The sequence below is a fragment of the Vibrio sp. Y20_XG_PY13 genome (assembly GCF_024181925.1).
In the GTDB taxonomy this organism is placed as follows: domain Bacteria; phylum Pseudomonadota; class Gammaproteobacteria; order Enterobacterales; family Vibrionaceae; genus Vibrio; species Vibrio parahaemolyticus.
The window spans coordinates 447,968-505,638 of record NZ_JAMZAL010000003.1 but is presented as its reverse complement, the minus strand read 5'-3'; the positions used below and the strand labels follow the sequence as shown (position 1 = coordinate 505,638).

At 46.0% G+C, this 57,671-nt stretch carries 37 protein-coding genes (1 of these 37 cut by a window edge); 16 read left to right on the top strand and 21 right to left on the bottom strand.

Translation table 11 applies throughout. The features are described 5' to 3' along the window. Window positions 1-1,014, top strand: the 3' portion of a protein-coding gene (locus NL646_RS11155) for a catalase (protein ID WP_015313530.1). It extends 426 nt beyond the left edge of the window; the window shows 1,014 of its 1,440 coding nt (coding positions 427-1,440); its start codon lies off the left edge, out of view; it ends in the stop codon at window positions 1,012-1,014. A gap of 125 nt (window positions 1,015-1,139) precedes the next feature. On the opposite strand, the gene NL646_RS11150 is transcribed toward NL646_RS11155, so the two are convergent. Together NL646_RS11150 and NL646_RS11145 are read right to left on the bottom strand one after the other, a co-directional pair. Further along, a complete protein-coding gene (locus NL646_RS11150; protein ID WP_253664236.1) occupies window positions 1,140-2,018 on the bottom strand; it encodes an NAD(P)-dependent oxidoreductase in 879 nt (292 codons plus the stop codon). Between the two features lie 179 nt (window positions 2,019-2,197). Then, the gene (locus tag NL646_RS11145) at window positions 2,198-4,069 is read right to left on the bottom strand and encodes a fructose-specific PTS transporter subunit EIIC (RefSeq protein WP_025524218.1); all 1,872 of its coding nucleotides are present in this window, start codon (window positions 4,067-4,069) and stop codon (window positions 2,198-2,200) included. Window positions 4,070-4,336: 267 nt separating this feature from the next. On the opposite strand from NL646_RS11145, the gene NL646_RS11140 reads away from it, so the two are divergent. After that, window positions 4,337-4,639, top strand: coding sequence for a PTS fructose transporter subunit IIB (locus tag NL646_RS11140; protein WP_005463048.1), 303 nt, complete (start codon window positions 4,337-4,339; stop codon window positions 4,637-4,639). 8 nt (window positions 4,640-4,647) lie between these two features. Next, the gene (locus NL646_RS11135) at window positions 4,648-5,424 is read left to right on the top strand and encodes a PTS sugar transporter subunit IIA (protein ID WP_253664235.1); all 777 of its coding nucleotides are present in this window, start codon (window positions 4,648-4,650) and stop codon (window positions 5,422-5,424) included. Between the two features lie 34 nt (window positions 5,425-5,458). Here the strand turns inward: NL646_RS11135 and NL646_RS11130 are convergent, their stop codons facing one another. After that, entirely contained in the window at window positions 5,459-6,301 is an 843-nt protein-coding gene (locus NL646_RS11130) for a helix-turn-helix transcriptional regulator (protein WP_023584587.1), read from the bottom strand. A gap of 385 nt (window positions 6,302-6,686) precedes the next feature. Between NL646_RS11130 and NL646_RS11125 the strand changes: the two genes are divergently transcribed. Further along, the gene (locus NL646_RS11125; RefSeq protein WP_042763907.1) at window positions 6,687-8,594 is read left to right on the top strand and encodes a fructose-specific PTS transporter subunit EIIC; all 1,908 of its coding nucleotides are present in this window, start codon (window positions 6,687-6,689) and stop codon (window positions 8,592-8,594) included. A 76-nt stretch (window positions 8,595-8,670) separates the two neighbouring features. Then, complete coding sequence (gene manA, locus NL646_RS11120; protein ID WP_025790725.1) at window positions 8,671-9,903, top strand: mannose-6-phosphate isomerase, class I; 1,233 nt, start codon at window positions 8,671-8,673, stop codon at window positions 9,901-9,903. Between the two features lie 80 nt (window positions 9,904-9,983). On the opposite strand, the gene NL646_RS11115 is transcribed toward manA, so the two are convergent. After that, on the bottom strand, window positions 9,984-10,679 hold the full coding sequence (locus NL646_RS11115; protein WP_253664234.1) for a hypothetical protein: 696 nt from the start codon (window positions 10,677-10,679) through the stop codon (window positions 9,984-9,986). Between the two features lie 479 nt (window positions 10,680-11,158). Between NL646_RS11115 and NL646_RS11110 the strand changes: the two genes are divergently transcribed. Further along, window positions 11,159-11,809, top strand: coding sequence for an HAD family phosphatase (locus NL646_RS11110; RefSeq protein ID WP_046268813.1), 651 nt, complete (start codon window positions 11,159-11,161; stop codon window positions 11,807-11,809). 312 nt (window positions 11,810-12,121) lie between these two features. Further along, window positions 12,122-12,574 carry an azurin gene (gene azu / locus NL646_RS11105; protein ID WP_005463034.1) on the top strand — a complete coding sequence of 151 codons (453 nt, stop codon included), beginning with the start codon at window positions 12,122-12,124 and terminating at the stop codon, window positions 12,572-12,574. Window positions 12,575-12,641: 67 nt separating this feature from the next. On the opposite strand, the gene NL646_RS11100 is transcribed toward azu, so the two are convergent. The 6 genes from NL646_RS11100 to NL646_RS11075 all read right to left on the bottom strand — a co-directional run bounded on the left by NL646_RS11100 (window position 12,642) and on the right by NL646_RS11075 (window position 21,069). Then, window positions 12,642-14,687: an EAL domain-containing protein gene (locus NL646_RS11100; RefSeq protein WP_253664233.1), complete on the bottom strand. Its 2,046-nt coding sequence runs from the start codon at window positions 14,685-14,687 to the stop codon at window positions 12,642-12,644. A gap of 385 nt (window positions 14,688-15,072) precedes the next feature. Next, window positions 15,073-16,437 (bottom strand): TrkH family potassium uptake protein, encoded by a 1,365-nt coding sequence (locus NL646_RS11095; protein WP_021484042.1) that lies wholly within the window; start codon window positions 16,435-16,437, stop codon window positions 15,073-15,075. Window position 16,438: 1 nt separating this feature from the next. Further along, the gene (locus NL646_RS11090) at window positions 16,439-17,092 is read right to left on the bottom strand and encodes a TrkA family potassium uptake protein (protein WP_005375180.1); all 654 of its coding nucleotides are present in this window, start codon (window positions 17,090-17,092) and stop codon (window positions 16,439-16,441) included. A 151-nt stretch (window positions 17,093-17,243) separates the two neighbouring features. Next, on the bottom strand, window positions 17,244-17,942 hold the full coding sequence (locus tag NL646_RS11085; protein ID WP_025525772.1) for a response regulator transcription factor: 699 nt from the start codon (window positions 17,940-17,942) through the stop codon (window positions 17,244-17,246). After that, window positions 17,939-18,973, bottom strand: a complete 1,035-nt coding sequence (locus tag NL646_RS11080; protein WP_253664232.1) for an ATP-binding protein — start codon at window positions 18,971-18,973, stop codon at window positions 17,939-17,941. The genes NL646_RS11085 and NL646_RS11080 overlap by 4 nt, the downstream gene beginning before the upstream one ends. 269 nt (window positions 18,974-19,242) lie before the next feature. Continuing rightward, the gene (locus tag NL646_RS11075; protein WP_005499711.1) at window positions 19,243-21,069 is read right to left on the bottom strand and encodes an ABC transporter ATP-binding protein; all 1,827 of its coding nucleotides are present in this window, start codon (window positions 21,067-21,069) and stop codon (window positions 19,243-19,245) included. Window positions 21,070-21,214: 145 nt separating this feature from the next. Between NL646_RS11075 and NL646_RS11070 the strand changes: the two genes are divergently transcribed. From NL646_RS11070 to fhuB, 4 genes are read left to right on the top strand one after another with little or no spacing between them, the layout of a single operon-like run. Next, window positions 21,215-23,305, top strand: coding sequence for a TonB-dependent siderophore receptor (locus NL646_RS11070; protein ID WP_021484113.1), 2,091 nt, complete (start codon window positions 21,215-21,217; stop codon window positions 23,303-23,305). A gap of 52 nt (window positions 23,306-23,357) precedes the next feature. Further along, window positions 23,358-24,143 (top strand): ABC transporter ATP-binding protein, encoded by a 786-nt coding sequence (locus tag NL646_RS11065; protein WP_253664231.1) that lies wholly within the window; start codon window positions 23,358-23,360, stop codon window positions 24,141-24,143. Continuing rightward, complete coding sequence (locus tag NL646_RS11060) at window positions 24,134-25,063, top strand: iron-siderophore ABC transporter substrate-binding protein (protein ID WP_005463014.1); 930 nt, start codon at window positions 24,134-24,136, stop codon at window positions 25,061-25,063. Before NL646_RS11065 ends, NL646_RS11060 begins: the two co-directional genes overlap by 10 nt. Next, on the top strand, window positions 25,060-27,027 hold the full coding sequence (gene fhuB, locus NL646_RS11055; protein WP_045587305.1) for a Fe(3+)-hydroxamate ABC transporter permease FhuB: 1,968 nt from the start codon (window positions 25,060-25,062) through the stop codon (window positions 27,025-27,027). The genes NL646_RS11060 and fhuB overlap by 4 nt, the downstream gene beginning before the upstream one ends. 80 nt (window positions 27,028-27,107) lie before the next feature. Here fhuB and NL646_RS11050 read toward each other — a convergent pair whose 3' ends face one another. From NL646_RS11050 to NL646_RS11000, 11 genes are all read right to left on the bottom strand, one after another. Then, a complete protein-coding gene (locus NL646_RS11050) occupies window positions 27,108-27,977 on the bottom strand; it encodes a mechanosensitive ion channel family protein (protein ID WP_005463003.1) in 870 nt (289 codons plus the stop codon). 61 nt (window positions 27,978-28,038) lie between these two features. After that, window positions 28,039-28,944, bottom strand: coding sequence for an OmpA family protein (locus tag NL646_RS11045; RefSeq protein ID WP_020838140.1), 906 nt, complete (start codon window positions 28,942-28,944; stop codon window positions 28,039-28,041). Window positions 28,945-28,953: 9 nt separating this feature from the next. Beyond that, the gene (locus NL646_RS11040) at window positions 28,954-32,469 is read right to left on the bottom strand and encodes a DUF481 domain-containing protein (RefSeq protein WP_253664230.1); all 3,516 of its coding nucleotides are present in this window, start codon (window positions 32,467-32,469) and stop codon (window positions 28,954-28,956) included. Between the two features lie 69 nt (window positions 32,470-32,538). Then, window positions 32,539-43,833: a DUF11 domain-containing protein gene (locus tag NL646_RS11035; protein ID WP_253664246.1), complete on the bottom strand. Its 11,295-nt coding sequence runs from the start codon at window positions 43,831-43,833 to the stop codon at window positions 32,539-32,541. 896 nt (window positions 43,834-44,729) lie between these two features. Further along, window positions 44,730-46,070, bottom strand: a complete 1,341-nt coding sequence (locus NL646_RS11030; RefSeq protein WP_110176548.1) for an HlyD family type I secretion periplasmic adaptor subunit — start codon at window positions 46,068-46,070, stop codon at window positions 44,730-44,732. Next, window positions 46,045-47,763 (bottom strand): type I secretion system permease/ATPase, encoded by a 1,719-nt coding sequence (locus NL646_RS11025; RefSeq protein ID WP_025504411.1) that lies wholly within the window; start codon window positions 47,761-47,763, stop codon window positions 46,045-46,047. The genes NL646_RS11030 and NL646_RS11025 overlap by 26 nt, the downstream gene beginning before the upstream one ends. A 61-nt stretch (window positions 47,764-47,824) precedes the next feature. Next, window positions 47,825-48,415, bottom strand: a complete 591-nt coding sequence (locus tag NL646_RS11020; RefSeq protein ID WP_015313551.1) for a calcium-binding protein — start codon at window positions 48,413-48,415, stop codon at window positions 47,825-47,827. A gap of 206 nt (window positions 48,416-48,621) precedes the next feature. Continuing rightward, a complete protein-coding gene (cpsQ, locus tag NL646_RS11015) occupies window positions 48,622-49,278 on the bottom strand; it encodes a cyclic-di-GMP-binding transcriptional regulator CpsQ (protein ID WP_253664229.1) in 657 nt (218 codons plus the stop codon). Window positions 49,279-49,503: 225 nt separating this feature from the next. Next, the gene (locus tag NL646_RS11010; RefSeq protein ID WP_005499727.1) at window positions 49,504-50,175 is read right to left on the bottom strand and encodes a LuxR C-terminal-related transcriptional regulator; all 672 of its coding nucleotides are present in this window, start codon (window positions 50,173-50,175) and stop codon (window positions 49,504-49,506) included. A 267-nt stretch (window positions 50,176-50,442) separates the two neighbouring features. Next, window positions 50,443-50,643, bottom strand: coding sequence for a chromosome segregation ATPase (locus NL646_RS11005; RefSeq protein WP_023623718.1), 201 nt, complete (start codon window positions 50,641-50,643; stop codon window positions 50,443-50,445). A 56-nt stretch (window positions 50,644-50,699) separates the two neighbouring features. Next, a complete protein-coding gene (locus NL646_RS11000; RefSeq protein ID WP_025553661.1) occupies window positions 50,700-52,616 on the bottom strand; it encodes a methyl-accepting chemotaxis protein in 1,917 nt (638 codons plus the stop codon). Between the two features lie 315 nt (window positions 52,617-52,931). Between NL646_RS11000 and NL646_RS10995 the strand changes: the two genes are divergently transcribed. The 5 genes from NL646_RS10995 to NL646_RS10975 all read left to right on the top strand — a co-directional run. Continuing rightward, entirely contained in the window at window positions 52,932-53,888 is a 957-nt protein-coding gene (locus NL646_RS10995; protein ID WP_253664228.1) for a MoxR family ATPase, read from the top strand. A 14-nt stretch (window positions 53,889-53,902) separates the two neighbouring features. After that, window positions 53,903-54,829 (top strand): DUF58 domain-containing protein, encoded by a 927-nt coding sequence (locus NL646_RS10990; RefSeq protein ID WP_253664227.1) that lies wholly within the window; start codon window positions 53,903-53,905, stop codon window positions 54,827-54,829. Window positions 54,830-54,869: 40 nt separating this feature from the next. Then, window positions 54,870-55,346 carry a DUF4381 domain-containing protein gene (locus NL646_RS10985; RefSeq protein ID WP_253664226.1) on the top strand — a complete coding sequence of 159 codons (477 nt, stop codon included), beginning with the start codon at window positions 54,870-54,872 and terminating at the stop codon, window positions 55,344-55,346. After that, entirely contained in the window at window positions 55,339-56,343 is a 1,005-nt protein-coding gene (locus NL646_RS10980; RefSeq protein ID WP_253664225.1) for a VWA domain-containing protein, read from the top strand. Before NL646_RS10985 ends, NL646_RS10980 begins: the two co-directional genes overlap by 8 nt. Continuing rightward, window positions 56,336-57,671 (top strand): VWA domain-containing protein (locus tag NL646_RS10975; protein ID WP_253664224.1); only part of this gene is annotated, 1,336 nt, incomplete at its 3' end. The genes NL646_RS10980 and NL646_RS10975, both read left to right, overlap by 8 nt.

Sequence of the window (57,671 nt, the reverse complement as noted above, 5' to 3'; positions counted from 1 at the left end):
CTCAACCACGCGGTGAAACGCGATCCACGCACCAACATGCGCAGCTCGACCAACAACTGGGATTTTTGGACATCGCTGCCAGAAGCGTTCCATCAAGTAACCATCGTCATGAGTGATCGTGGTATTCCTGCGTCCTACCGTCACATGCACGGCTTCGGTAGCCATACATTCAGCTTTATCAACGCTGAAAATGAACGCTACTGGGTGAAGTTCCACTTCAAAACTCAGCAAGGTATTAAGAACATCAGCGATGAGGAAGCACAACTGCTGGCGGGCAGAGATCGTGAAAGCCATCACCGCGATTTGTATGAGTCGATTGAGCGTCAGGATTTCCCGAAATGGAAAATGTACGTACAGATCATGCCAGAATTAGAAGCCGACGAAGTTAACTTCAACCCATTCGACCTAACAAGAGTATGGTCTCAAAAAGATTATCCACTTATCCCTGTAGGTGAGTTTGAACTGAACCGTAACCCAGAAAACTTCTATGCAGAAGTTGAGCAATCCGCGTTTAACCCGGCAGCTATCGTTCCTGGAATTGGTTTCTCGCCAGACAAAATGCTGCAAGGCCGTTTGTTTGCATACGGAGATGCACAGCGTTACCGCCTAGGTGTAAACCATCACCAAATTCCAGTTAACGCCCCTCGTTGTCCGGTACACAGCTACCATCGTGACGGCGCAATGCGAGTTGACGGTAACTTCGGTTCAACACTAGGTTACGAGCCAAACTACAAACAAGAGTGGGCAGAGCAGCCTGATTATTCAGAGCCACCATTGCGAATTAGCGGCCATGCTGACCATTACGACCATCGTGTTGATGAGGATTACTTTAGCCAAGCAGGTGACCTGTTCCGACTAATGAACGAAGAGCAACGCCAAGCGCTGTTTGATAATACCGCACGAGCGATGGATGGTGTGCCAGACTTCATTAAAGAACGTCACGTCAACCACGCTTACCAAGCGGACGAAGCTTACGGCAAAGGCTTAGAACTGGCGTTAGGTTTAGCGAAATAACCCACAGCAAATATTCCATAGTAAATAAAAAGGGAGGCGCACGTTGCGCCTCCCAGTTAAGAGAAATTCGATATGATCAATTTAGACTTTTTCAAACTCTTCGATACCAAAGAGTTCTTCATCTACTACTGATTTTTGGCTACAGCCTTAATCAGTACTGACGTATCCATACGGCCAAGCCCTTCACGTTGAAGGCCTGCGTACTGCTCGTCGACCATCTTAGTCAATGGAAGCTCAAGCCCAACACGCTCAGCTTCTTCCAAACAAAAGCCAAGGTCTTTGCGCATCCAATCAATCGCGAAGCCAAAATCAAACTTGTCTTGCGCCATGGTCGTGGCACGGTTTTCCATTTGCCATGAACCAGCAGCGCCGTGTTTCAGCGTCTCGACAACCTGTTCAATGTCTAAGCCCGATTTTTGCGCAAGCAAAAGTGCTTCACTCAAGCCCTGCAAAATACCACCAATACAGATTTGGTTTACCATTTTACAACGCTGTCCCTGACCATTTTCGCCCAGTAGAGTGATTTGTTTCGCGTACACATCCATCACAGGTGCAACATGGTCAAATACATTCGGTTCACCACCGCACATGATGGTCAAGACGCCATTTTCTGCGCCCGCTTGACCGCCCGAGACTGGCGCATCGATAAAGTGATTGCCCACTTTTTTACACGCATCCGCCAGTTCCACAGCAAGTTCTGCCGAGGTTGTTGTGTGATCAACCAAAACCGCGCCCGCTTTGAGACCAACTAACAAGCCTTCTTCACCATACACCACGCTGCGTACGTCGTTATCATTACCAACACAAGTAAATACGATATCGCAACCTTCTGCCGCTTCTCGCGGTGTCTCGCACGCAATGCCATTGCATTCTGCAGCCCATTTATCAGCTTTGGCTTTGGTGCGGTTGTATACTTTGGTTTCATACCCCGCTTTGCTCAAATAGCCCGCCATTGGGTAGCCCATGACACCCAAACCAATAAATGCTACTCGTTGTTTTTCCATTGCACGCTTCCCTTAGTTCACCTGACTGAAATGTTTTGTAACATGCTACTAAAGAATTGAAAACATTACTCGTAATTTATCCTTCACTCGCGGCACAAATAAAATCGGAGCACGATGTTGGAGTAAAAACCGAAGCAGTCAGCAGGGTTATTAAGGAAAAATTTCTCAGAAGTTATATGCTAAGACACTCTACGTGCTTGCAACAAAGCCGTAGCGTTCAACATGGCATCCTTGGTCGTCACATCCAACACTTTTATTTTTCGAAAACGTTCCGGTTCTTTGATCGCGACATCATGAGCAAAGATCACAAACTTCGCTTTCTCGATGTCTTTCTCGGTAATTCGGTTGATGACGCCATTCGCCCCTTGGGTTTCGACTTTAATCTTAATGCCGAGTGCACAAGCCGCTTTTTCCAATGACTTCGCCGCTAAGAACGTATGTGCCACACCTGATGGACAAGATGTAACCGCCAAAACATCCGCCTCACCTTCGCCTTGAACGGAACCATATACCTGAGAATGACCTGTGTAACTCTCATCTTCGGTCACGGTTTTCTTTAGTGCAATCACGATCAATGCCGTGGTAACTGAGCCCGCAATCGTGCCGATGATATAACCAATTTTTCCATCCACAACAGGGAGAACAATCCAACCGCCCCATGGAGCATGGTTCATTACGTGGAACATAAAGCCGATCACGTTACCGACGATGCCACCCGCCACAATAGCGGGTAGCACGCGAGCAGGGTCACCAGCGGCAAAAGGAATCGCACCTTCGCTAATACCGATCATCCCCATAATACCTGCGGCTTTCCCCGCTTCGCGTTCATCTCGCTTGAATTTACTCGGCGCCAAAAACGTGGCTAGTGCCATCCCCAATGGCGGCGTACAAATCGCAATACCGACCCCGCCCATCAACCATGGTTGCGTGTTCACTTGGGTTTGAGCAAACAACGTCGCCACTTTGTTAATTGGGCCGCCCATATCAAACGCGGTCATGGCCCCAAGCACAGTTCCGAGCATCACTTTGCCTGAGCCCGCCATGCCCGTCAGCACCTCGTTCATGGTGGTCATTGCGCTGGCAATCGGAGCGCCTATCACCCACATCACCGCGCCGCAAGTAACAAACGTACCGACTAGCGGATAAATAAAAATCGAGCCAAGCGAACTCATGCTGTCTGGTAGCTGAATTTTCTTTAATAGCCAAACGACAAAGCCAGCAAAAAAGCCGACCACAATTGCACCTAAAAAACCCGTATTGTAATGACTGACCGCAATCCAAGATCCAATCATACCCGGCGCAAGGCCCGGCTTGTCGGCAATGGAATAAGCAATGTAACCGCCAAGAACGGCAGTAAACAATGTCAGGCCAGCAATCCCCATTTGGGCAATATCGGCCAAAATGCCCTCTTGTGGTACACCACCGTGACCAGAGATCATCACCGACAACGACAACAACACTCCGCCCGCAACGATAAACGGGATCATGTGGGATGTGCCAAACAGCAAGTGCTCTTTAATGCGGCCAAGTTTTTGCGCCCAAGGGCTCAGAGGTTCTGATGCAAATTCTAAAGAAGTTGGGAGAAATTCATTGGATTGGGTTTGAATATCAGTCAGCATCTCAAGCGCTTCTTCTCGCGATTGAGCCAACTTGAGCTTTTCAACAAAGCCGTCTTCGATAATTTTGGTGGAAATTTGTGCCAATACTTCAATGTGATGATGATCATCACCATCTGGGGACGCCAGCATAAAAAACACATCGGACAGCTCGCCATCTTCGGCACCATAATCAATCCCATTACGGCTGATCCCGACCGCGACAGCCGGTTTCGCTACAGCATCACTTTTGGCATGAGGGATCGCAATACCATCATCAAATCCTGTGTTACCGATCTCTTCTCGTTTCCAGATATCTGCCAAGAACTGGCTTTGACTATTAAGCTTGCCGGCGGCCTCTAGCATCTCGACCAGCTCTTTGAGCGCTTCATCTTTGGTTTGAGCTTTTAGATCTAAACATATCGTTTCCAGCTCAATTAGGTTTGTGATGTCCATTGTTTTACCTTCCAATATTCACGCTCGAATATATACCCAAGTGAGTTTGAGATACAGGATCCCCTGGCTCGTATGCGTTCCTACTCATTTTATTTGGGCATAGATTAACCAGTGCCTACCCTTTGATATATAGGACTAAAAGTGCATTAACTGGATTAATGTAACATGAGATTCAAACTGTGATAGAGCTCTTGCGTTAATCCAGCTCAAATCAATTCAATCTGCGGTGGCTGTGCTAATATCCACAAAAAATAAAATGGATAGAACATGAAAATCGTAGCGGTGACAGCATGCCCTACAGGCATCGCTCATACTTATATGGCTGCAGATGCACTAATGAAAGCTGCGCCAAAACATAACGTGCAAATTAAAGTAGAAACGCAAGGTGCGATGGGGATAGAGAATCAGCTCACTCCTCACGATATTGCTCAAGCGGATCGGGTTTTGATCGTGTCGGATATTGAGATAGAACAACCTGGCCGATTCGAAGGGACGCGCAAAATTCAAATCCCCATTGAAGAGGTTTTGCTGAACGTCGACAAAGTATTCCTCGTCCACTGCCGCGACTAAATTTGCAGATGAACGAATACCAAATCACCTTTTTCGTCGATAATGCAAATGCCAGTGCGCACCTTACTCAGCCACTCAATCGAGTGGCAAAGAAGTTCAAAAGTACCTTACATATCATTAATGTAACGCAAAATCGTGTTGCGGAACTCACCAAGTCCGTGGCGATTTTGCAAGCAGGTCTACAACAAGGTGATTTGTGTCAAATCACAGCGATTGGCATTGACGCAGAGCTGGCCTGCTTCGTCATCAAAGACATGATTGCTGAACACTTTACGGTGGTGGGATCTCATATCAACTATGAGTTTTCTAGCCAACTGGCCGAGCGTTTACCGCAAATTTGCCCACCTTGTGAAATCAAATGGCACTACGCCAAAGCGCATACCGAGCTCACCAAGTTTGAATGCCTTAAAGGATTAGCTCAGCTGATCCACCCCATTCATCCTGACGAACTGATCCTTGCTTTTATTAAACGAGAAGAACGTTCATCAACTTGCGTGACTCCGGGGATCGCTCTACCGCATGTGATGTTTTCAGGTGTTGACCATATTTCCATTGCCGTTATTGCAAATGACAAGTCGATGGATTGGGCTTCAAAGATGGGTGATGTTCATCTGGCTATAGCACTGGTGATGCCAGAAAAGCCGACCAGAGAACAGATCATTGCGGCCACTAACCTCACACGAAATCTGCTTACCGATCAAATGGCGGAACGCCTACTACTAACAAAAAGCAGCGTCGACTTACAAGCGCTGCTGATGTACGCCATGTCGAGGCTGCTCGCCTAAACTTCTCTATGATTTACGCACTCTGACTGAAGGCTTAAATCGAACCACGATATTCCGTCGGCGTTCTGCCTGTACGGTTCTTAAATACTCGGCAGAAATAGTTCACGTCTTTAAATCCACAGCGCACTGACACGTCATTGAGTTTGAAGTTGTATTTCTTGAGCATAAACTTCGCACGATCCACGCGTACCCAAGTAATGTAGTCTGCCAAGGTCATGTGCCCCTGCTGACGGAACAAGCGCGACAAATGGTTCGAGGAAATACTGAATCTCGACGCAATGCTGTCACGCGTGATTGGGCGATGGAAGTTCTCTTGAATGTAGATACAAATCCCTTGATAGAGATCTTGCACACGGCTATGTGCCTGCTGCTCGACTGGTGCATCCAACATCGTCTTCGCGTATTGCAGTAATGCTTGCAGTAAAAGCTCATCCATTGGTTTTTTAGTATTCTCACGAGCCAGTGAGCTCAACGCTTCTAAGATGTTATCTATCGCAAATCCTGAGCGTGTTTGGATGCTATGCTTTTGAATATCGTAAAAGTTTGCCTCACCTTTGCGTTTGCTCACCAAACTTAACCCTAGTTGTCGACGCCCAAACAAAATACTTAACACTGAGCAATCGGTATCCCAGTCTGGTTTATTCCAACAGTTAGGTGGAATAAATATCGCGTCGCCTTTTTTAGCAACGATGTGCGTTACTTTTCGATCATGACTTTCCATTTCATTAATATATTCCCCATCCAGAACTAACTCTAGGCGAGGGAAATTAACTTGATAGCTAAATTCAGGCGGCGTATGAAAATCTCCTGCAAACCAAATATTATGAAATGGCTCTCTTTCATTTAATACCGCTGAAATTAAATCATGAAAAATCATTGTCTCACACTCTATATATGCATCAATGATGCTATTTACTATAGATATACACCGGACTGGACTTTTGTGCTATTGAGCAAAATCACACTTTCATTTTAATGTTACAAAAATCCAGTTAACGTATCAAATCTCCAGTAACAAAAACTCTATCAACAACACTCAATCCCTTTTCAAATGGGAGCAAAGCCACATTTTACTTATCGTTTAGCTTCTTATCCATCATGTCACAGATATGCAGCTAGATTTGTCCAGTGAACGATCTAAATCACACTATAGTTAGTCGGTTACAATCCTCCAGTAAATGCATTTTTTCTTCACTACAGTCTTTTTCTCAGTAATTTAAAAATACCCCTGAAATAAAAATTATATTTATAGGGGTTCGACAATGATCACCAAACTAATAAATGAAGACTTAATTAAGCTTGATCTTAAAGCGTCTTCAAAAGAAGACGTATTTAAAGAACTGGTTGCCGTTCTTCATGCCCAAGGTCGTATTTCTGACCAAACACAATTTCTTGCAGATATAAAAGCACGTGAAGAATTAGGAAATACCGGATTTGAAGATGGCGTGGCAATTCCACACGCGAAAAGCGCCGCTGTGATTGAACCGGCGGTTGTGATCGGCGTAAGCAAATCAGGTATCGAGTACGGCGCGGAAGACGGTTTACCTTCAAAGCTGTTCTTCATGATCGCTTCTCCAGACGGTGGCGATAACCACCACATCGAAGTACTTGCAGAACTGTCTTCAAAACTGATTGAAGATGGTTTCATCGATGCGTTCTTGGGCGCAGCAAACAGCCAAGACGCACTGGCACTCCTTCTTGCTAAAGAAGAACCGCAACCAGTGACAGATGCTCCAGCAAACCAAGGTTTCATCATTGGTGTTACCGGTTGTCCTGCGGGCGTTGCTCACACCTACCTAGCAGCAGAAGCGCTAGAGAAAGGTGCTGCGGCGATGGGTTACGAAATCAAGGTTGAAACGAATGGTTCAATCGGTGTGAAAAACAGTCCAACCGCAGAAGAAATCGAGCGTGCAGATGCCATCATCGTCGCCTGTGACAAACAAGTCGATATGAACCGCTTTGCGGGCAAACGCGTGGTTAAAACCAACGTAAAAGCCCCAATCCGTGATGCTCAAGGGCTGATTAATGAAGCGTTAAACGCACCGACGTACCAAGCTGATTCCAATGGCAATACGCAAGCATCGGTTGCCGACAAAGCTTCTCAAGCTCGTTCTGACTTATATCGCTACTTGATGAATGGCGTATCACACATGATCCCATTCGTCGTAACCGGTGGTCTGCTGATTGCCCTTGCTCTTGCTGTAGGCGGTCAGCCAAGTGAAGCGGGCATGGCGATTCCTGAAGGCAGCATGTGGAACCAAATCCTCAATGTCGGTGTGGTTGCCTTTACCCTGATGATCCCAATCCTTGCCGGTTACATTGCTTACGCGATTGCTGACCGCCCAGCTCTAGCTCCTGGCTTGATCGGTGGTTGGATTGCAAACAACGGTTCTTTCTACGGCGCAGACGCTGGTACAGGCTTTATCGGTGCCATCATCGCAGGTCTGCTTGTGGGTTACTTCGTGAAGTGGATTACGTCGATTAACTACCACAAATTCATCCAACCTTTGGTGCCAATCATGATCGCACCAATCACAGGCTCGTTGTTCATCGCAGGTCTTTTCATCTTCGTTATCGGCGCGCCAATCGCAAGCCTAATGGACGGTCTGACTGCGCTACTCACTAGCATGAGTACAGGTAACGTCGTTCTACTGGGTATCGTACTTGGTGGTATGGCTGGCTTCGATATGGGTGGTCCATTCAACAAGGTCGCATTCCTATTCTCTGTGGGCATGATTGCGAGCGGTCAAACTCAATTTATGGGTGCGATGGCGTGTGCAATCCCTGTTGCTCCTCTAGGCATGGCACTGGCAACGGCGCTTGGTCGTAAGTTCGACCTGTTCGAAGAATCAGAAACCGAAGCAGGTAAAGCAGCAGGTGCAATGGGTCTGGTTGGTATCTCTGAGGGTGCTATTCCATTCGCGGCGCAAGATCCAATGTCAGTGATTCCTGCAAACGTACTTGGCTCAATGGTGGCGGCAGTAATGGCGTTCTCATTCGGCATCACCAACAGCGTTGCTCACGGCGGTCCAGTTGTCGCTCTACTTGGCGCGATGAACCATCCAGTCCTTGCTCTGATTTGTATGGCAGCTGGCGCAACGGTTACCGCAGTAACGTGTGTAACGTTGAAGAAAGTACGTAAAGCAAAAATGATGCAAGCAGCCGCTTAATCCCCCCTCCCCCAAATGGCTCCTATGGCTTGGGCAATGTCGCCCAAGCCATGATTTTCTCTCATGGTGACACTCTATGTCTGATTTAACGATGTCCGATACACAAACGATTCAAACTCAAGCTGCGCATCCGACGTTTTTCCTGATGAACAACGTGATTCAAAACTACGCTTGGGGCAGTACTACTTCTGTTAACCAACTGTTTGGCATTGAAAACCCAACGGGCGAACCACAAGCAGAAGTATGGATGGGCGCGCATCCAAACGGTTGCTCAGTGGTGATGGTAAACGGCGAGGAGACCAAACTCTCTTCACTGATTGCTCAAGACATGAATGCTTTTCTGAGTGAAGAAGTCGCAAACCGTTTTGGTGAACTTCCATACCTGTTTAAAGTGCTTGCCGCTGAGAAAGCGCTGTCGATTCAGGTGCACCCAAACAAGCAACAAGCAGAACTAGGTTTTGCACTGGAAGAAAAACAAGGCATTCCCCTAACCGCAGCAAACCGTAACTACAAAGATCCAAACCACAAACCAGAATTGGTTTACGCGCTAACCGAATACCAAGCGATGAATGGCTTCCGCCCAACAAGTGAAATCATCAGCTTCTTCTCTGAGCTGGCGATTCCTGAGCTGCAAGGCTTGGTGGATGACCTTATCGATAATCAAACTTCAAAAGGCTTGGCGAGCTTCTTCTCCGGTCTATTGTCACTGGAAGGCGAACAGAAAGAGATGGCGTTGACGGTGCTATTGGCACAAGCTCGCATCACCGACTTACCTCTGTTCAACCTGATCTTGGAGTTAGAAACGCAATACCCGGGCGACATTGGTTTGTTTGCGCCCTTGCTACTCAACGTTATCACTCTGAAACCAGGCGAAGCGATGTTCTTGGATGCAGAAACGCCACACGCGTACCTGAAAGGGACGGGGCTTGAGATCATGGCGAACTCAGACAACGTACTACGCGCAGGTTTAACACCGAAGTATATGGACGTAAAAGAACTCGTTGCATGCACACGCTTCGAAGAAAAACCATTCGACACCCTACTGCTTGCACCAATCGAAAACAACGACATGTTGGAATACCCAATTCCCGTCGACGATTTCAAATTCGCGATTGTAAAGCAGGCCAACCAACGAACACTTGATGTAAGAACCGCAGAAATCCTGTTGCCGCTAGATTCCCCGCTCGTAATTACACACGCAAATGGTGAAACGTGTGTAGTAGATAAAGGCCAATCTGTTTTCATCCCAGCTTACGCCAAACAATACACCTTGAATTGCGAAGGTCGTGTTGCACGGGCTTACAGTTGATTCAAATTGAAACAAAAACGCCTCGCAATTTAAGCGAGGCGTTTTCTTTTTCACTCGAGCTATTTTTGTGGCAGTGATAATTAATTAAATATTTTCGGCATCAAACAAGAATTAATCTCGCTGTTGTTGTAGTTCAAAGTGTCCAGTAATTCACCTTGCACAGTCAGGTTCTTAATTCCCATGTGCCGCATATCAGATTCAGTGTAATACCAACCATTCGCGAGCGTTGAACGTTGGCATGTACTCGTTCTCGTATGCCCATAAACGGTAATATTTGGATCCACTCCTACTTTGTTGTAGAACTCCGCTTCTTTAATTCGTAAGCGAGTAAGATAGCGATAAAACTGCTTTTCGTATTGCGAAGGAACCGATTGATCCCACATCTCGTCACTCTGATTCGCGCCACCATGCCACCCAATAAGCGCATCTTTTCCAATCACCACACTTTTCGCCGCAGGCAATATGTAATTCGCGCAAGCAGAAAAACACAATTGGCTGACGATCACATCCATATCGTTGTTTTTTATGAAGTGACCAAACTCGATCCCGACGCCAATATCACCACCACTACTGGTAATGCGTAATGTTGTCACTTTCTGGTCACTATCATTCACCATTCTTATGGCTTCAAGCACGGCATCCCCGGTAATCATGCCGTCGTACACCAACGTATTGCCTGTAATGGTTAATTTGTTTTGTGTCGGGAAAGCCATTTTTTGAGTCGCGCACCCAGATAACAAAATAGCTGCAGATATTAAACCGATTTTAAACTTCATCCTTAAACTCCACAATACAAACCACTCACTTCGGGCTTCATTAAAACGCTCTGTACTTTTTAAGCTTGAAGGAATAGTTATCGAGACATTCATATCTTAAACAACATCTATTGTAGTGATAAAAAAACCATTCAACTCAATAACCTAAAAACCAAGTAATGAATTACGACAAGTTTCACGCTTTAATTAGAGATAGTTTTTATAAAAACTCTACGGGAATAATCCAAAACATTTAAACAATCAATATTTACAATAAATTAACTACGAAAACATAAACAGTACCAATAAAAATAATATTGATTAATTAGAATGATATACGCTGCGCTGTCACCATTTTTGTTTTAGAGCCATAAAGTCACCCTATCGAATAAGACCGCACCCGATTTATACAGCTGCGACAAACAGAAAAGTAAATTTCCGAGAAAATTACGTCGGCTTATGCCAGAATGTGTTCCCTCACTCAACAAGCCTGTAATGTAATGAAATACCAAGCTGCTATTTTTGATATGGATGGTTTACTTCTTGATACTGAACGTGTCTGTATGCGTATTTTCCAAGAAGCATGTGAAGTACAAAACCTTCCGTTTTATGAAGATGTTTACCTATCGATCATTGGCCGCAATGCGGCAGGAATTGAGACGATTTTCCGCAAAGCCTACGGCGAGAATTTAGACCGCCTACATCTTGAATGGCGCACTCGTTACAACGCAGTTGTCAAACACCAAGCCATCCCTGTAAAAGATGGCGTTGTTGAGTTGCTGGAGTGGTTGAAAGCACAGGGCTTACCTATCGCGGTCGCGACATCTACTGCGAAAGAAGTGGCAAAAATCAAACTGGAATTAGCAGGATTGAGCAAATACTTCGATAACCTAACGACAGGCTGCGAAGTGAGCCACGGCAAACCCGATCCAGAAATCTATTTACTGGCAGCGAACCGTCTGGATGTAGAGCCAAGCCGATGTTTGGCCTTTGAAGATTCCAATAATGGTGTTCGCGCCGCTGTAGCGGCAAACATGGTCACTTATCAAATTCCGGACTTGGTTGAACCTTGCGATGAAGTGAAACAATTTGGTCACGCTATCGTGCCTTCACTGCACGAAGTATTAGCCGAGCTTAAACAGACTCGCTAATCCTCCTCTGAATACGTTCTAAAGCCCAACGTCGACGTTGGGCTTTCGCTTAGTTTCTTACCCATCTCATATTCCCCCTCTTAATTGAATCGACTCCCTCAACCTACACGAATTGAGAATTGAGCCAGTTCACGCCACGAAAGAAAATCAGGTTGTTCAGTGATCAATCAGTGGAACGAACCAGTACAAGTTTGCAACAAATCGTCAATATACCGATTGAAGCACGTTTTTCGGGTCAAAACTGGCTGATAATGAGAACTATTGGACAAAAAAGTCCAAGTCAGCCCAAAACAACAAAATGGAGAGTGTTATATGTCTTTACGTATATTAGCAGCAACCTTGGCACTGGCAGGATTGAGCTTCGGCGCACAAGCCAGTGCCGAGTGTGAGGTTTCTATTGATGCTAACGATATGATGCAGTTTTCGACCAAAACATTGAGTGTTCCAGCAACTTGTAAAGAAGTAACGCTAACGCTCAACCACACTGGTAAAATGCCAGCGCAATCTATGGGGCACAACGTTGTCATCGCAGATACAGCCAACATCCAAGCGGTAGGCACTGACGGCATGTCTGCTGGTGCAGATAACAGTTACGTGAAGCCAGACGACGAGCGCGTTTACGCTCACACGAAAGTCGTTGGTGGCGGTGAAAGCACCAGCATTACATTCAGCACGGAAAAAATGACGGCTGGCGGTGATTACTCATTCTTCTGCTCATTCCCTGGTCACTGGGCGATCATGCAGGGTAAATTTGAGTTCAAATAATCGTTGAATTCAATTTGAGTGTGACTAAAGGGAAGCGCGTGCTTCCCTTTTTACTACGCGAATCGGGTCATGCTCTCTCATCCGATAAGTCTTGTCTCGGCATCGGTTTGGCCAGATAAAAACCTTGTACTTTGTCGACGCCACATTGCGCGACGAACTCGTATTCTGCTTGAGTTTCTACGCCCTCGGCTACGACTTCGCAGTTGGCAATGTGCCCGAGTTTAGCCACAATTCGGTATAACTCGCGCCCCTTTTCATCTGTGGCATCAAGCAGTAATGAACGGTCGAGTTTGATCTTATCAAACGGATATTTGAGCAAATGCGGAAACGAAGCATAACCCGTTCCGAAATCATCCATTGCGATGCGAATACCACACGCTTGCAGCGCGATCATCGTATTGGTCAACGACACTTTATCGTTTAACACCGCCTCTTCGGTTATCTCGATTTCTAACCAATCTGGGGACACGCCATAGTGCTCAAGTCGCCCTTGTAAGTGCTGAACAAAATCCGCTTGTTCGATCGTCGAAACCGAAATATTGATCGCAACTCGACGTGACGGCGATAACGACATTGTTTTCATGTCCGACAGCACTTTTTCGATGACCAACTTATCGAGTAGCGGCATGGCATCAAGCATTTGGAAGTCACTGATGAACGTTGGAGGGCACAGTTTTCCCTCTTTGTCGATGTAACGAATCAGCGCTTCATAGGAGAACACTTTCTCTTCATGAATCGATTGTAGCTTTTGATAAAACATCACCAGCTCCCCTTCTCGCAGAATTGAAGTCAAACGCTTCTGAGCTGATGATTTGTTGATACTGTATATGTTTGAATCTTTCACGCTATTAAGCAGAGACTTAAACAGCGATTGTTCAATACCATTCAGCGCATTGTTCAGCCCGAATTGACTCGCGTGTTTGCCAGCATAAGCAAGATAAAAAGGTCGATAGATCAATACCCCTGCCGCGATCACTATCAGTTGAAGTATTGTGCCTTGAATATGATTTCCCATTGCGACATATCCACTGATTAACGGCGGCGTCATCCAGTTCACGATCTTCTCGACCGGATCAATCATACCCGACGCAATGCTCACATAAGTAATCACGAAACTCACCAAAGGCACCAGCACAAATGGGATGATGAGAATAGGGTTAAAGATGATCGGCAAACCAAACAGCAACACTTCATTAATGTTGAACATCACCAATGGCGCTGCCGCCAACGCCAACATGATGTGGTTGCGCTCTCTGGCAAAAATCAGGATACACAAAAGCAAACAGACACTGTTTCCTGAACCACCCATAGACAAAAAGGCGTCGTAAAAACCTTGGCTGATAACGTTAAGCGACGCTTCGCCAGCTTGCCAAGCAGCCATGTTGGCTTCGGTCGCAGCGTATATCTGCTGCTTGATGGCAAACAACATGTTGTGAGCATTGATGCCTGTCGCCCCTAGCAACCCCAAAACGGTTTGATAGATTAAACCGCCTTCAAGCGTTAAAGGATCGACGCCGATACTGCGCACTGCGCCACTAAACCACACCATGATCGCCGCAGTGACGTGAGACAGGCTTACCGCGACAAGAACAAATACGAAAAAGTGCAAAACGTCTTTAAACAGCCGAGAAGTAAAGTCCAGTGCTTGGGGTTCAAGCAATTGAATTCTCAAATGTTTGCAGTACAAATACGACATCATGGCGCTGATCAGCGCCAACAGAGAGTTATTGGGCAACGTATACGTGGCGGATAGGCTTTCATTTTCTATCGACACCAAATAAAACATGATCAGCGAATAAATAATAAGCACCACGCTCGATACATTGGCTTTGTGCGACAAATAATATGCAGCAACCACGCAAAATGCCGTGGGATATAGGTTGATCAAAATGTCGGAAAGGTGGAAAAGCAGTAAGGAAACATCACCCAAGCCCGCCACTCGAAATGCGTGACCAAGTAGAATAGCCAGCGCGTTGGATAATGTCAGTGGGAGAAGCAGTAACGCGATTGAAGCTAAGTCTGTTAAGTAAGATTTAGACCCAGCTCGCCATTGCTCTGCGATTACAGCCAGACGCTGAAAAGGGGCAAAGAAGAGTTCGCGGCGAGTTTGCATGGAGAGTTCTTTTGTAAAGTAGTTATCTTCAACTGCAGAAAATGCAGCCGTTAATACAACAGCCGAAACTCAGGCAAACATTGTTGATGGGTAATGTCGTTTTTCTTATTAAGGTCAAACAATGGGTACTAAATGCCAATAACAGCACGGAAAAGTTGCCAACTTAATTTAGCGACTATACATCGCTCGATCCAATGAGATTATTGACCTTCACGACAAACAAAAGGCATATATAATTTATGGTTATTACAGAAATTGCCACTTACTCATAAAGCTCATTTGTTCCTCTTTTTATATAACTTTCGATGAACAATTTAGTAATAATGCTATGCACAAGCAAACAGCAAAGCATGCCATCCACATGCTTTGCCCCGCATCGGTTTCATCATCCTATTGCCAGTTTAGTGCTCGCGTAACGCGCTTTTTTCTTTCTTGGACTGGCTAAGAAGTACGCTAAAGTAAGAGGCCCTAATCGTCCCATAAACATCATGAAGATGATCACTAACTCACCTGGTTCGGACAAACTGCCCGTTAAGCCTCGCGATAACCCAACCGTACCTAGCGCCGAGACCGCTTCGAACATAATGTCTAACATAGACGCTTTCTCTGTCAGTAACAGCGTGAATATGGCAAACCAAGTTACACCCACCGAGATCAGAGTCAGCGCCAATGCCTTGCTGATGGTCTCTTTGGGAATCTCGCGTTGAAAGGCATAGGTTGCTTCATCGCGACGCAAATAACTGTAAGTTGCCAAGACTAACACCATAAATGTCACAACTTTAATACCACTTGCCGTGCTCAATGATCCACCGCCGATAAACATCAACACCAGAATGATCGCCGTTGTGGCATCTTCCAACTGATCGATAGCTAAAGTGTTGAACCCTGCCGTTCTTGGCGTCACCGCTTGAAACCACGATGCCCACCATTTCCCTGCTTCGCTCAACGGGGCAAGCGTGTTGGGGTTGTCATATTCAATCAGGTAAATCGCGATAAGTGCCACCACGTTAATGATCATCGTGCCTAAGATCATCATTCGACTGTAAACGGTGAGTCGGTGCCAACGGCGATTGCGTTTTAAGTCAATCCAAACCGAGAAGCCTAAACCACCAATAATAAACAAACTGGTAATGGTGAAGTTAACGACCGGGTCGTCCACGTAAGGCATTAAGCTATCGGCACTCAACGCAAAACCTGCATTGTTAAACGCACTGATGGTGTAGAAGAAACCATGGAACAGACTGGTTTTCCAGCCCAGCTCTTCACTCCAATAAACGCTCAAAATAGTGAAACCAATAAGTTCAACGAGCAGAGCGAACATCAATACAGATTTAGCAGTGGCAATGAGTGTCGACGAGTCAGTTTGGTTGAACGCCTCTCTCGCGACGGCTCGCTCCAAAAAGCCTATTTTTCCGCCCAGAGCCAGCAAAGTCACGATGGCAAACGTCATTAAACCTAGGCCACCACATTGAATCAGGAAAGCAATAACCACTTGCCCAAAAGGCGTAAACGCCGTGCCCGTGTCTACCACAACTAATCCCGTCACCGTAATGGCCGATGTCGCAGTAAACAGGCTTTGAATCCAAGTGATGGGCTCTGTGGTGGCAATCGGCAGTTTGAGTAAAACTGTGCCGAGCATGATCAAGCACGCAAAACTGAGGCTAAGTATCAGCGGCGGTGCGCCCAACAATTTTTTACCCGCTTTAGGTTTTCGCTCGATTGGGATAATAGAGGGATGCCACAAAACCATGTTACACCAACCTCGGAGCGACGTATTTCAGCTCAGCGCGACTACCACAAAGCAACAGCGTGTCGAACTCATTAAGCACAAACTCATCATTGATATTGGTGTAGACGGCTTCTTCGCGCTTCACCAAGATAGGCTGAATGTTGTAACTGCCTCGGCTGATCAACTTAGAAAGCGGCGTATCGTGCAGATTGGATTTAACGTGGATTTCCACCACATACAAGCCATGCCCCATTTCTAAATAGTTGTTCACCATCGGATAGTTGAGTGCCTGCGCGACTCTTACGCCCATCTCCTCTTCCGGATGAATAATGCGTTGTACACCAAGTTTAGATACGATGGTGTGGTGCGCTTTGGTGCTCGCTTTGACCCAAATGGATTTCACACCCAGATTTTTCAGCGCCAACGTACACAACAAACTGGCTTGCATGTCTTCGCCAATCGCCACCAACACCACATCACTGTTCGCTAACGCTAATTCTCTGAGCGCACCTTCGTCTGTCGCGTCACATATAACCGCTTGCGTTAACTCTTCGACGTATTTTTCGACGATTTTCGGGTCGCTATCCACCCCCGTTACCGTGTGTCCAAGATGAATAAGTTCTAAGCTAGCGGCAACGCCAAATCGCCCTAAACCAATTACTGTAAAGTGAGCCATATCAATACCTAACTGTGTTTTATGTATAGAAAATGCTAATGCGTTAAGGGCTAGACCGATTTTCCATCACGAAAAATAGGCAACACGAATCCTGTTCGAGTGCTGATAACCAGCACTAAACCTTGGCACTAACGTTGATTAAATTTGGAATTTAGTGGTGCTTGGACGTCTCAAGCACTAAACGGTAACCCAGCCCCGGCTCGGTTTTTAAAAGTCGCTGTTCGTCAGCGCTATCGTTCAGTTTTTTGCGTAGTTGACTCACTAACACGCGTAAGTAGTGAGTATCTTCGACATGACTTTTTCCCCAAATCACCGCTAGCAAATGAGTTTGCTCAATGAGTTTTCCCGGCTTGATAATCAACTGTTCAATGAAGGAAAACTCTTTCTTGGTGAGTGGAATTTCCCTCTGATCCAACCAAAATTGGTGGGTGCTTTTGATGATTTTGACTCGGCCAGCCACCAGCTCATCAGCGATGGATTGCTCATCCACCAAATCTCGAACCAGCACTTTGATGCGCGCGATGAGCTCTTTTACGCCAAAAGGCTTACTCAAGTAATCATTCGCTCCCGCTTCTAAAAGGCGGATTTTTTCCTCTTCTTGATCGCGAGCTGTCAGCACTAGCACTGGCGTTTTATAGGTTTGACGAAGCGTAGTGAGAAACTCCGTCCCATCGCCGTCGGGCAAGCCTAAATCTAGCAGAATGACGTGCGGCGAATGCGCTTCGAAACACGCTTTGGCTTCTGCAATGGTACTCGCGCCAATGTAATCAAACCCTTCAGCAGACAGCGAAATTCGAATAAAGGTATGAATGCGAGGCTCATCGTCCACGACTAACACTTTGTAACTCACGCCTGCTCTGCTCCTTGATTGAGTGGAAGTCGAATGCGGACCAGCGTCCCTTCTGATACTGGCATAGATTGAATCTCTCCTTGGTGCGCGGTGATGATGCCTTTGGCAACCGCGAGTCCCATTCCGGTGCCTGAATCGGCCGATTTGTTGTTCGCGCCGGAATAGAAAAGGCTGAATATTTTTTCCGCATCTTCAGCTTTGATGCCAATCCCCATGTCCCGAACATCAATCACGCACGACGACCCCTGCTTAGAAAGAGAAACCTCAACAGGTTCATTCTCTGGTGAAAATCGCATGGCATTATCCAACACATTAAAAATCGCTTGTTCGATGAGCGAACGACTTACTGATAAATAACCAACGGAATCATCCATATTCATGGACACTTTCTCGGTGTAATTCGGCAAACGAGACACCGCATCCCGCACAATATTCGCAATAGGCTCAGCTTTTTTGGTAATTTTTAATGTTCCGTGTTGGAGCTTAGTCGCCTGTAAGAGGTTCTCTATATATTGATGCAAGCGGTGGCTTTCTGAAGTCGCACTGTCGAGCAATTCTTTGCGCTCTAAGTCATTGAGCTTGGGCATGTACTCGTTGAGAGTGGTCAGTGTTCCAATAATGGTTGCCAGCGGCGTGCGTAGGTCATGGGACACCGATAGCAGGATGCTGTTTTGCAGCTTGGTTTGTTTTAACTCGCCCTGCTGCCGACGATAAAGATCCGCGAAGGTGCTGGTGATAAATGCCACCACCATAAACACGACTAGATTAAAAATGTCTTCCGGACGAAACATCTGCAAAGAGTAACGAGGCGTCGTGAAAAAGAAGTTGAAGCTCAGCGCTTCGATCACCGCCGCCGCATAAGCGAATCGCGAGTTGCATTGAAACGCCACCACCACGACTGCTAACTGCAAAATCAGCAGGACGGCAGCCGTAGAGCCAAACAGTTGGTCTAACAGCCATGAGGCCACAACCGCGCCAACAATCACGATGGCAGAAAAGAGAAATGTGTTATCTCGCCAATGAGCAAACATAAAGTACATCAACCAAAATTCGATGCAGAAACTTTAGCAAAAGCCCATTCGGAGTTCGCGTAAAAAAAGCGTAAAAAATTCAATAACGACAGTGAGTTATAAACATAATCATCATTAAGTTGGCCTAACTTAATGAATAATCACAAGTTAACGTTTCCCATTGACGCCACCCACTCGGTATAAACGACAGACACAAAAAAGAGGAGCATCGCTCCTCTTTTTTGTGTCTGTCGTTTAGTCTCATTTAGATGCAGCTGTTTGGCAGCATCTTACTCAGACAAAAAACCGCCGGTTTGATGCTTCCACAACTGAGCGTAAACGCCACCCAATTGCAGCAGCTCGTGGTGTGAGCCTTGCTCAATGATTTTGCCGTCATCCATTACAATCAAACGATCCATCGCGGCAATCGTTGATAAACGGTGAGCAATCGCGATCACTGTTTTTCCTTCCATCAGAACTTCAAGGTTTTCTTGAATTGCCGACTCCACTTCTGAATCAAGTGCAGACGTAGCTTCGTCCATGATCAAAATTGGCGCGTTTTTCAACAGCACGCGAGCAATCGCCACTCGTTGACGCTGACCGCCAGACAACTTCACGCCGCGCTCACCCACTTCAACATCGTAGCCGGCATTGCCTTGTTCATCTTTCAACGTTTGGATGAAGTCATGCGCGTGTGCTTTTTCAGCGGCGTTAATCACAGCCTCCATTGAAGCGCTTGGATCACCGTAAAGAATGTTCTCTTTAATTGAGCGATGCAGCAAAGAAGTGTCCTGCGTGATCATACCGATATGTTGACGCAGCGACTCTTGTTCGACTTGCGAAATGTCCTGCCCATCAATACAAATCTTACCCGTATTCACATCGTAAAAACGCAGCAACAGGTTAACCAACGTGGATTTACCTGCCCCAGAGCGACCGACAATACCGACTTTTTCGCCTGGTTTGATGGTCAGGTTCAAGTTTTCAAATACCGCCTTTTCGTCACTGTAGTTAAAACCTACGTTGTCGAAACAGATCTCACCTTGCGAGATTTGCAGAGGCTTGGCATTTGGCACGTCTTTCACTTCAACGTCGTTTGAAATCGTATTGATGCCGTCCACTACCGTGCCAATGTTTTCAAACAGCGCGCTAACTTCCCACATGATCCACTTCGACATACCTTGCACACGCAACGCAATACTGATGGCAATCGCAATGGCACCAATCGTCACGGCCTCGTCTAACCAGAGGTATACCGAGATAGCACTGATAGACAGAAGCAATAAATAGTTGATGGCATCGACACTGAACAGCAAACAAGTCACCATGCGCATTTGGCGGTAAACTGTCACCAAAAACTGCTTCATGCTGCTTTCTGCGTATTCCAACTCTCGTTGCGAGTGCGCGAACAATTTCACGGTAGAAATGTTGGTGTAAGAATCCACAATGCGTCCGGTCATGACCGAGCGAGCGTCCGCTTGATCCGTCGCAACCTGCTTCATTCGTGGGATAAAGTAGAACTGGATCAGAACATAAATGCCTAACCAGACCACAATCGGCAGCATCAACAAGCCATCTGCCTCACCCATCATCCAAATCATCGACAGAAAATAAACGCTGATGTAAACCAGTACATCCACCAGCTTCATCACTGTTTCTCGTACCGCTAACGCGCTTTGCATCACTTTGGTCGCGACTCGGCCTGCAAAGTCTCGTTGGAAAAAGCCAACCGCTTGTTTCAGTAAGTAGCGATGAATCAACCAACGGATAGACATCGGGTAATTACCCAATAACGTTTGGTGCATCACCATCGAGTGCACAAAGCCTAAACACGGCATCACAACGACAACAAGCAACACCATCATCATCATGCGATCGCCTTGATCCGCCCAGAATGTTGCACGGTCTTGGTTGGCAAGAATATCCACCAATTCGCCCATGTAACGTAAGAGCGTCACTTCCGTCACCGCAATCAATGCACTGAATATCGCCATGACAAGTAAAGGGGCTTCAAAGCCACGAGTGTAAAAGCGACAGAAGCCAAAAAGCGTCTTCGGTGGCTTTTCGGTTTCCATCTGGGGAAAGGGTTGGGTCAGTTTTTCAAACCAATTAAACATAACAACTACTTTGGTTACCGCGAATAAATTTGCGGACGTTTTACTATCTTTTGATACGAAAGTCAGTAAAATACCGAAACAAAAGTTCAAATGATAATAATTACAATTAAGCTTCTTGTTAAATATAATTGTCGGGAATGTATTTATGACGAAAAATAACTTACTGACCGTTGCGATCCGTAAAGCAATGGTTTGCGCGATTGCGCCTACAGTAGCAGTGGTTGCGCTTTCAGCGAACGCACAAGATGACGTTACCGCGATGGAAACCATCACCGTCACAGCACAAGCGTTAAAAGTCGAAACACCAGCGGCAGAAACACCACGCAGCGTTTCTATTATCTCTGAAGACGAACTTCGCGTTCGTGCACCGCAAAAATTGGACGAAGCATTACGCTACACATCTGGCGTAACCGCTCAGCCTTATGGCGCCGACAACGACACCGATTGGTTCAAAGTGCGCGGTTTTGATGCTGCGACTTATCTAAACGGCAACCGCCTATTCCGCGACGGTTACTACACATGGTTGGTCGAACCTTACGGCCTAGAAAGTGTGGAAGTGGTTAAAGGCCCATCAGCTATTCTGTTTGGTGAATCGGCACCAGGCGGTATCGTGAATGCAGTACAGAAAAAACCAACGTTTACGCCTCAAGGCGAAGTAAAAGTGGAAGTGGGCAACAACCAACACCAGTCGGTGGGTTTTGACATTGCTGATGAAGCAAACGACGATGGCACAATCCGCTACCGTTTGGTTGGCCTGATGACAAGCCAAGATGGCGAACTGGACGGCACCAACAACGAGCGTTTTTATCTAGCGCCAAGCGTCGAGTTCGACATTTCTGACCGTACAATGCTGACCGTTTTGGCTACTTACCTTCGTGATGACGGTGTGCCAACCAACCCATTTTTCCCAGCGGCAGGTACTCTGATTGGTTCTAACTTTGGCAAAATCGATCCTTCGACTAACCTTGGTCAGCCAAACTACGATAAATACGAACGCACGCAGTTCTCTCTAGGTTACTTGCTAGAGCACGACATCAATGACACGTGGTCATTCTCGCAAAACCTCAACTACGGTTCGAATGAGTTGTACTTGCGCAGCTCTTACGCGTTCTCAAACAACGATCCGGCGAAAGAAGAATTAACGCAAGGCATCGTATTCCGTGACGGCAAAAACCAGAGCATCACGTTCGATAACAATGCTGTCGGCAACTGGATGACAGATAACGCAGAACACACTGTGCTCGTCGGTATGGATCTGCAATTCCACAAAACCGATGGCGACGAACAGGACAACTACGCGTTTGGCACCATCAACCCGTGGAACCCAGTTTACGGCAACTTCAATCCACTTGATCCTTCAAAGAACGTAAAACGTGAGATTGAGAAATCTCAAGCAAGTGTCTACTCGCAATACCAATTGAAACTGCATGAACAATGGATTGGTAACGTAGGTGCTCGTTACGACTGGGTAAAAACAGAAAACTCTGGCAAAGGCGTAGGCGTTGATCAAAACGAATCTCGTGATGATGGTCAGCTGTCTCTCAGCGCGGGTGTGATGTTCCTTGCAAACAATGGTTTGTCACCTTACGCAAACTACTCTCAGTCGTTTGAAGTGATCAGCACCATTGATGCGGCAACCAATGAGCTTTACAAACCGCTAGAAGGCGAGCAAGTAGAAGTGGGTGTGAAGTATGAGCCAAGCTTTATGGATGGCTTTATCAACCTAGCATGGTTCGACATTACGCAAAAGAACGCGTTGGTGACCAACCCATCAACATGGATCGCGACACAAACGGGTGAAGTGACTTCTCAAGGTATTGAGCTTGAAAGCACGGCGCAGCTAACCGACGATCTAAAACTGATGGCAAGCTACACCTACACCAAAGCGAAAACAGACGAAAGCTTTGGCAAAGGCAAAAAACAAGCCGCGCTTATTCCTGAACACCAAGCTTCGGCGTGGGTAGACTACAGCGCGTACAGCCTAATTCCAGGTCTAAACATCGGTACTGGTGTCCGTTATGTGGGTGAGTCTAAAGATAACCCTAAGAGCTCGAACCTAACCGTTCCTTCAGTGACTCTTTGGGATGCGTCAGTCACTTACGACATCACTTCACAGTGGCAAGCACAGCTAAACGTGAACAACATTCTGGATAAAGAATTTGTATCAGGTTGCGATTACTGGTGTTACTACGGCCAGTCTCGCTCTGTCATGCTAAACGCAAACTACCGCTGGTAATTGAACTTTCTACTCCCCTTTCTTGAGGGGAGTTTTCTCCTGAGAGCCATCCATGTTTCAACTGTCTAATATTGAGATCGTTCGAGGTGGACGTCAGATCCTCGGCATCGACCAACTTAACATCCCAACGAATGAACTGACTGTCGTTTTGGGCCATAACGGTTCAGGCAAATCGACACTGGTAAACCTGCTTTCTGGTCAAATGTCACCAGATAAAGGCACGGTAGCATTAAACGACACTTCCCTTTCATCACTCAAAACCAAAGACCTGGCAAAGCAGATAGCCTATTTGCCACAAAAGCTGCCCTCCTCGGCTGGTTTAACGGTAGAAGAGCTAGTGCGCTTAGGCCGCTTTCCGTGGCGTGGCGCACTTGGTCGTTGGAAACCTGAAGACAAACAGATTATCGCTGAAGCCATGGCTCGCACTGGCGTAGCTCCGTTTGCTCAAGCATTAGCGGACGATTTATCGGGCGGTGAGCGCCAACGCGCTTGGGTGTCTATGCTGTTGGCTCAACAATCACCGATTTTGATCCTAGACGAACCAACCTCCGCGCTCGATGTTCACCATCAATTTCAACTGATGGCGCTACTGGCAGAGCTGAATCGAACCGAGAACGTAGGCATTATCGTGATCCTTCACGATTTGAACTTAGCATTGCGCTACGCAACCCACATAGTTGCACTCAAAAAAGGTCAAATTGCCTTTGAAGGCAACGCCGAAATGCTACTTGATGAAGCGCGTTTGTCTGCACTTTACGAATCACCAATTAAGCTCATTGACCATCCAACGCCCGCGGAGACACTTGCTAGCCAGAAGGTGGCGGTGGTATGTGCATGATGGTTCGATTTCTCAAACAACTAAGCTGCACGACTCTACTTTTCACAGTGATGATTGCACGAGCGAACGCAGACATTACCGTTCATGATGCGTACGGCGCAGTGACTTTTGAGCAAGTGCCGCAGCGCGTCGTGGTTCTCAACTGGGACATTTTGGAGCAAGTGCTCGCGTTGGACATCGAGCCCATTGCTGCGCCTAACTTGCCGGGTTACCGCCAGTGGGTAGTGAATCCTTACGCACCAGAATCCATTGAGGATATCGGCACTCGCGCCGAACCCAATTTAGAGAAGATCGCGAGTTTGAAACCCGATGTGATCCTAGCGGCTTCTCCCCAGCAAGATTTGATTCCCCTGCTCAGACAAATCGCGCCGGTGGTATATTTGCCGAATTTTTCGCAAAACGAAGCCGCGGCTCAAACCGCAATCAAGCATTTTCGTACGCTAGGTGCGCTGTTTGATAAACAAGAGTTAGCGGAACAAAAACTGGCAAAACTCAATGACTCATTCAAACAACTGCGTGACAAAATTCGTCAGCATTATTCTGCCCCATTAGACGTGTTGGTAATGCGCTTCTCGACACCCAATTCTGTTCTGCTATCGACTGAAAATTCGACCACTGACTATGTGGTTGAGCAGCTTGGGTTAACCAACCCTATCCAAGTCTCTGCGCGCGCTTGGGGCATCAAACAAGATCGCATCAACCGCTTACAAAACCTTGAACAAAGCTACGTACTTTACGTGCAGCCTTTCCCGCAAGAGAGCAAGTTGAACAGCTCACCACTTTGGCAAGCGATGCCATTCGTGAAAAAACAGCGCGTAAATTCGGTAAGAGCGGTGTGGGCCTACGGCGGCGCGATGTCTTTGCAATACATGGCAGAAGCCATTACCGACAGCTTAATTGAACTGGCACCAAAACAATGAGAACGAAACCGTACATTGGCTATGTCGCGCTGATTGCGTTGCTTAGCCTATTGAGCTTACAAATTGATACGAGCTTGTCGTTGAGTGAACAATGGCAGTTGTTCACTCAACCAGAAAGCGCCAGCGAATTTCGTGATGTTTTCTTTATGCAGTCTCAGTTACCTCGATTGAGCATCACATTATTGGTTGGTGCAATGCTCGGGCTGACTGGCAGTTTGATGCAGCAGTTAACGCAAAACAACCTCACCTCACCGCTGACCTTGGGCACCTCTTCCGGTGCTTGGCTTGCGCTGGTCATCGTTAACATTTGGTTTGTTGACTGGGTGGCCGACTATTCCGCTTTCGCTGCAATGGCAGGTGCTTTGGTCGCGTTTGGTTTGATCATTTCGATCGCTGGTGTGCGCAATATGACGGGGTTACCCTTAGTGGTCTCCGGTATGGTCATCAACATTTTGCTTGGCTCCATCGCGACAGCTCTAATTATTCTCAATGCACAGTTTGCTCAAAACATCTTTATGTGGGGAGCGGGCGACCTTTCACAATACAGTTGGGATTGGTTTGAATGGTTGCTGCCACGTTCTACTGTCGCAATCGTCATTTTGATTGTCGCACCACGCATTCTGACCCTAATGAAACTGGGACAAGAAGGCGCAGCAGCCCGAGGCTTAGCGGTATTACCCGCGTTTGGGGCGTTAATGGTGATGGGTATTTGGCTAGTATCAGCCTCAATCACTGCGGTTGGTATCATCAGTTTTATCGGCTTGTTAACCCCAAACATCGCCCGTGCAATGGGAGCGAGAACGCCACGCGATGAACTCATCAGCAGCATGTTGCTTGGCGCTGCGTTGCTGCTTATCACCGATTCTGCGGCGATTTATCTCAGTTTGTTGTTAGAAGAAACCATCCCAAGCGGTGTGGCGGCGGCGGCCATTGGTGCACCTGCGTTGATCTGGTTTACTCGCAAGAAACTGACAGCTACGGATCAGCTGAACTTGTCGATGAGCCAAGGAAAAACGGCTCTATCGAACGCTGCAGTTTGGGGCATTGCAGTAATGGGGATCATTGGCATTCTGGCGTACTCATTTGTTACGCACGGTATCAGTGGTATTGAGTTTGCGATTCCTGGCGAGTTCCAATGGCAACTGCGTTGGCCACGCATGATCAGTGCGATTTCAGTAGGCGTTGCCCTTTCCATTGCAGGGATCATTTTGCAGCGCATCGTTTACAACCCACTTGCGAGCCCAGACATTCTCGGTGTGTCATCCGGCGCAACCTTTGCCATTATCATCACTGGTGTGATGGTTGGATCTGTACTCGCCGCATTTAACTGGGGCGTCGCTTTTCTGGGCAGTCTGACCGTATTGATGCTGCTGCTCATTATCGGGAAACGCAGCCACTTTAACCCTTCTAATTTTGTACTCTCGGGTATTGCCCTTAGCGCCCTATTACAAGCTCTCGTTCAGTTTGCGTTGGCGCAAGGCTCTGGGGAAAGTTACAAAATTTTGCTCTGGCTCACGGGCTCAACGTATCGCGTCACCAGCACAAGTGCATTGGTGTTACTTATCTCCGTGTTGGTGCTTTTAGCGATTGTATTTGCGTTGTCACGTTGGCTAACACTGATTTCTATTGGTCGAGCGTTTTCTAACGCGCGCGGGCTGAATCCATCATCTGCGAACACGATTTTGCTTGTTATCGTTGCTCTGCTGTGTGCCTTTTCAACGGCGACGGTCGGCCCCGTTTCCTTTGTTGGTTTGGTCGCACCACACATGGCGATGATGCTAGGAGCAAGAAAGGTCAAAGAACAATTATTCGTTGGCAGTTTGATTGGTGCAACGCTTATGGTTTGGGCGGATTGGTTAGGGCAAATCGCCATTTACCCGAGCCAAATTGCAGCAGGTACGTTAGTCGCGATTATCGGTAGTACCTACTTCTTGTTCCTGATGCTCAAAAGCAAGTTCCGATAGCTTGGCGTAAAGATAAGCGAAAAAAGAAACCCGCTCTTTGGGAGTTTACTCCGAAGCTGCGGGTTTCTTTTTAATGCGAGTTAGTTGAATGCAGCGTCGTTCGATTCATCATTCGAAGCAGGAAAACGCTGCTCGTAAAGCTCCATAAAGTCCTGACGAATCAAATGTTCTAAATGGTTCGCCTTATCTGTCGGGCAGAAGATCATCACATGCACAATCTGCTCACCATTAATATGACTTGAAATGTGGATGTGCGGCTCTGCACCCGGCAGATCGACACCGGCATGCTTCTCGATCATGGCATTGTAACGATGAGCCACATCACTAAAGTAACTGCAATGCTCATCAATTTTGTCCGTTAACGGTGTCAGTAGCGGATACAAGTTGACGAAGTCTTTCACCACAATCGTGAAATTATGGTAAACATAACGCTTCATGAAGTTGAGGTTTTTAACCGGATAGGTGAAAAACATACTATTCGGCAACGTCGCGGTTTTACCCGTGTAATGGTATTGCCCGTGATGCAAATCGATCTCTTGAATCACCGTCGCCATCATGTTGTGTTCGATCACCTCGCCACACAACTTCCCCACTTCAATCCAATCACCCACTCGAAACGAGCGCGAACTTGCACGTTGAATCGAGCCTGTAAAACACAAAATGATCTCTTTCGATGCCACCACAATAGCGACCGCAATCGCTGTAACACTGAGCGCAAACTCACTGATTTCTGATTGCCAGAGGATAAACAGGATCAGCAATGTGAACGCAAACGTACCGTTTTTGGTTCTCGACATCCAACTGCGTTGATCTTCGGTTAAAAAGGCATGATCACCGCGAATCATCGACAAAATTGAACGACGTACCAACCACATAAAAAACAAAATTAATGTGGTAAACAGCATTTTGTGCGTGAGAAGAAAATCGACGACCAACTGCACTTTCTCCATTACCCAGCTCCCTTGTTACAGACTTATTATCTTTCGAATAGTAATAGGTAACCATAACAAATTATTCTGTCAGTTGTCCGTGTTCACTCTCTTTAAATACGATAAAGGCACGTCGATTCAGTGCGTTTGCTTCCGAAGTCGTTTGATTTATGACCGGTTGCAGTTCACCAAACGCTTTGACCTCCCAAACAAGCCGCGACGCATCAAGTTTGGTCTTGAGATATTCGACCACAGTTTGAGCTCGTCGCTCTGCCAATTTTTCATTGTAAGAAAGCGAGCCGACTTGATCAGTGTGTCCTGCAACCAAAATGCTGCCTTCTAATCCTTGTAACTGTTCAATGAAATCATCGAGCTGAGTGAGATCTTCAGCTTTCAACTCTGACTGATCAAAGTCGAAGTGTGGCGTCATGGTCATATAAACCTTACGCTCTGGCTTTGGAGGTTCGCAGAATGGCATCTCATCGTATTTTTGCGCCTCCTCAAACATGACGTACGCTCGGCGGTTTTCGGCTCGCGCTTGCTCTGAAGTATCGAGCGTAAGCGGTTGAGTCTCGCCAAAGTGCTTGATCTCCCAATCATAAAAAGTGGGATCAAGCTGCTGCTTGAGGTACGCCGCAACGGATTGTGCTCGGCGTAGAGAAAGCGCGTCGTTGTACTCGTTTGAACCTTTGTAATCAGTGTGACCGACAATGGTAATGCGTCCGCTTAAACCTTGAATATCGCGAATAAACGCATCCAGACTTGTCGCATCTGCTTCACGGATCTTGAATTTGTCGAAATCAAAGTGCTCTGCAACGGCAATATGAATTTCTCGCTGCGGCGCTAAACACTCACTAATAAGAAACTTAGAGACATTCACATCGGCGAATTTCTCTCGGTTTTCTTGGCTCACGTAAGTCTCGGTAGCACAACCTGCTAACAATGCACCAATCATAATGCCGCTCAACAAGCGAATCGTCGTTTTCATGTGACCCTCTTATAACTTACCAACTAGGTTAATGAACACGCCTGATGCGTCGTAGTCATCATCATTCGCAAGGTTGCTGTCAAAGCCTGAGAAGTTATAGCCGACGCCGACTTTGAAGTTGTCGCCAAGATGTTTGTTCACTGAAATCAGCGCACCTTGCTCTAACTCATCGTAGGTCGAATCGGTCTTCCAATGGTACTCGCCTGTCACGTCCCACTCTTTCATCACTCGGTAAGAAGCACTTAAGCCGTACAATGAGATTTTGCTGTCAACCGGAATGTCTTCACCCGATTGACGAGTGAAAAGTTCATGCTTGTTTTTGAATGCGTATTTCGCGCCTAAATCCCAGTTGGCATCAAGTGAATAGATGCCTTCCACTTCTATGATATGGCTTTCTTCATCTTTGTAATCCACATCGCGATTGAGTTGGTCGAAGTCCACTAAGTAGGTGTAGCGCGACAACAAATTCAAACGATCGTTGTAAATTGGGCGATACGCCAATCCAGCGGTCGACTCAATAAAACGAGCCAACATTTTGTCGCTTGATTTGCTTTCTGAGCGTGAGTAATTGAACTTACCGAATAAGGTGTACTCTTCCGTCAGGTGATGGGTGTAACGGTTGGTCGTCACCCATTGGTCGATGCGTTTTTTGTCTGGGTCAGCAGAGTCATCTGTCTTATCGACACGATATTCCACTTTGTTCTTGAACAACACATCATCGACATCAATCGAGGTGCTTACACTCACCGCTTGGCGCTCGGTGGTGATGTTTTGTTCATCCTCGATTTCGCCTTTCTGATAGCCGATACCCATGTCGATGTCGTCGTTCATGTCGTAGCCAAAGCCGAATGAATCGATGCGACCTTTGCCGTTGTTCTCATCAACAAATTGGTTTTCTTGGTAGAAATCGACCGTTGAAGTCAGATCTGCACGTTGGCCGACAATCACGTTGTTTTTGCCTTCGTAGCTGTCATCGACATAGGTTAAGTAAGTGCTGTAGTCTTCCGTCACATCATAAGTCACGCTGGCTTCAGCCGCATCGCCACGATCGCCCGTGGTGTATTCTGCGCCAACGACGAAGGCTTCTAAAATACGCGTTTCACCACCAATAGTGACGCTGTCGTTCTCATCGTACTCATCGGTTTTTCCAACGGTTTTTTGCCCTTTGATGTAAACGTTGTTGTCGCTATCCCAAATGTAATCGGCACGCAGGCCCGCTAAGGTGCCTTTGCCTTTTTCGTCTTCGTTGTTTAGCTCTTCGACCTGTTTACCTGCTGCGGAAATCTTAATGTGTTTGGTCACTTTGACCTGAGTTTCCAGTTCTGCCTGTTGAGAATCCGTTCTTAGTGTGCCGTCGGACTCACGCTCTTCCATCGAAGTAAATCGAGTTTTTACCGCAACACGATCCGTTGCTTGAAGACGGATTTCCGTACCATAAGATTCTTGTTCTAAATCGTCATCTTGGCTTGCGTAGCTGTAACCTGCATCTTTAGATTTGTACCAAGCTTTTACATCGTTACCCACAGCAGAAAACACGCTCGGGGCGATATCGTAAAGGTTCATCACCCCTTTCACTTGATAAGAGTCACCTTCACGATCATCCGCACTGCCGCCAATAGGAGTAAAGGTTAAACCGCCATCGAAAGAGACATAGTTAGAATCGGTTTGACGACCTTTACTGTGGCCGAACTCGGCTTTCAAATAGGTGCCTTCTGATGCTCGTAACGTTAAGTCTGTGCCGTACGCTTCATAGTCTTGGTTATCTTTTTCTTCGGTTTGATAGTTTGCACCTACACCGATGTAGTCGTTTACCCAACCTTTGACGCGTCCACCAGCGGTCATTGCACCAAGCGCTTCACTGCCTTGAGGCACGTATTCATAATCAACAGCAAGATAGTTGTCATAACCGTCAGCTGGGGAGTCGTTAATGACCGAGCCAAAGTTGTCAGAAATGATGTTGCTTAGTGGTTTGGTTAGAATAATTCGGCCTTGGTATGGGTCGACTTCATAGTCACGTCCCGACTGCAACGGCAGTTCTTGCAAGGTGATGCCGCTGTTTGGGTCGACCACCTTAACCATCACTTTGTCGCTGCCCGGTACAACTTCGCCATGGCGTAAGAAGTACAGCGAACCGCCAGTACCTAAAAATTCATCGTGCGCAAACAGCGAATCCGATTCGGCGGCAAAGCCAACGATGTTAAGACGATCTTCACCGAACTTGGTGGTAGAACGTGTGCGATAGTCACCTTTGAAACCATATAGGCTGCGGTTGTAATCGTTGTTGTCAGTACCAGTTATACCTGTGTTGTAGTTCCCCCACAAAACGTTGGATTTGTCGTATTCAACGTTGAGATACACTTTGCCTTTGGTGTTGACCACTTTGTAGATGTTCGAGCTGTCACCGTAGTTGCCGTAATACATTTCATCGTCGTCTTCGAGAATGTCGAATACGCTGGATGAATCAGAGGCAAACGGGTGCTTAAACATGTCTCGCACGTCACTCTCTTTGGTATCAAAGTGGGTGGTGATTCGGAGTTTGTCACCAAACTTACCTTGGCCAAAATACGCTAAGCGACCTTGGTTATAGATATCATCTTGATATTGGTCATCAACCGCCAATGCTGCCGAATTACCTGTGACTTTGTTTTTACCAATGTAGAAATCCGCCAAACCCGCTTGTACCCAATATTCATCCGGAATACGCACGTACAGTTGGTAACGTCGCTCTTCACCGCTATCAAATACCACACGAGTTGGGAATAGATAGGCGTCGGCTGGCAAGTATTGTTCGGCGTAAAGCTCGCCCTCTTCTACGTCAAATTCATCTTCACCAATCACCACTTTGTCGACACCTTTTAGTCCCGTACCCATAAACCTTGCCAGACCAGCCGAGGTAGGAATGTTGTGGCGCATCAACTGAGCTTTGCCAAGCTTACGGCTTTGATCTTCTTCACCATCATTCTTGTCGATGTCGACTTCAGAATCGGGTTCAACAAGATCGATCACACCGACGCTTGTCACGTCCATGTTGCCGTCTTTATCAAACGCTTTTAAGCGAAACAGAAGCTGCGTGTTGGATTCAAATTGGTAGTCTTGATCGGTCTTGCCATCCCAAACGATGTTGAAATCGTTGGCAAATTGCTGACCTTCCACCACCGCCAGCGGAGACACCAAACCACGATCGCCACCGCGATACACTTCTAATTGGTAATGATCCACGTAGTAACTGAAGTTGGTGGTGATAGCAAAACTCATCTCTTGCGGAGGTTTGCCGTTTCTGACTTCCACATTGCTGCTGATGCTCAGATCCAGCACCGGGTCAAAGCGCATGATGTCACGGCTAACCCAAATCGCACCTTGTTCCAGATAAATACGAGAATTGTCGGTTTGTTCATGCGTATTAACTTCAATACCCAGTGAGTCACTGCCCAGTTTTTCTAACTGGCTGGTGTCTTTTGCGTACGATAGGATCGGCAACGCCGCCGCGATACATATCGTCAGTTTTGATTGTCTAAATCTAATCATAATTTTCTTGCTTAACCGTTGCAGTCAATGGCTGAGAACAAGCCCAGCCAACGTGTAAGTTACGAACGGTTAATCATCCCCACTGCTTTGAATACTGAAGTTAAATTTCGTCAGTTTGTTTGGTGTGATTCGTTGTACTTTCGGGTTTTCACTGATCACTTTCATACCCGTTGGTAGCGAGTCTGTGTCGACTTTGACCAAGAACTGCTTCCCTTTCTTATTCAACACCCACTGATCTGGAACATGGTATTGACCATATTGGTCGGTCTCGATAATGATGCCTTCGACGGTAAGCAGTCGAACGCCCGGAATACCGTCTTCATAAAGCCCTTTGTTCTCAACGACGATCTCCCAAAGGTACTCATCCCCGTCGCGATAAAGGTTTCTCTCGACATCAATGTGCTCTGCCGACAGGCCTTTTTGCTTATCACCTTTATGCTTGGTAATCGCATTGCCTTGTTGGTCGAACTCGATGTGCGTGCCGTTATCGGTGGTCACCTTGAATGAGAAGCCTTGGCGAGTGCGTGTTTTGAATTGGAACGCCACTTGGTTGCTCTGCTTAAGCGTTCGGTTACGAGACAAGCCATATAGCTCATCCACTTCGTAGCCTTTATCCATTCTCGACATCACTACAGGTTGACCTTGCAGTTTACCCGTCACATCTTTGAGCTGAGTTTCTACGCCATCTTGGATAATGAAGGTCGAGTTCGGAACGTAATCACCTAGCGCAAGGTCAATGTCGATGAGAACATCGTCCGCAGTTGCATCGGCTTGGAAACCATCACCATTGTGGTCTTCGAACACCTTTCCGATGATAGAAGCGGTATCGAATACTTTGTCTGGCATCACTTCGACGGTTGCGCTCGCTAGGTTCGATTTCACCACGTAGTTAGTGCTGGTGTTCTGTGCCGAGAAGCTTTCTGCTGGTGGTGCTTCTGCCCATGCAGTGTTGGTGTAGACGCCAAAAGTAGCACCGACACTGACGCGCATTAGGTAACGAATGCGCACAGCATCCGCAGTTTGAGAATCGCCTTTACCATAGATATTCATGTCACCAACATCGAAGAACAGCTGGTTTGTCTTGGTCGGCTCGACCGTGATTTGAATATCGTCTGAGGTATCAAATACGCCATCAGGGCCGCTATTTACCATCTCGGTAGAATCAGGAATGTAAGCAAAGCCACCAGGATAACGGTCGACCAAACGCACTCCTGAGAATGGGTTGTCGTTTTCGTTGGTGATCACCACTTCATATTCAACGACTTCACCGACACTGGCTTCCGATTTGCTTGCCACTTTAGTGACTTTCAGCATGCCTTCGTTGTAAGCCTGCTTTTTCACTTTGATCGTGACATTCGCAGATGCCGTTTCGCCCGTTGACGCTGCTGCCGTGAAGACGTTGGTAAAGTTGTCATCAATGCCTTGATTAATCTCACCTGTCACGACGATTTCAAACTCATTGCCTTGGTACGCTTTCAAGGTATGGTTGGAATTGACGTTGTTATCCGAATCCACAGAGACCACAACGCCAGATTTCAGCTCTGTAATAGTCGCTTTCCATGTCGTGAACAACGCATTACCGTTGCTACCAATCAATTTGTCGATTTCATCCAACAAGTTCACGCTCTCTGCATCGCCAGAGCCACGGTTGGTCGCCGTCATCGTGAACGTGATTTCATCGTCATCATTGGTGTATTCGGCTTTATCGGCCACTTTCGTCACCGATAAGATGATTGGTTGCGGTTTGATAATGGCGACATCTTCTGCCAAAACATCGCTTTCCGATTTGTCGTATGCGTAAGCATGGTTGGTGATTTCGCCCATCGCGTCTGCATTGACCACACCGGTAATCTCAATGTCTAACGTGTCGTTTGGCGCAAGAATCACGCGACTGTTTGCATCCAGATTGTCGCCCTGAATTTGGGGCAGAACGATGGTTCGTTCATCGTTGTATGAACTGGTCATACGCCAACTGGTAAATGCTTCAGCTTGAGTGTCGTTGATGGTGTTGACCTTGAGTTCTGAGATCAGATCTTTCAGTATCATCTCTTCAGTAAATGAACCCGATTCATTCGTTAACACCACGTGGTAAGTAACACTCTCTCCCGGACGGTAGAACTCATCGTCAACGGTTTTTTCAAGTTTGACCGACTCCGGCATCGCCAGCAGTGTCGCTGTTGAATCTTGCGTTTCACCAAGAAATGTGGCGCTGGCGGTATTCTCAATTTCGCCAGTAGCGTATTGGTTCACAAGGCCTGTAATCACAAACTCCACTTCATCATTCGCAGCAATCGTTAGCGTTGAATCAATGTCGGAATTCACGCCCGGCATGTTGGTGATCTCTGTTTCCGCATTCGCTTTATTCACCTCAATGCGCCAAGAGTCGAATGCTTTTACCGATGTACCATCAAGACGCACGACTTCAAGATTACTAATGGCGTCTTTTACAGCCACATCTGTCGCTGGGACTGTGCCTTCATTCTTCACTTTGACGCGGAACGTCGCTTCTGCACCCGGAACGTAATATTGGGTGTCTGCGGTTTTCTCAATCGAGATTCCCTGAGATTGAGGCTGAACAGTGGCACTTGAATGCTGCTGCGTACCGTTGAGATCCGCCGTTGCCGTGTTGGTGATATCACTCGCGGCTAACGGGTTAGTCTTCGTGGTGATCGTGAACTCCACAATGTCATGCGGTGCTATATCAATCATCGAACGGATATCCTGATTATCGATGGGCATCGGGGTAATGGTGGTGCGGCTGTCGCTGTTCGTCGTTTCAATCGTCCAACTCTCGAAAGCACGCTCACTCACGCCATAGATGTTGGTGGCTTTAATGCCCGACAAAATATCTTCTAACGCGATGTCGTTATCGAAACCATCAGTGCCGTTGTAAACGCGAACGTGGAATACCGCATCTTCTCCCGGAATATACATTGGCGATTCGGCTGTTTTCTCAATCCACACTTCTTCAGGCAGCGTTTCTAAGGTTGCGGTTGCTTCTGTCGTTGCACCTGCAAACTCAGCCGTTGCTGTGTTAATAATGTTGGCAACCGCTCGGCTGTTCACCGTGCCTGTAATAGCAAATTCAACCGTATCTCCTGGAGCAATATCGAGATTGGTCGCGATGTCAGAATTTGGTCCCGGTAAGGTCTCGATATTGGTGCGAAGGTCACCTTTGTTGGTCACGATAGTCCAATCGTTGAATGCCGCTTCCATTGCGCCACCAGACGTTTCAACCTCTAATGCAGAAATCAAATCCTCCACTTTGACATCCGCAGCAAAACCAGAACCATTGTTCGTGACCTTGACTCGGAATGTCGAGAACTCTCCCGGCTGGTAATATCGTTCGTCAGCGGATTTTTCGATAACGACATCGCCCGGGTAAGGTTTTAGCGTTGCAGTTGCGAGAATATCTTTGCCGTTGTAGTTGAGTGTGGCTTGGTTAACGATGTCACCAGTTGCTTGTGCATTCACTAAACCAATCACGTACAGCGTAATGTTGTCATTTGGTGCTAGGTCGATGTTGTAGTCAATATCTTTATCCACCACCAGAGAGTTTGCATCGACCGTAGTTAATGCACTGCCCGCCACATATTGAACGGCCCATTGCAAAAATGCTTGGTTGGTTGAACCATCAATCGTATCGACAGTTAACGCGCCAATGGCATCTTTCAAATTGATGTCGTTCGCGTAGTTGTTGCCTTCATTGACAATTTTGAGAATGTAACCCGACGCTTTGTTTGGGCTGTAATGCTCCACCATCGGCGTTTTCGTAAACGTTAGATCGGGGATCTTGGCCGTGCTGGTCGCTTCTGCCGTTTTTGTGGTGCCGTTGTAGGTAACATCAACGGTATTGGTCACCTCACCAACGACTTGCGAGTTGAGCTCACCTTCTACGGTGATGGTCACCACATCATTAGGCGCAATATCAATACTGCCATCAATGAACTCGTCATTGGCTGCGGGGAACTTAGTGGCTCCGCTCAGAGACTCGGCATTCATGTAAATAGTCCCAGACTCAAACGCAATCACGTCCGCACCAGTCACACTGGCCGCCGTAATTTTGTTTACGAAGTCTTTAACTTGGACATCGTTCGCCCAGTTTGCCGTGGTGTTTTCAATTTGAATCGTATACGTCAGCGTATCGCCAGACTCATACTGAGTTTTATCGACGATTTTTGTCACATTCAAATCTGCGGCAGCTGCAACATACGTCGCTTGCGCGGCTTGTTTACTCGTCGCGTCACTGACTTCGACCACGTTTGTGATATCACCAACCAGATCGGCTTTGACCACACCTTCTACATGCAGCTTGACGCTATGATCAGGGTGAATATTGTAACGAACTTGATAACCGTTATCGCCCGTTACTTCTGAGCCCGACACAGCTTGAGTTAAGCTCGGCTCCGTTCCATCTACGCTAACGCTGACATCCGACCAACCCTCAAAGGCACGAACAGGCAAGGCAGAACCCGCTTTTTCAGTACGAATGGTTTTCCACAAATCCGCAATCAATACGTTAGTTGCATAGCCGCTGCCAGTGTTTTTCACTTCGATGTCGTAACCAATAGTGTCGCCCGGATGGTAGATAGCCGCTGGATCGGTAGTGATTTTCGTGACGGCCAAATTGCCCGGTTCAGGAACGATCACTTTTTCGCGTAAGTTATACGTCACATAGCGCGAGCCACTGCTTAACTTCCCTTGCAACTGGTTGGTAAACTCGCCAACCGCGTCGTCACGTACGTGCCCTACCACCTCAATGAGAATCTCGGTATAGGTGTCATCTGGCGCTTTGCCACCCATCTGAATGGTGGTGTCGATGTCGGTATTATCCGCAATGAGATTTAAGTTGTTGATGTCGGTGTACGCCGGGTTACCGTCAGAGATAACGCTCGCGCTTACACTCCAATCTTTCAGTGCGACTTTTTCAGTGCCGTCCGCGGTCTCAACCAAATAGCTACTAATGGTATCGCGCACATCCACCAGCTCATTATTGGTGGTTACGTTGCGAATTCGCATCTGATAGCGCACTTCCGAGCCCGGCGTGTACGTCGGAGTGTCCGTTGACTTTTGCGCCAGCAGATTCGAAGTTCCCGGATCAAGCACGACAGCATTACTGTCCACGCCTGCAACTTTTGCTACGTTAGTTATTGCGCCCGTTGCATCCGCCGCAACCGTGCCATCAATTTCAAAGACAACGGTATCGCCTGGCATCAGATCGAATGCTGCGTTTAAGGGTACATTGCCTTGATATTGACCATTGATGGAGAAGCGCTCTGACGTCGGTGCGCTAACAATCGCCACGCTGTAATCCGTAAAAGCTGGTTTGCCATCAGACGTGTTAATCTTGTCCAGTTCATCCACAATGGTGGCACCATTAGTGGTACTTTCACCTACGTTGGTGACTGAGACTTGATACTGGATCTGGCCATTCGGATTGTAGTGACAATCAGTGCCCGACGAAGATGGGAACGTACACGTACTGCTGTCGGCGGTCGTGTTCAGTACCAGTTTTTGGAAATCTAAAACAGGTGCGACAGGAGGAATGGTTTCCGTTGTGTCACTCTGGTTGCCAGCTTTTGCGGTGTTTCCATCGATATCACCGACAGCATCAGCGCGAACTTTCCCCTTTACGGTAAATTCGATCACTTCTTCAGGCGCAATATCAACCACCAAATCCAGATCATCGGTGGCATCGTATGGTTCGATGTAGGTGTCTTGCGTGCCACTGGTACCAACAGAGGTAAAGACGTGGCTGATTTCAGATTCTGAAAATGCCGATTTCGTTGTGTCACCAATAACTTCAACACGAACATTAGAGATGATGTCTTGAATCACGGCCTCGTCACGCCATACAGGTTCGGTGTTGATCACCGTAAACTTATACACCACCTCATCTTCTGGTTTATAAGTGTCTCCCGCTGCGTAAGGTTTACCAGCAATCGAAACGATCTCTTTGTTAACGGCTAGATTGCTGCCTTCCGGTGTCACACGAGCTGTCGCGAAGTTCGTGCCGTTGTATTTCGGCGTCGAAGCAATTTGATCCAAAGCGTCTGGACGAATACGTGACTTCATCACAAACTCAATCCAACCGCCCGGCGCAATGGATAGAACTGGAATATCGATATCCGCATTTGCACCACCAACAAAGCCGCCGATATCCGTCGTTGCTTCACCAGAAGTTTTCACGCTCACATCCCATCCGTGCGCAGCAAACGCAGGTAAACTCTGTGCGTCTGATTCTCCAGCCGCATTTTGTGCCACTCGGACTTTGATGCTAGAGAATAACTCTTGCAGTGATTTGTTGTACTCCAGTCCTTTACCATTGTTTTGGAGGCGCAGACGGTACACGATATTTTCACCACTAGACGTGTGATTGTACGTCAGCTTTTCGCTTGATAAAGACGAATCCGTGTACGCTTTATGGGATTTGCTTACCTCAGAAGGCAGCATGTTGGCTGGCTCAGCAACTAGGTTATGACTGTTATCGATAACCGCCACGTTTAAGATTTGGCCAACCGCTTTCTCGCTGATCTTTGCTTTCACCGTATATTTGATGAAAGTGCCGCCAACAGCGAAACTATTTGCTGCAAGGTTAAACTGGGTGTCAATATCGCGGTTATCCGTGACCGACCCCGGCTCACTGATATCACTGGTATCGGTTTGAGTCGTGATGGTCCAAGAGTCAAACGCTGCTCCCATCGATCCATCTAAGTATTGGGTTTTGATTGCGCTAAGTTCATCCTTAATCGGCATGTTTTGCATGTGCACGTTGTTAAGGTTAACGAGCGATATTTCATACTCAATGTAGCCGCCTGGCGTGTAACCGCCGCTCAATGACGTAACACCGTCTTGATCTAAGAAGCGGGTAATGTGTTTTTCGAAGTCGTATTTCTCTGCCGATGCTTTCGTCTTCGTACTGACAGTATCGCCGTCAACGGTCAACAAGTTGAGGATTTCACCAACTGCATTGTTGTTTACCGTCGCCGTCACTTTGTACTCAATTGTAGTGCCCGCGGGGATGGAGGCATGCGTGTCGATATCTCGATTATTTTCAACTGAACCATCAAGATCAAGAATGGCTTTATCGCTACCACTGACGATGTTCTGCTCGATCGTCCAGCCCGAATCAAACGCCTTTTCACTTGTTCCATCAACAAGTTCCACCGTGATGTTGGATAAGCGATCCACCACAGGAATATTGTACGCGTTCCCCTTACCATCGTTTTCAATCGTTAGGCGATAGACCAATGGCTGACCCGGCTCATAGCTTGCTTCATCCACGGTTTTGCTGAATGAAAGATGGTAGCTGTTTGGAATAACGGTGATACCGCCGATGGTAATGTTACCTACCGACTCTTCACGAACGACGCCTTCGACTTGGTATGTTACTGAGTCCCCACCCGCCACATCAATAATGGTTGAGATGTTCTGATTGTTTGCTACCGTGCCATCGAGCGTACCATCGGTTGTGCCATCACCGCCGTGGGCATCGCTTTTCGATACATCAACGGAAAAACCAGACGCGAAGGGCGTTGCAGTTGACCCATCAAGCAATTGTGTCGTCACGTCAGTGATGTTTTCACTCACAGTATGGTCGTTCACGTAACCTGTTTGAGACGATACCGTCACTAAATAGGTCAACGTATCACCTGGTGAGTAAAAACGAGATTCGACTCCATTCACCAATAGCTTGCGCGTGACATTCCCACCGTTGTATGCCTTTTTCATTTCATGGTGTGAAATGTGAGAAGTTTCCGTTACTTCACCAAGATCGCGATAGATGTATGCATCATTTGCAATTTTATCGTTGAGATTCCCCCCTTCATCTAGCGAACCAACGACGTTATCTTTTACACGCGCTTTAATTTTAAACGTACGCACTTCGTCCGGTTCCAAACTCATTGTTTTGGAAGCGTCCCCTTCGGGATACACAAAGTTCTCCGTTGTTACAGAATGAAAACCGGCACCGTCGTCATAGTCAAATTGCCAATATTCGAACGGGCTTTGGTCCGGATAATCTTGATACTGATTGTCTTTGTCGTTCGCTAATACAGACAAAATATCTTGCAACTTATCAACGACTTTTAACCCAGTTTCAGTGTGCGAACCATTGTTGAGAACACGGATTTCGTAGGTCACATCTTCGCCCGGAACAAAGCGGACTTTATCGGCAGTTTTTAAGATCGATACATTAAGCTTGTCGCTCGAACCATCACCAATTTGTGCAGAAGACGACTGGTTCAAATTGGTTAAAGGATCATAAGCTTGCGCCGTATTGGAGATCTCTTGCTTGGCATAATCGTTCTTCACTCGACCATGAATAACGTAAACCACCGAGCCTTTCTCACTACCCACTTTAGGGTCGATATCAATACGCGAGTCAATATTTCCATTGTTTGGGTAACCCGATTTAGGCCCTGCGTAACTGCCTGTTTTGTATGGCGAGTTGTTTGAATCAATCGTCGCGTCTATCGTCCATTCAGAAAACGCATCCAGACCCACAATATCGTCCGTTACATGAACTTCGTTCGCATAACCTTCACCAAAGTTGAAAATGGAGACCGTAAATGTGACCCAATCACCGGGGATAAACTCGTCATCCGGTGTGGTTTTAGTCACGATGATCTTAGGTTCTTTTGGATACACCGTAACGCTGTCTGATGCTGATGACTGGACAGTAGAATCTGGCGTTTTAACCGTCGCGGTATTACTGAATTGAGAGTACAGAATTTGATCCGGATTTGAACGGTCAATCTGAGCGACAATTGTGTATACCACTTCAACGTTCGGCGGAATTTGAGCGTTAGTATCTAAATCAAGGTTGTCTGAAAAGCTGCCGACATCGGTGTAAGCAGGATTGCCGTTCAACAAAGGATCGTCAGACTTGATTTCAGCACGAATAGTCCAAGCATTGAAAACTGGCTTAGTGACGCCATCTGGCTCCAAAATTTCAGCCGTGATGGTTGATATCGCATCTTTGACTTGCACATTGGTTGCATAGCCGTTTTCTTTCGCATTTTTCACACTGATTTCAAACGTCACTTCGTTGTCCAGCTTGGAATACGAGGTTTGCTTTGTATCAAAACTGGTATCGGTGTTCGTTTTAACACGCTTGTTAACCTCGATAGCGAAATCACGCGGATCAGAACCTCGGTCGGCGTACACAGTGCCGTCGACCGTCACTTGGTTTTGAATGTGCCCATTAGCTAGAGGATGGGTGTCTGCCACGATGGTGTATTCAATGTAGGAATGTGGCTCAAGCGTCGCAATCACATTCAGGTTGTCGGGATACTTTACTGCCCCAACAATACCAGTGTTGGAAGCCGTCGCGGCTGTACCGTCTGCTTTATATGCGTTTGCAGTAATGGTCCAATCCGAATAGGCGTTGATCGTATTGCCATTAATGTCTTGAGTAGTGATCGCCGAGAGTTCATCCAAGACCTGAACTTGGTTTGCAAAGCCATCACCATCGTTAGTCACTACGATGGTGTAAGTGAGTGTTTGACCCGATGAATAGTAACGACTGTCGACATCTTTACTAACACGCAAGTTGTCGTCAGGAGTTTGAACCCCTGAACCACTTTCGGTCACGTTGTCGTTGGCACAGCTCGTCGAGTCATCCAAAATAACGCCCATGCTAGCGTCATTGGTTTTTGCGGTAAGTTTGTATTTAACGGTTTTTCCTGGAGCAAGATCGGGCGTCAAAGCAATTGGATTTGAGCTCCATGAGCCATAGCTATACGAACCCGGATCCGAGCCAAGCGAGTCCTCACCAGAAATGACTTCAACTTTCCATTCTTTAAACGCTTGTGCATCGCCTGCACCGCCTGCTTGCTCCGTCATGACACAAGTTAAGTTGTCTTGAATCAATAAGTTATTGGCAAAGTACTTAGACGAACCGTTGGTTACCGTAATTTCATATTCGATGCTTCCACCGGGCACATATTCTGATGCGGTGGTTGTTTTAGAAATGGCAATATCGGAGTCAGAAACGTTCAGCACTTTTTCTGCATTGACTGTATCTGTGACGTTTGCACTCTGAACTAATGAACCTGATTCATCTTTGACGGCAGCAGAAAAGCCTTGAAGCGTACCAATGGTGATTGGCGTCAGTGTAGCTTCAACTAGGTAAGTGATTGACTCACCGGGGTAGATCGACACCGTATCGTCAAAATCGACATCAGTTTGAACTCCACTTGCTTGATAGGCAGATAAGGAGTTAGAGCCAATGTTGTTGACCGTTACAGTCCACGTTGAGAATGGATTTCCGGTCACATCGGTGTTGTTAAAAGCAGACGAGAGATCGTTCGCCAAGCCATTGTTGGTAAGTAACGTGTTGATGTTCTGCGTAACGTGGTAACCATGTGCAATCGCACCACCGTTGTTACTGACTTTGATTTCGAAATTAAGCTTACCGTTGATTAAATAAGGTGTCGAAGACAAAAGTGTATGGGTAAGCGTAACGTTCGGCGTCGCTGGAGGCGTGACAAGAACATTACTTTCTACAGGGCCATCGCGCGTTAACGCCGACGCCTTAGTTGTAATGTCAGAAACCAGATCATTCGCAACGGTCGCTTTGATGGTGTAAGTGATGTAACCACCCACGGATAGCTCCGCATTCTCTACCGACAAATCATCTGCTTTCGAAAATGTTCCTGTATTACTCCCAGAAGAAGCGACAGCACTGATCTCGACATGATTAAAAACTGGAGCGTTGGCACCGCTTAGAACCTCACCAGTAAGAGACAAAAAAGGTTGGGTTATGTCTAAGCCTTTTACTGCAAACAGGCCAGTATTTTTTGCGGTGAGCGTGTACGTCAAAACGTTAGCGACTTGATATTCAGCTGGCGTTACCGCTGCATCTAGCGTGTATTTGTATTCGGCAGGCTCAAACGTGACGCTGGTTGTATCAACGAATGTATTCTCTGCCCCAGCAATCATCGCTTTTACTTGTGCGCCACCTAATACGATGTTTTCAACACTCTCATGAGACACTGTCGCGCTAACATGATAAGTAACTCGACCAAATGGCAGCAATGTCGCGCCAGTCACTTCTAAGTTCGCATTGCTAGATGCGTAACTACCTGCGATTGAACCTAGACTGTGAGTGTCTGATATCGATACGCTCTGAAAGGCTTTTTGGTCGCCCGACATGACATCCCAAACCGCGTTTATCACTGATACATCTGCAATTGTGTCCGCCGTTGTATTTTTTACCTCAATCGAATACGAAATTTCTTCACCATTTTCATAATGACTCCCAGAAGCAGGACTAAATGAAATTTCCACCTCTCCTGCTGCTAGAGCGTTTGCAGAGGTAAATAAGGCAACTAAGAGTAAGGTAAAACAACGCTGAACCATCGACACAGTACTTTCCAATTTATATAAAATTCTTATGAATTACCGAGAGTAAAATGAACACAAAATCGTCAAAATTTTGAGTCGACGAATTTTTGACGACAATTAATCAATAAATGTCACGATATGGTCAATTTTTTATTTAATAACCATAAATAGGTAGATATATAATCTTATGATTGCACATCCAATAATTTATAACGTTCGAAAACCATAGGATCTGGCAATATCGTTAGATTTAAAGCATGAATTAGTAGATAGGTGAAAGGTAACTGATTATGATATTTAAATTTATATGAAACGACGGTTATCAGAATTATCTGACAACAACTTCAAACTAGTAACACAGCGTTGTAAATGAAAACAATGATGAATACTAGATAAGTCATCATTTTATCAAACTAAGCCACAATAGAAATTATTCATTAAAAATCAACAAGATAAAATAAATAAAAAGTAATAAGCAAACCGTAATCCACACCATTTAATAGAAATTATTTTCAAAAAAGATTAGGAATGATTCGACGCATTATAATTTATAGCGAAACTTAACCATTCTCGATCGCAAAAATTGATATATAGGAAAGAAAATTACCGATCTTAAGTAATACAAAACCTACAAAGCAGGATAATTCCTACAAATAACCAAGAAAATATCATTCGTTTTCGATTTGGATTGTTAATCCCCTCAAAAATACCAATAAAAACAAACTGACAAATCAAAACATCAGAGTGTTGATAATTAAAACTGTCACTCGAAAACCATCGGTAGATTGGTTCAATCTTAGTAACATATATCCGATTCAAATACGCTATTTGAAAAAGAAAAATGCCCCGCTAGATCTATATCCAACGAGGCATGTAATTGGCGAGAATACGCTTCTGCGAAGACAGAATACCTATTCTTCTCGAAATGCTCGGTTCATGCTTTCTGTCAATGGCTTAATCAAATAACTCAGCGGTGTTCGAGGCTCAGACAAAATGAGTACTTCGGCGTTCATTCCGGATGTCAAACGGTACTTGGCAACATCATCTTGAGAAATTGAGATTCGCGCTAGGTAATAGTCATCTTGGTTTTCTTGTGACAACTTATCCGCAGAAACAGTCAGCACCGTGCCATCGAGAGGAGCCAATGTTCGTGCATTCAGAGCGGTTAATCGCACATGCGCTTGTTGTCCTGGATTGATCAAGTCAATGTCTTGCGGATTGACTCTTGCTTCAACAAGCAACTTATCATCTTGAGGCACTAACTCTAACAACGTTTGTCCTGAACCAATAACCCCCTTTTCAGTGAACACTTGCATGTTCACTACGCGACCTGAGATTGGCGCATTGATTGAAGTTCTAGCCACCACATCTTGAGCAGATCGATACTCTTCACGAATGGCAACGACTTCTTTTTTGGCATTCCGCAACTCTTCGACGATTTCATTCAATCTCTCGAGCTTTAACTCCTCTATCTTAGCTTGGTTCTCGTCTAACCTTTTCCCAACGGTTAAAGATTGCCGATCAAGCTGACTTAGAGTACTGCGAACCTCTGCGGCAAGCCGTTTGAGTTGCAACAAAGTGGATTTGCCAGAAAACCCCTTCTGGACCAAAGCTTGGTTACTTGCAATTTCTTCTTCAATAAAGTTGAGGCGTTCTCTTTCGATGACTTTGGTTTGCTTAAGATTTTCGAGCTCTAAGCTCGCACCAGAAATACTTTGTTCAATAATACTAAGCTTGCTCTCAAAAAAACGCTTTCTGGCAGTAAAGATCTTGTTTTGCACTAACTGTGCTTCTTTTACGATGTTTACACGAGGAATCGCTTCTAGATCACCAGACCACGAGATATCCGCTAATTCATCCAATTCGGCACTCAGCCGGTTTTCCTTCGCTAGCGTGTGAATGTACTGACCACTAACTGCATCTAACTTGGCCATTGGCTGACGTTGCGACAATTGAACAAGCGGCTGGCCTTTCTTTACCAAATCGCCCTCTTGAACATACAGCTTTTCAATGATACCGCCTTCTAAATGCTGTATCTCTTGCCGCTTGGTTAGAACAGACAAATCTCCATAAGCGATAGCAGCACTCTCTAACTTTGCGGTAGCCGCCCAATACCCTAAACCGCCTAGGAAAAAGCTTAACGTTGCAACTCCGAGCAAAATTGGCTTTTTGAAACTCAAGTTAGCATCTGAACTGAAACGGTAGACTTTCTCCGCAGGAAGTTCGTTAACGACTGGCTGCTGATTGCTCATTTTTCACCCTTGGAATATCCGTTCTGTCCTCACCCATTAAACGCTTCAACACTTCATCTCGAGCACCATAAAGTTTGGCGCGGCCATCAGCTAAATACAGCAATCGATCCATTTGCCTCAATGTGCTTGGATTATGGGCGATAACCACAATGGTTGAGCCCTGAGATTTTAGATAAGCGATAAGACGCTGATACGCAGCCTCACCTTCTCCGTCTAGATTGGCGTTTGCTTCATCAAAGACGACGATAGAAGGATCACCATAGACAGCTCGTGCTAGCGCAATCCTTTGTCGTTCACCACCCGACAGTCCACGACCATTTTCGCCAATAACGAAGTCGTAACCTTTGTTCTTTTTGAGGATTAATTCGTGACAACCCGCTAATTGTGCAGCTTTGATCACCTTCGCTGGATCTTCTTCTTTAAAACGCGCGATGTTCTCACGAATGGTTCCTGGAAATAGCTCCACCTCTTGGGCCAAATAGCCAACGTGAACACCTCGATCTTCAGATGCCCAAGTCGACACTTCCATGCCATCTAAAGTCACCTTTCCAGCTAAAGGCCGAATGTTACCAAGCAATAAGCGAGCAAATGTCGATTTGCCAGTGCCAGAAGGGCCAATTACTCCGACGGACACGCCCGGCGGGATTGATAATGTGATAGAAGACAGCACTGGCTCAGTCGCACCCGGGTGACGGTAAGTGAGCCCGGTTAACTCATAATGGCCTTTCGGTTTAGGTAACGGCATGTCAGATTCGTCTTGACGAACAATCGCATCAATCTCCTTTAACCGTTTATAAGCCGTTCGCGCAGACATCGCGCTGCGCCATGTTCCTATCGCTTGCTCCATCGGCGATAATGCCCTGCTCATCAGAATAGAGCTCGCGATCATCGCACCCGCCGTGATTTCATGCTGAATAACCAACCATGCACCACCGCCGAGTAAAAATATTTGCAAAGAGCCACGAACAAACTTAGAAAAGTTAGCCATATAAATCGATTTTCCCGCAACTCGCTCTTCAAGCACACTGACACTCTGTACTCGCGATTGCCACTGCTCTAAAAATGCGTTCATCATCCCCATGGCTAAAATAGAGTTGGCGTTTTGTGTCGCTAACTCTGCACTGCTAATATGAGAAATGGCCCTAACTTCACTTTCTTGCATCGTCTTTCTCGTCATCAACTCGTTGATCAAACCTAAGCTAAACAGAACGACAGAACCAAGCAACGCAATGTGCCCAAGAAAAGGATGGAGTAGATAGACGAACAAAATAAACAGCGGTGTCCAGGGAGCGTCTAACAAAGGATAAGGGGCTTGGCTGCTCAAAAAGCTTTTTATGGTTTGAATATCTCGAAGAACCTGAGAGGTGTAACTCTTTCCAGTATGCGATTGATACTGAATGCTTCGTTTAAGCATGAACACTGAAAGTTTCGCGTCCATCCAAAATCCGAACGATTTACTCATCTGTGCACGAGCAATATCGATAATGGACATAGTAAACAAAGCCGCCAACACGATGATAGTAAGAAGCAACAAGGTGTCAGTCGAATAAGATGAAATGACTCGGTTGTACACTTGCAACATATAAAGTGGGATAGCAAGTACGAGTAAATTAATGAAGAGACTAAAACCTATCAGCAAACCTGCAAGCGTGCATAGTTTTTGTCTGACTTCTTTGAAAACTGTTTTCTGCACGATTACTTCCACTTTAATCGAATGATGTAGGCGCTAGATGACTAGCGCCTTAAACTAGATTTTAAATAACAAATAAATCGGCACCGTAGGTGTTAATATCTGTTTCAGTAACACCAATCAGCTTAACGGTTAAATCTGCGCCGTCAGTAAATACTGCATTGCCAGCCGCATCGTAGCTGAAAGTTAAATCGCCGAACTCTGTCACAGTGTCACTAATGATGTGAAGCGAGTCTTCACCGATAGTGAAATCCACTACCTTCGCTTCACCATGACCACCAAACTTGTCAGTGAACACAAACTTGTCGCTGTCACTGCCACCAACTAAAACGTTATCACCTGAACCTGCGACAAGGATATCTTCCCCGACGCCGCCGTTCAGTTTATTGTCGCCGAGAAGACCTAGTAGCAAGTCATTTCCCGTACCTCCGCCAAGATAATCATTTCCCGTACCAGCTCTCAGGACGTCGTCACCAGCACCACCGATTAGACGATCATTGCCCGCGCCGCCAATGATGTAGTCATCACCGCCGCCACCAACAAATGAATCATTACCGCCATAACCGATAAACAGATCATCACCGCCATCGAAATCAGCGATATTGTTGTTTGCGCCTGCATCGCCTAGATACGTGTCATTGTCACTTGTGCTCATTTTTATTCCCTCTGGCTTATTTATTGAATAGACCTTTTATTCCACGTCTGATGAGATTCGTTCCAGACATGAGAAGTCTAATAGCCAAGTGGATAAGAATGAGTTTGAATATGGGATGATATTTCTAACTGACCTTTTAATTATAAATATAAAACTTAGTACTTTATCTATTGTTTTCTTTTAATTACATGCAGTTATTCCTAGTACTAGAGGTTTCTTTTTGCCCAACTTGTGGCTTGCGTCCTATTTTTCACTTCTAACTTTCTAAAAATATTGTATAGATGCGATTTAATAGTATGTTCGCTGATAAAGAGTGAGTCAGCTATTTCCATATTTGACCCCCCCTCCTTCAACATTTTAAGAACCTGAATTTCGCGTCGTGTCAGTTCTACTTCAATTGCAGGCTCTGAAACGTTATTCGATTCTTTTCCTTTGTAATAATTTACCAATTGATCCAACAGTCTTCTTGATAGCCAATTATCTCCTTTAACAATGGCCCCTAATCCTCGACAAACCTTTCCCATAGAGTCCAATGGACCAAATATGCCTTTGACATGAGGCCAAGACGCTAGCTCTTCGGTATCTAAGTCATAACCCAGATTAAGCATGATAGTACCTAGCACTTTATTGCTATCCTTTAGATAAACTAAAGTGTCAGAAGGTGTATCAACTGAAAAGTCAACCAATAAAAAGTAACGATCTGGGATGAGTTCATGATAGCTAGGGTTTTTAGCATCGATGATTGTTATCTTCGTTTCTGTATTTTTAGAAAGCATTTCCTTAAAGTTTTCACTCTGTAAACTTTGTTGAGTGAGCATTAGGATTTCAGGCTTTTCCGTGTACTGTTCCATAATGTTTCTCATACTTTCATTAACTTAAGATTCTTAATTTCGTAGTTAATTATCAGCACTCAAGCTCATATCTAAGTGCTAGACAACAGAGTAAAGTTATTTACTACCTTTTTGAATTACTAATTTATTAAAAACAGAAACAAAAAAAGTGTTTCTCATAAAAGAAACACTTTTAACTAAGGCTATTTTTAAAAAAATATACGTATGCACTAAATTAGTTAGGTATTTTTTATAAAATCAAACCATCTCTATAGAGTGATCTGAAATATTTTCTTTTGCCCAAATCAGTGCTTGTACTCTGTTTTTTACATCAATCTTTTTAAAAATATTGTGAAGATGCGTTTTAACTGTGTTTTCGCTTACAAATAACTGTTCGGCTATTTGTTGATTAGAGGCCCCCATAGATAAAAACGTAATGATCTGTTGTTCTCGCTTAGTCAGTATTGCTGGAACGTTCTTATTAATCGGCCTACTATGACGACGCAAATGAGTAATGTACTGCTGTGCAAATTTACGACTGAACCACATATCGCCTTGGAGAACCTTATCAATGCCCGTCTGTAAGGTCTGTATATCGTCTGAGGTATAGAAAATACCAGCAAGCGCCCCCCAAACAAACAGTTCATCCGTTGAGATAGATTTGTCACAGTTGATGAGGATTTCAAGCGTTCCAGTTAAATGGGGGGTTTTAAATTCCATATAACGAGCAAACACTTCATCTGTGATAACACTGTAATCCAAGACAATCGCTGATATGGATTGATTTCTTACAAATGGGCTAGCAAGATTTTCTGGAGTGATCAGTAGAACGTTAATACCGAGCTTCGTTTCCAAAACATCCTTTAAGAGAGATGACTGTAGACTGCCCTCCGTGATTAAGATGACATTCCTTGTAGTTTGATGCTCCATCCTGCTCGCATTCCTTTAGTAGTTTTGATTGAAATATGCAATAGAGTAGATAGAGCGGGAGCATTGTCAAGTATGAAAATCCCTAGTACTAATTAGTAACCTATTGAAGTGTCAATCATTTTTAAGTCACGGCATGATGTAGGGAGAAATGGAAGATAAAAGCTATCCGATTAGAAAATGATGAGTAGAAGTCGTGATTGTGACTTAGTAAATTGAAGGAATGATGAATTTTACAAATGAAAAAAGGGAGTAAACACTCCCTTTTTATTAATGAATCGGAACAGAATTTTTCTGATTAAACTTGCCGAAGTATTGCTCCAAAATTTCTGGCGTTAACTTGCCTTCTGCTTCTAGCTTTTTAAGCTCAGCCGCAATGGCTTTTTGCTCTTCTAGCGAAGGCAGCTTTACTTCTGGCTCCTCTGCAGCTTCTTGAGAAATCTGCGCTAGTTCTTTTTCGAAGTCGTTCATAGTACTTACCTAAATATAGTCATTAAACTGTTCAACTTCGTCTATTCTATCCAACTCTAGAGTTTGAAGCTACCAACCATCTTATCTAGGCGAGATGAAAGCTCTTGAAGATCGCGGCTTGCGCCAGCCAACTCTTCCGCCGTTGCAGTTGTCATCTCGTTGATTGCGTTGATTTCTTCAATATTCTGATTGATCGTATGAACCACGGTAGATTGCTCTTCCGTTGCCGTCGCAACTTGCGTGTTTCGATCGGAGATATCCGTAATGCGCTCAGAGATATTCACCAGCACTTCTACTGCTTCATCCGTCGAAGCCACACCCTCAAATGTGACCGCTTTGCCAGCTTCCATCGCGCTTACTGCATCCTGAGCATCACTTTGAAGCTGGTTGATCATACGTTGAATCTCTTCCGTTGAATCGGCAGTGCGCGACGCTAGGTTACGAACTTCATCTGCAACTACCGCAAAGCCTCGACCTTGCTCACCTGCGCGTGCTGCTTCAATCGCTGCGTTCAGTGCCAACAAGTTTGTTTGCTCAGAGATATCGCGGATTACACCAAGGATAGAGCCGATATCTTTCGTTGTAGAAGCAAGCTGTGTCACAACAATGTTTGTCGTTTCCACATCGTCAGCAAGACGGCTGATCACTTCTTTCGCTTTCATCACAACTTCACGACCCGTCTGAGTATTATCAGACGCTTGGTTTGCAGTATCGGCTGCCGTCGCTGCGTTAGACGCAATTTCACTGATTGTCGCGCCCATTTGGTTGATCGCTGCAACCACTTGAATCGTCTGGTCACGTTGCTCTTGGCTATTATCGTACGTTGACGTTGCTTTGCTCGACACGCTGTCTGCCGCTTGACTCAGTGCACCGCTCGTCAAAGATACCTCTTTCATGGTTGCGTGGATTTTCTCAATAAATCCGTTGAAACCTTTAGAAAGTTGCGCGATTTCATCATTGCCACGAATTTCAATACGCTGTGATAAATCACCTTCGCCTTGACCAAGATCGGTAAAGCGATCTGCAATCAAACGAATTGGCTTAGTGATACTGTTTGCAAGCAATACGCCCATCAAAATGAACACCAACGCCACTACAATGGTTGTGATCATCATTTTTTGGCCAGTTGCATTGAGGTCAGCAAACACTTCGTCAACAGGCACGACGCCAACAACAAACCAGTTCATGGACGGCACATACAAACTCGCGATGAAATTGTCCTTACCTTCAAACTCGACATTAATTAGGTTGAAGCTGTTTTTGTTCAACAGTTGATTCGCGTTGCTGCCAAAAAGCTGCGCAATCGACGTTTTGTTTTTGCCTTGTTGACGATGAATTTGAATGTCACCTTTTTCATTCGTCAAGAACACGTAACCTGTGTCCTCAATTTGGAAGCTGTTTAGAAGTGACACCATGTCATCCATCGACTTAGATAGACCCGACATCGAGATACCGTTTAAGTCTTGGTAGTTAGTGAACATTTTCACTTCACCATTAGCTTCTTGGAAAACACTCACTGATGTTTCGCGACCCGAAGAGGTGAAACCAAAGAACCACGCGTCTTGCGAATGGTTTAGCTGACGCAAGAAACCATTTTGGTTCCAGTAGTACGCTGTTTTACGGTTTGCGACCGATGCGTCATTCAATCCATACTGAGATTTGATGTTGTTTAGCTGCTGAACAAGCTGCGTTTCAGAAAACTGTGGGTGATCAGTATTTTTTAGCGCTTCGACAACAAATTCGTTTGTTGCTAGTTGCTTCGCCGCTTGCTGCATTTGCACAACTTCGCGGTCAATTTCAGTATTAATTTGTTGCAGCATGGCTGGCAACTCAATATCAATCAGGCGGTGACTTAACACGTCTCTCGCATGGCGTTGAGCCATCACACCAACGATAATGGTTGATGCAAGAACAGCAAAAGTAATACCAAGTACAACCTTTTGTTTGATACTCAGAGAATGAAGTTTCAACATATTCGGACCTTTTAAAAGAATCACTTGTTATTGGCATCCTAGATAGTGGCTATCAGGTGCATATCTCTGTGACATACACAGCATGGAACCTATATCGACCTGAGCGAACAAAACTAGAGGTATTTCTCACTATCTTATGCAAAATAAATGTAACACCCTGTCATTCAAGCACTTTCAACGTTTTTCTTCGCTTGCAATCCTTTTCTTTGCCCCAATATTGAAAAGATAAATTTCGAGAGCGAACAGGAACTTTTTCCTGATTGGCAATGACCAATACTCAAAACGAAAATCAAATGGATATCGAGAGTCCAAAGCATGCATAAATCAAACTTCGAAACTCTTCAGCACTATTTAGAGTCTCAGATCATTGGCCAGCATGATCTGGTTAAACAACTGTTGATCGCCCTTCTTGCTGACGGGCATATTTTGGTTGAGGGTCCTCCGGGACTTGCTAAAACTCGCGCCGTAAAATCACTGTCTGATTGCGTAGAAGGCGACTTCCATCGCATTCAGTTCACCCCAGATTTGCTGCCAGCCGATTTAACCGGTACGGATATTTTCCGCCCAGAAACGGGCGAGTTCACATTCCAATCTGGGCCGATTTTCAATTCACTCATTCTTGCGGATGAAATCAACCGTGCGCCAGCCAAAGTACAAGCCGCAATGCTTGAAGCGATGGCAGAAAAGCAAGTCACCGCAGGTCGCCACACCTACGCACTGCCTGAGCTATTCTTGGTCATGGCGACGCAAAACCCGATAGAACAAGAAGGTACTTACCCTCTTCCAGAAGCTCAGCTCGATCGCTTTTTGCTTCACTTAGAAGTGGATTACCCAGATGCAGAACATGAATTAGCGATCTTGCGGATCAATCGTGGTGAAACAAAAGGTGAATGCTCTATTGAGCGCCCTAGCTTGAGTCAGCAAGACATCTTCACCGCACGCCAAGAAGTGCTCGACATCCACATGGCAGAAGCCATTGAGCAATACATTGTGCGTTTGGTGATGGCAACACGCCAAGCAAGCGGATACGACAGTGAGTTGGATAAATGGCTAGCAATGGGTGTCAGTCCGCGTGCAACCATCGCCCTTGACCGATGCGCTCGTGCTCATGCTTGGTTAGCAGGTCGTGATTTTGTCTCTCCTGAAGATGTCCAAGCAATGGCGTACCCAGTGTTACGTCACCGATTATTGCTCAGCTACCACGCTCAAGCAGAGGGCGTAACGGCAAATCAAGTCATCGATAAGTTGCTAAGCTTGGTTGGCAGCGCATAAAGCGGGTGAGTGACATGTCTGCAAACCATCCATTACCGCCTCATGCGAATGGGGTGACATTAACACTGGAAGAACTGCTTCAATATCGCACGCAGTCGGTACGTTGGTTGCCACCAGCACAAAGCATTTGGTCGCAGATGAGCGGCAACCATACGAGCCGACAAAAAGGTCGTGGTATGGACTTTATGGAAGTGCGCCAGTATCAAGCCGGAGATGACATTCGCAGCATCGACTGGCGAGTCACAGCGCGCACCGGAAGAGCACACACTAAATTGTTTGCGGAAGACAAAGAACAAGCGGTGATTTTGTATCTCGACCTCAGCTCAAGCCTTCACTTTGGCTCAAAGTACGTATTGAAATCAGTACAACTCGCTCATTTCGCCAGTGTTCTTATTTGGCTCACATTAGCCAAAAAAGATCGTATTGGCGCAGTGATTGATGATGGACACCAATGCTTAGAATTTCGCCCTTCCTCTTTGCAAAAACAGGGGCTTCGGATTCTCAATGCTATCGTTGATACCCATAACGCGCAGTTGACTCAAGATCCAAATCATGAGACTCGCACAATGCCATATTCGCAAGTGTTAGAAACACTCCACACACTCACGCCAAAAGGCAGTGAACTGATTCTACTCAGTGACTTTGCACATGTAGAAGAAAGAGAGCTAACGCAACTGCGTCGCCTTAAACAACACAACAGCGTGAGAGCCATTCAGTTTTACGACCCATTGGAAAGAGGAGAAACCGACTTTCGTGGCCAAGCAAAAGCCTCTGATGGCCGTCGTAGCCAATGGTTCAACTTCGGCTCAACAGGACAAAGAAAAGCGCTCGAAACACACTTTACTCAACACCAAGAATCCATCAAACAACAGTGTCATTCGATGGCTATTCCATTTAACACACTATCAAGTGGTTGGCCTTTGATTCAGCAATTAAGCTAACAGGCCTTACAAAGCAGTTTTCAATAAAGCAGTAATAATAATGACAACAAACAACCAAAGCCTAAACCTTGAACCTTTGATTTTGCCGAACGCTCCGGATTGGTTCCCACTTGCGTGTGGATGGTGGGTAATGCTTGCGGCGATCGTTCTTTTTGTTTTAGGTGTATATTTGTATGCAAAATGGCGTAAAAAGCGCTTACTTGCCAAAAAAACGGCATTAAAGCTTTTGACTCAATCCGTCACACCTCATACGCCTTCCTCTGCTTTGGAAATTCTGCGTCAAGCCGCATTGAGTTACTTCCCACGTGAAGACATCGCCCCGTTAACTGGAATGGCATGGTATGAATTTCTCGACAGTCATACCAAAGAGACTCGATTCGTAGACAAACAACAACAGTGGCAAGCCGCGTTATATCAAAAGTCGTCTCAAGAGCAACATCAAGATTTGATCGACGATTGTGCCTTTTGGATAACTCACGCTTTACCACCGAAGAAAAAGGCAAACACCCGTGACTGAGCAAACACTCATGACAGACCTTTCCCAATGGTTAAACATTGAATTTGTCTGGTGGTGGGCACTTTTTTTGTGGCCCTTACCTCTGCTGATTTACAAGCTTCTTCCTGAAGAAACTCGACAAGCAGAAATCAAACTGGCGTATTTGCCAGAAAGCAAAAACAGCCATAAACCTAAACAATGGCTACAAAAATCGTTGTCGGTAGCCATTTGGACGCTATTGGTCGTCGCTTGTGCGAGACCAGTTTGGTTTGGTGAACCTGTCGAGTTTCAACCTAAGTACCGAGACTTAATGCTGGTGGTTGACCTTTCAGGCTCCATGCAAAAAGAGGACATGAACTTAGAAGGCGAGTACATCGACCGACTCTCTGCCGTGAAAAAAGTCTTATCAGATTTTGTCGCGAAGCGAAAAGGTGATCGGCTTGGAGTAGTTCTATTTGGTGACCACGCGTACTTACAAACGCCACTGACGGCTGACCGACAAACCGTAATCCAACAAATCAAGCAAACCGTAATTGGCCTAGTTGGTCAACGAACCGCAATTGGCGATGGTATCGGCTTAGGAACGAAAACCTTTGTCGATAGCGATGCGCCCCAGCGCGTGATGATTTTGCTCAGTGACGGCAGTAACACCGCAGGTGTGTTAGATCCAATCGAAGCGGCTGAGATTGCGAAAAAATACAATGCCACTATTTATACCGTCGGCGTAGGTGCTGGCGAAATGATGGTGAAAGACTTTTTTATGACTCGTAAGGTCGACACCGCAGCCGACCTTGATGAACAAAAGCTCACGAAGATTGCAGAAATGACTGGCGGGCAGTACTTCCGTGCGCGAGATGCCGAACAACTTGAAAAGATCTACGACACAATCAACAAACTGGAACCTGTATCAAGCGACACCCAAACTTGGCGGCCTCAGTCCGAATGGTTCCCATATCCATTGAGTGCAGCTTTAGTGCTTTCTATGTTGTTGTTCCTGCTAAGGAGAAAACATGGCTGAGTTTACTTTCCTTAACCCATATTGGTTACTGGGACTGATAGCAATCCCCTTCGTACTCCTGATTAATCAAAAATTTAGAGCGAAAAAATCCGCGCTGATTGCCCCGCACCTCGCCAAAATGCTTGGGAAGACCACCCAGTCCAAACCCTATTTTACGATTTGGGGCTTGGCTTGGGCGATTGCCTGCGTAGCGCTCGCTGGGCCGAGCTGGCAATCAAATACACGTCCAAGCTTCGAGCTCAGCCAAAATCGCATGCTAGTGCTAGATATGTCTCGCTCGATGTACGCCAACGACATCAAACCCAATCGCCTTACTCAAACACGTTACAAAGCGTTGGACTTGTTGCCAAAGTGGAAAGAGGGGGCGACTGGATTGATCACCTATGCAGGCGATGCCTACAGCTTGAGTCCGCTAACGACGGATGCTAGTACGCTAGCAGGTATCATCGAGAACTTGTCGCCAGAGCTGATGCCATTCCAAGGCTCGAACCTCCCTGCTGCGATCGAATTGGCGTTAAGTCAATTTTCACAAGCAGGTGCAAACCAAGGAGACATTGTGGTTCTTGCCGATGATCTTGATGATTCAGAATTGGCACGCTCTCTGGATTTGGTTAAAGGTAAAAACATACGAGTCTCGGTTCTTGCAATCGGCACGGCAAACGGCGCACCGATTGCCCTACCCGACGGCTCGCTTCTTAAGACCACGCAAGGCTCGACCGTTGTTGCCAAAACACACCTAAAAAACCTACAAACGCTAGCCAACAAGACGGGCGGTATGTTTGTTCCTATTCAGCACAACAACCGAGACGTGGATAGCATCGCAGCGTACACGAATAATACTGGGAACAACTTGGCAGCAAAACAGAATCAAGAGGTCAAAACCGATTCTCGTTTGAATGGTGGATTTTGGCTATTGCCTCTACTGCTACTACCTACCGTTTTCCTGTTCCGCCGTGGTGTAATTTGGGTATTTGTCGCAGCGCTGCTTCCAATGACTTGGACTCCAGGTGCACAAGCCAACCCGTTCTTAAATGCAGATCAGCAAGCGGCTAATCTCTATAAACAGGGAGAATATGAACAAGCCAAAAACCTGTTCACTGACCCAAGTTGGCAAGGCGCGGCAAGTTACCAAACTGGCGATTACGAAGCGGCCATCAAAGCGTTTTCGAATGACCCATCACAAACCGGCCGCTATAACCTAGCGAACTCGTTAGCACAAAATGGTCAGTTAGAAGACGCAGCTGAGCAATACAAAAAGCTGCTTAAAGAAAATCCTGATTTTGAAGCCGCTAAGAAAAACCTGTCGGTTGTGGAGGAGAAACTGAAAC

Excerpts from the sequence above, each read along its gene's own strand:
- NL646_RS11150 (WP_253664236.1), bottom strand. The coding sequence starts at position 2,018 with ATGGAAAAACAACGAGTAGCATTTATTGGTTTGGGTGTCATGGGCTAC.
- NL646_RS11145 (WP_025524218.1), bottom strand. The coding sequence starts at position 4,069 with ATGGACATCACAAACCTAATTGAGCTGGAAACGATATGTTTAGATCTA.
- NL646_RS11140 (WP_005463048.1), top strand. The coding sequence starts at position 4,337 with ATGAAAATCGTAGCGGTGACAGCATGCCCTACAGGCATCGCTCATACT.
- NL646_RS11135 (WP_253664235.1), top strand. The coding sequence starts at position 4,648 with ATGAACGAATACCAAATCACCTTTTTCGTCGATAATGCAAATGCCAGT.
- NL646_RS11130 (WP_023584587.1), bottom strand. The coding sequence starts at position 6,301 with ATGATTTTTCATGATTTAATTTCAGCGGTATTAAATGAAAGAGAGCCA.
- NL646_RS11125 (WP_042763907.1), top strand. The coding sequence starts at position 6,687 with ATGATCACCAAACTAATAAATGAAGACTTAATTAAGCTTGATCTTAAA.
- manA (WP_025790725.1), top strand. The coding sequence starts at position 8,671 with ATGTCTGATTTAACGATGTCCGATACACAAACGATTCAAACTCAAGCT.
- NL646_RS11115 (WP_253664234.1), bottom strand. The coding sequence starts at position 10,679 with ATGAAGTTTAAAATCGGTTTAATATCTGCAGCTATTTTGTTATCTGGG.
- NL646_RS11110 (WP_046268813.1), top strand. The coding sequence starts at position 11,159 with ATGAAATACCAAGCTGCTATTTTTGATATGGATGGTTTACTTCTTGAT.
- azu (WP_005463034.1), top strand. The coding sequence starts at position 12,122 with ATGTCTTTACGTATATTAGCAGCAACCTTGGCACTGGCAGGATTGAGC.
- NL646_RS11100 (WP_253664233.1), bottom strand. The coding sequence starts at position 14,687 with ATGCAAACTCGCCGCGAACTCTTCTTTGCCCCTTTTCAGCGTCTGGCT.
- NL646_RS11095 (WP_021484042.1), bottom strand. The coding sequence starts at position 16,437 with ATGGTTTTGTGGCATCCCTCTATTATCCCAATCGAGCGAAAACCTAAA.
- NL646_RS11090 (WP_005375180.1), bottom strand. The coding sequence starts at position 17,092 with ATGGCTCACTTTACAGTAATTGGTTTAGGGCGATTTGGCGTTGCCGCT.
- NL646_RS11080 (WP_253664232.1), bottom strand. The coding sequence starts at position 18,973 with ATGTTTGCTCATTGGCGAGATAACACATTTCTCTTTTCTGCCATCGTG.
- NL646_RS11075 (WP_005499711.1), bottom strand. The coding sequence starts at position 21,069 with ATGTTTAATTGGTTTGAAAAACTGACCCAACCCTTTCCCCAGATGGAA.
- NL646_RS11070 (WP_021484113.1), top strand. The coding sequence starts at position 21,215 with ATGACGAAAAATAACTTACTGACCGTTGCGATCCGTAAAGCAATGGTT.
- NL646_RS11065 (WP_253664231.1), top strand. The coding sequence starts at position 23,358 with ATGTTTCAACTGTCTAATATTGAGATCGTTCGAGGTGGACGTCAGATC.
- NL646_RS11060 (WP_005463014.1), top strand. The coding sequence starts at position 24,134 with ATGTGCATGATGGTTCGATTTCTCAAACAACTAAGCTGCACGACTCTA.
- fhuB (WP_045587305.1), top strand. The coding sequence starts at position 25,060 with ATGAGAACGAAACCGTACATTGGCTATGTCGCGCTGATTGCGTTGCTT.
- NL646_RS11050 (WP_005463003.1), bottom strand. The coding sequence starts at position 27,977 with ATGGAGAAAGTGCAGTTGGTCGTCGATTTTCTTCTCACGCACAAAATG.
- NL646_RS11045 (WP_020838140.1), bottom strand. The coding sequence starts at position 28,944 with ATGAAAACGACGATTCGCTTGTTGAGCGGCATTATGATTGGTGCATTG.
- NL646_RS11040 (WP_253664230.1), bottom strand. The coding sequence starts at position 32,469 with ATGATTAGATTTAGACAATCAAAACTGACGATATGTATCGCGGCGGCG.
- NL646_RS11035 (WP_253664246.1), bottom strand. The coding sequence starts at position 43,833 with ATGGTTCAGCGTTGTTTTACCTTACTCTTAGTTGCCTTATTTACCTCT.
- NL646_RS11030 (WP_110176548.1), bottom strand. The coding sequence starts at position 46,070 with ATGAGCAATCAGCAGCCAGTCGTTAACGAACTTCCTGCGGAGAAAGTC.
- NL646_RS11020 (WP_015313551.1), bottom strand. The coding sequence starts at position 48,415 with ATGAGCACAAGTGACAATGACACGTATCTAGGCGATGCAGGCGCAAAC.
- cpsQ (WP_253664229.1), bottom strand. The coding sequence starts at position 49,278 with ATGAGAAACATTATGGAACAGTACACGGAAAAGCCTGAAATCCTAATG.
- NL646_RS11010 (WP_005499727.1), bottom strand. The coding sequence starts at position 50,175 with ATGGAGCATCAAACTACAAGGAATGTCATCTTAATCACGGAGGGCAGT.
- NL646_RS11005 (WP_023623718.1), bottom strand. The coding sequence starts at position 50,643 with ATGAACGACTTCGAAAAAGAACTAGCGCAGATTTCTCAAGAAGCTGCA.
- NL646_RS11000 (WP_025553661.1), bottom strand. The coding sequence starts at position 52,616 with ATGTTGAAACTTCATTCTCTGAGTATCAAACAAAAGGTTGTACTTGGT.
- NL646_RS10995 (WP_253664228.1), top strand. The coding sequence starts at position 52,932 with ATGCATAAATCAAACTTCGAAACTCTTCAGCACTATTTAGAGTCTCAG.
- NL646_RS10990 (WP_253664227.1), top strand. The coding sequence starts at position 53,903 with ATGTCTGCAAACCATCCATTACCGCCTCATGCGAATGGGGTGACATTA.
- NL646_RS10985 (WP_253664226.1), top strand. The coding sequence starts at position 54,870 with ATGACAACAAACAACCAAAGCCTAAACCTTGAACCTTTGATTTTGCCG.